A 56,476-nucleotide genomic window follows, 5' to 3' on the forward strand; every position below is an offset into this window, starting at 1 on the left:
AACGTGCCGGGGCTGCACCTGGTCGCGGTGCAACGCGACGGCGAGCTCGCGCGCATCGTGACGGGGCTCGGCGACGAGCGCTTCCGGCACGGGGTGCCGCTCACGGAGCAGCCGCTCGCGATCCCGGTGGACCTCGCGTTCGAGGTCGCGCGGCTGCGGCGCTGAGCTGAGCGATCGGCCGGGCAGTGGCGCGGATCCGCCCGGTGGATAGGCTTCGCGCGTGACGCTGCAGAACCACCCCGGCGAGGTCGAGTTCCCCGTTCGCGCGCGCGTGCGCTACGCCCAGATGCTCAACGCGCAGCGCATGAAGCCGCGCGGCGGGAGCGGGAAACGGGCGTTGCTCATCACGGCCTTCGCGCTGCCGTTCGGCGTCGTCGGCGCCGGGCTCGGGATCCTCGTGGCGACGTCCGGCCCGCCGGAGGGCGGACCGGCGATGCCCGTCGTGCTGTTCGCGCTCGGGATGGGCATCGGCATGCTCGTCGCGTCGATCGTCTTCCAGCAGATCGACGCGCGGGCGCCTCGGCGGGATCAGCTCGACTACGTGGGAGCCGCGCGGATCCGGCCGGTCACGCTCGAGGAGCAGCAGCTCCTCGCCCTCGACGCGGTGAGCGACTACTCGTTCGGCGGCTGGAACTCGTCGCTCGCGTTCCAGCCGACGTGGGCCGAGATGCCCGCGGAGCTGCGCACGAAGCACGCCGACGGCGCGACCGGGCACGAGTGGATCGGCCTGCCGATGACGACGCTCGCGCAGCACCGCGCCGCCCTCGACACGCAGTTCCGCATCGCGTCGCGCGACGACATCGAGCTGTTCGTGGCGGATGCGCTGGCGCAGGGGCCGCAGTCGGCGCGCTTCGCGGAGCTGGCCGCGTCCGAGGAGGCGGAGCGCATGGTGTCGCGCATGGCCGCGCTCACCGGCCGGAGCGAGTTCGAGATCATCGACCTGACCCGCCCGCACGACGGCCGCCCGCCCGTGCTGCTGCTCGCGGGCGACAGCGAGCGCACCATCGGCGCGATCCGCTACGCCTACATGGCCGGGTACCTGCCCGCGGACGATGCGTGGGCGCTGATCCGGCAGATCGCTGCTCGGGTCTTCGCGACCTACGACGGCTGGGACGCGTACTGGGCGGACGCGTCGCTCGCCCTCGCCTTCCGCACCGACAGCCTCGACGCGGTGATGTCGCAGCGGCGGGTGCGGGATGCGCTCATGGCGTCCGCGTGGCCGGCGGCGACGGTGCCGTGGCCGGGGGCTTCGCCGGCGGTGAGCTGACCCGGCGGATCAGTCGCGCGGCTCGCCCGTGAGGGGACGGATCACGCGGTGGCCGTCGAGGGAGCGGGCCGCCTCGAGGACGTGGGCGGGCGTGATCGCGAGGAGCGCCGGATCCGGGATCGCGGAGAACGTGTCGCCGAGGCGCTGGGACGCGTCGGTCAGCACGATGTGCGGGCCGGACGCGGGCGGGCCCCACTCCTCGGGCGGGGCCGGGCCGAAGATCACGACCGAGGGGATGCCGTAGGCGGTCGCGAGGTGGGCGGCGCCGGTGTCGGCGGAGATCACGAGGTCGGCGGCCGCGATGATGCCGGCGAACGCGTCGAGGGCCAGCTCGCCCGCGAGCACGGTCGATGTGGGCATGCCCGCGTGGGCGGCGACCTCTAGGGCGCGCTCGCGCTCCTTGTCCGAGCCGGTGAAGACGACCGTGCGCCCCTCGTCGGCGAGCGCGCGGGCGACCGCGGCGAAGCGGTCGACGGGCCACTGGCGGGATCCGTAGGCGGCGCCCACGTGGATCACGACGGCGTGCTCGGCGACGGGCGGCTCGACGGGCACGAGGATGCCGACGTCCTCGGGATCCGCGGGCATGCCGTGCCACGACACGAGCCGGGCCCAGCGGTACCGCTCGAGGACGTGGTCCTCCCAGGCGGGGCCGTCGGCGGCGGGCATGCCGTCGAGCTCGGGGGCGGCGTGGCCGAGGGTGCGGTGGGCGCGCAGCTCGTGGAGGAGGGTACGGCTCTCGTGGCCTGCGCCGTGCAGGTTGATCGCGAGGTCGACCGTGCCGGGCTCGCGCGCGATGGGGTGGTCGAAACCCTGCTGCGGGAGGTGCTCGTCGACCATGCCGAGCAGCTTCACGACGGGCGCGAGCCAGCCGGTGGTGGCGAGCGAGATGCGGGCGTCCGGGTGCGCGCGGCGGATGGCGCGGAGCGCGGGGACGGCCACGAGGATGTCGCCGAGCTTGATGGCGCGGAGGACGAGGATCTCGGCGGGGTGGGCGGCGGCGTCGGGGAGGGCGGCGGGGTCGCCGGGGGTCTGCATGGGTTCCAGCCTGGCAGAGGGGACGCGCGACGGTCGGGGCGGCGACGAGCCTCGCTCGGCACCCGGATCGTGGACTCCCGCGGCCAATTTCCCCATATGCTGAGCCCGCAGCGACGCGCGTGGCCTACCCGGGGCCGACCGTCGCACGGCCGACGGAGGCATGCAGGGGCAGACGCGAGGACGCGCGCACGGTCGCCACCGGCCCGACGCCTCCGCGCCCCGGCGTCCTCGCTCCTCCGCCCGTGCTCCGCGCGACGGCGACGGGCGCGCGCACCGACCCCACCGGCGGGCGGCCGGCGTGGGACCGCGATCGTGGATCCTCGGCACGGCCCTCCGGCGCGCGGCCGCGCAATGGCGGCTCGTCATCGCGGTGGTCGCCGTCGCGACGCTCGCCTGCTCGCTCGTGACCGTGCTCGGCCTGCTCGTGACCACCACCGAGGAGGGCGGCGTGCGGCGCACCCTCGACGCTGTGCCCGCGGAGCGGACCGCCGTGCGCGTCACGGTCGACACCCCCACGGGGACCGTCTCGGAGGCGCGCGACGCGATCGACCGGGCGCTCCGCGAGCTCCTCGGCGAGACGGCGGGGGCGACGCCGACGGGATCCGCGGTGAGCGAGATCGAGGACGTGGGCGGAGTGGCGGGCGACGGATCCGAGCGCGTGCTCGCGTACGCCGGGGAGTACGACGACCGGGACGCGCGCGCCGAGCTGGTCACCGGGTCGTGGGGCGCCGTGCCTTCGGGCGACGGCGAGCTGGAGGCGGCGCTCCCGGAGGCGGCGGCGTCCGCGCTCGGGCTGGGGATCGGATCCACCCTCGAGGTCGCGGCGCGCGGGGACGCCACCGCGACCGTGCGGGTCGTCGGGCTGTACCGGGCGGTGGATCCGGGCGGCGCGGCCTGGCTCGACGACCCGCTGCAGGGCCGCGGCGACGATGCCGCGTTCCCCGAGCCGGACGTGTCCTTCGCCGACTTCGTGCACGCAATCGGCCCGCTGATCGTGGCCGACGGCGCGCTCGACGCCGCCGACGTGCGCGTGGAGACGCTGGACCTCCGCACGCAGCCGACGTTCGACCGCGTGACGGTGGCGGGGCTGGATCCGCTCGTGGCGCGGCTCGGGGACGCGGACGCGGGGATCACACGGGCGGCCGGCGACGTGGGGCAGTCCGTCGCGTACTCGTCGGGCGTCGCGGAGGCGGTGGCCGGGGCGTCCGCCGCGCTGACCGTGACGCGCGCGACCGTCGCCGTCGCGGGGCTGCTGCTGGCGGTGCTCGCGCTGGCCGCGATCGCGCAGGCCGGGCGGCTCCTCGCCGACGCGCGCGACGCCGAGCGGCGGCTGCTCGCGGCGCGCGGGGCGTCGCGGCGGCAGGTGATCGCGCTCGCGGGCCTCGAGGCTGCGGTGCTCGGGGCGCTGGTGGCGGGGATCAGCCCGCTCGTCGCCGCGCTCGGGTACCGGGGGCTCGCGGCGCTGCCGGCGATGCGCGCGGCGGGGATGCCGGCGTCGTCCGGTGTGCCGCTCGGATCCGTGCTGACGGCCGTCGCCGTCGCCGCGCTGCTGGCCGCGGTGCTGCTCGCGCCGGCGCTGCGCCGGGCGGACGACGAGGATCCGGCGGCCGGGCGCGCGGGGGTCGCGCGGCTGGCGCGGTCGGGGATCGACCTGGCGCTGCTCGTGCTGGCGGGGCTCGGGATCGCGCAGCTGGTGGCGTACCGGTCCGCGTCGGCGTCCGGGGGCGAGGGCGCGCCCACCGGGCTCGACCCCGTGCTCGTCGCCGCGCCCGTCGTGGTGCTCGTGGCGGTGGCGGCGCTCGCGGTGCGGCTCGTGCCGCTCGTGGCGCGCGGGCTGGGGGCGCTGGCGGCGCGGTCTCGCGGATCCGTGCTGCCGCTCGCCGCGTGGGAGCTCGCGCGGCGCGGACGGCGGGCGACCGCGGCCGTGCTCCTGCTGAGCCTCGCGCTCGCGGTGTGCACGTTCGGCGTGACGTTCCTGCACACCTGGCGGATCTCGCAGGAGGACCAGGCGGCGGTGGCCGTGGGGCCGACGGCGCGGGTGGTCGCGGATCCGGAGCGGGCGGTGGGGCAGTCGGCGCGGCTCGCGGAGGCGGCGGGGCGGGCCGGCGCGGCGAGCGCGGACGGCGGCGTGGAGCCCGTGCTGCGGCGGCCCATGCGGATCGACGGCGCGCCCGCGGGCGACCCGGCCGAGGGCGGCGTGGGGACCGGGGCGCAGGTGCTCGGGCTGTCGGCGGCGGCGGCGCGGACGATGGTCGCGGACGGGCGCGGCGGCGCGGCCGGCGGCGAGCGGATCGAGGAGCTGCTGCGGGGATCCGCGCGCACGCGCGAGGACGCGGGCGTCGCGCTGCCCGACGGGACGCGCGGGCTCGCCGCGACCGTGCGGGCGGGCGACGCGGCGGCGCCCCTCGCGGACGTGCGGGTGCGGGTCGCGGCCGTGGTCGAGGATCCGCGCGGGCTGCTCGCGGTCGTGGACCTCGGGGACGCGCCCGCGGACGGGTCGACGGTCGAGGTCGCGGGGGCGCTCGACGGCGGGAGCGGGAGCGATGCGGCCGGGGCGACGGGTGGGACAGCAGACGCGACGACGCCCGCCGGCGTCGACGGTCTCCGGCTGGTCGGCCTCCGCACCGAGGTGGTCGGCGGACGCGACGCCGACACGTCGTCCGAGCGCGCCACCGAGGTGCTCGTGGGCGGCATCGCGGCGCGGGTGGGCGGCGGGGCCGACCCCGCGGATCCGCTCGCCGACGCGACCGCCGCGCCCCTCGACGACACCGCCGTGACCGAGGCCGTCGCGGGCTGGGGCGGCGTGAGCGTGGATCCGGCCGCGCGCCCGCCCGTGATCGAGGCCGCGCCCGCCGGCTGGCAGGTGCGCCTGCCCGTGCTCGTGCCGCCGGACGCGTCCACCCGCACGGCCGTGACGCTGCTCGTCGCGTGGGTGCCCGTGCAGCTGGTCGACGCGGTGATCCCGACGGCGCTCGCGGACGGCCTCGGCGTGGATCCCGGGATGGCGCTCGACCTCGCGGTCTCCGGCGAGCGGGTCACGGTGACGGTCGCGGGCGACGCGCCGCTCGTGCCGGGATCCGCGACCTCCGAGGCGCTCGCGGCGGGCGCCTCCGGGCTCGCGGGCGCGGGCGGCGCGACCACCGTCGTGGTGGACGGGCCCTCGCTCGCGCGCCTGCTGATCCAGCGCGGGGCGACGGGCGCGCTCGTGGACGAGTGGTGGGCGGGCTCGGGCGGGCTCGCGACCGCCGACTCCGGCGCCGACCCCGTCGTCACGCGCGCCGCCCTCGCCCGCGACCTCCAGGAGGCGCCGCTGCGGGTCGCGACGCCGACCGCGCTGTTCCTCGCGATCGTGGCCGCGGGGATCCTCGCGGCCGCCGGCTTCGCGCTGCACACGGTCGCGTCGCTGCGGGCCCGGCGAGCGGATCTCGCGCACCTGCGGGCGGTCGGCGTCTCGGCGTCCGGCGTGGTCGAGCTGGTCGCGGTCGAGGCGCTGATCCTCACGGTGCTCGGCGCTCTCGCGGGGATCGCGGCCGGGCTCACGACGGCGCTCGCGGTGGGGCCGCTCGTCGCGGTGTCGCCGGGCGGCACCGCACCCGTGCCCCCGGTCGAGGTGCACGTGCCGTGGCTCGCGATCGGGCTGCTGCCGGCCGGGCTCGCGGTCGTGCTGGCGCTGGTGGTGGCCGCGGTCGCCCGGTCGCAGCAGGCCGTGCGACCCGCCGAGCTGCTGCGCGCGGGAGGCGGGGAGTGAGCGGGCGGCGGGCGGCGGATCCGCGTGGTCGCGCACCCCGCGTCGGCGCGCGGCTCCGGATCCTCACCGCGGGAGTCCTCCCCCTCGCACCGCGCCGGCTGCTCCGCGACCGCGGGCTCGCCGCGTGCCTCGCGCTGCTCGTCGCCGTGTCGTCGCTGCTGGCGGCGGGCGCGCCGGCGCTGGTCACGCGGATCCTCGACGCCGACGTCCGCGAGCGCGTCGCCGCCGCCGGATCCACCGCGGACGTCGTGCTCCGCGCCTCGCTCGGCCGGTCGCAGGAGGGCGGATCCGTGGAGCCCGAGGACGTCGTCGCCCTCGCCGACGGGCTGCCGGCGCAGCTGCCGCGGGCGCTGGCACGCGCCGCCGACGGGATCACGAGCGCCGTCGTCACGCCCGGCACCCTCGCGACCGGACCGCTGACGGTCGGCGCGCAGGCCGACGGATCCGGCGGGTCGGCGGGCGTCGGCGGCGGCCCCTCCGCGACGCCGGCCGTGCGCATCGCGCTGCTGACGACGTCGCTCGCCGCCGACCTGCGCGTGGTGCGCGGCGTGCTGCCCGGCACCGCGAGCGATGCCGACGCCGAGCCCGGCCCGCCCATCGGCACCTCCCCCGACGGCCCCGTCGAGGTCGCCGTCTCGTCGGCCGCGGCGGAGGCGGCGGGCCTCGTCGTGGGATCCGCGCTCACCGTCCCGCAGGGCGGCGCCGACCGGATCGACGGCCGGGCGCCGCTGCTCGGGATCCGCGTGGTCGGCATCGTCGAGGCGGCCCCGGGCACATCCCTCCCCGACCTCCCGGGCCTCCTCGCGCCCGTGGCCGCGGCCGACCGCGCCCCCGGATCCACCGCCGGCATCACCGTCGTCGCCGCGGCCGACGGCTTCGACCTGGCCCGCACGGCCGACCTCGCGGACGGCGACGGCGTGATCCGCGTCCGCCTCGATCCCGCGGCGTTCACCGACCAGGGCGCGCGGGCGGTCGTGCGCGACGTGCAGCGGCTCGCCGCGGGCACGGCGCCGGTGGGCGTCGACGGCGCCGAGGTCGGCGGATCCTCGGCACCGCTGCAGGTGACGTCCGGCCTCGACCGCGTGGTCGCCGCCCACGACGACGCCGCGCGCGCGGCCGTCGCGCAGATGTCGGTGCTGCTCGCCGGGACCCTCGGGGTCGCCGCGGTCGTGCTCGTGCTGCTCGCGCGGCTGCTCGTCGGGCGGCGGCGCGAGGACATCGCGCGCGACCGGGCGCGCGGGGCGGGCACGGCGTCCGTCGCGCTGACCGCGGGCGTCGAGTCGGTGCTGCTGGCGGCGGTCGGCGGCGCGGCCGGGCTCGGCGCCGCCGCGCTGCTCGGGGTGCCGTGGCCGCTCGCGGATCCCGCGCCCGTGGTCCTGCTCGTCGCGGTCGCCGCGCTGGCCCCGCCCGCCGAGGCCGCATGGATCGCCCGCCGATCCGCCGACGCGGGCCGCCGCCAGCTCGGCCGCCCGGGCCGCGTCGACGCGCGCCGCACCACCGCGATCCGCCGCCTGGTCGCCGAGGCGCTCGTGGTCGTGCTCGCGATCGCCGCAGTGGTCGCCGCGCGCGGCCGAGGCCTCCTCGACGCGCGCACCGACGGCGTGGATCCGCTGCTCGCCGCCGCGCCCCTCCTCCTCGCGGCCGCCGCGACCCTCGTCGCCGTCCGCCTGATCCCGCCCGCCCTCGCGGCGCTCGCGGCCCTGGCCCGACGCGGTCGCGGCGCGCTGGGCGCGGTCACCGGCGCCACCGGATCCCCCGCCTCGCCGCTCCCGCTCGGCGCGCTGACGCTCGCGGTCGCCGTCGCGCTCACGGGCGGGCTGCTCGCCGAGACCGTCGCGACCGGACGCGTCGCCGCGTCGTGGCAGGCCGTGGGGGCGGACGCGCGCGTCGACGCCGAGGTGTCCGACGCCGATGTCGCCCGCCTCCGGGACGCGCCCGGCGTGACGGCCGCCGGATCCGCCCGCGTCACCGACGACGCGCTCCTCGCCGACGGACCCGTGCAGGCCTTCGCGACCCTCCTCGCCGTCGACGCCGGGTACGCCGACGCGCTCGCGGCCCTCCCCGCGGACGCCGACGCGATCGACCCCGCGGACCCCGACCGGATCCGCGCCCTCGCCGGCGAGCCCGCCGAGGACGACCGCCTCCCCGTCCTCGTCGACCGCGTCCTCGCCGACCGCCTCGTCACCGACGACCCCGTGCTCACCTTCGGCGAGCGCAACGTGCGCGTCCGTGTCGCGGGCGTGATCTCCGACGGCCCGCGCGGCTACCTCGGCGGTCCGTTCGTGATCGTCGACCGGGGCGCGCTCGCGTACTGGGCGGGCGAGCCGATCGTGGCCGACCAGGTGCTCGTGACCGGCCCGGGCGCCGCCGTGGCCGTCGCCGCGCTCGACGCGGATCCCGCCGACGTCCTCACGCGCGACGCCTGGCAGGCGCAGCGCTCCACGGGCGCGCTCGCGGGCGGGGTGGACCTCGTGCTCGCGCTCGCGACGGCCGCCGCCGGGATCCTCGCGGCCCTCGCCCTCCTCGCCACCGCGGTCGCGGGCGCCGGCCGACGCGCGCGCACGCTCGCGCTCCTCCGCACGCTCGGCCTCCCGAGGCGGGGCGGGATCCCCCTGGCCGTCGCGGAGCTCGCGCCGGCCGTGATCGCCGCGCTCATCGGCGGCGCGGTCGCGGCGGTCGTCACCGTGCTGGCGCTCGGGCCCGCGCTCGGCCTGCGGCTGCTCACGGGCGGCCGCGCGGATCCGCCGCCCTCGATCGCGCCCACCGTGGTGCTCGCGGTCGCCGGCGCCGCCCTCCTGATCCTGGCCCTCGCGATCCTCGCCGAGGCCGCCGCCCACCGCCACGACCGCCTCGCCGCGGTGCTCCGAGAAGGGGATGCAGCATGACCCGACGACCGACGCACGAGACCGGCGGCGCCGCGACCGCGACCGCCCCGCGCCCCGGCGCCCCCGAGTTCGGCGCGGGCGCGCTCATCGTCTGCGACAGCCTCGTGCGGATCCACCAGGTCGGCGACATCGAGGTGCAGGCGCTGCAGGGCCTCGACCTGCTCGTCGACGCCGGCGAGATGATCGCCGTGGTCGGCGCGTCCGGCGCGGGCAAGTCGACGCTCCTCCAGATCATCTCCGGCCTCGACGTGCCCACGGCCGGCCGCGCGCGCGTCGGCCGCTGGGACCTCCTCCGCATGACCGCCGCCGACCGCGTCGCGTACCGCCGCGAGGTCGTCGGCTTCGTCTGGCAGCGCACCTCCCGGAACCTGCTGCCCTACCTCACGGCCGCCGAGAACGTCGCGCTGCCGATGGCCTTCGCGGGCGTGCCCCGCCGCGACCGGGCCGCGCGCGCCGCCGAGCTCCTCGGGATGCTCGGGATCGCGGACGAGGGCGACCGCCGGCCGGCGCAGCTCTCCGGCGGGGAGCAGCAGCGCGTCGCCATCGCCGTCGCGCTCGCGAACCACCCGCAGGTGCTGCTCGCGGACGAGCCGACGGGCGAGCTCGACCGGGCCTCCGGATCCGACGTGATGGCCGCCATGCACGCCGCGAACCGCGAGCTCGGCACCACGGTCGTGATCGTCACGCACGACGCGGCGGTCGCCGAGCAGGTGGAGCGCACGGTCGCGATCCGCGACGGCCGCACCGCCAGCGAGGTCGTCCGGCGGCGCGAGGTGGATGCGGCGGGCGAGTCCCGCGTCGTCGCCGAGGAGTACGCGGTGCTGGATCGCGCGGGCCGGCTCCAGCTGCCCGCCTCCTACCGCCGGTCGCTGGACCTCCGCGGCCGCGTCCGCCTGGAGCTCGAGGCCGACCACGTGGGCGTGTGGCCGGACGGCGTGCCGCGTGCCAGCGCCGCCGAGACCGAGGACGACGCACGATGACCGACCCCACCCCCATGGTCCGCGTCGCGGGCGTCTCGCGCTCCCACGGATCCGGCCCCACCGCCGTGCACGCCCTCCGCGACGTGTCGCTCGAGGTGCCGCGCGGCCGGCTCGTGACCCTCGTCGGCCGCTCCGGATCCGGCAAGACCACGCTGCTCACCTGCATCGGCGGCCTCGACCGGCCGACCGCGGGCCGCATCGAGGTCGACGGCGTGGACGTCACCGCGCTCGACGAGGCCGGCCGCACCGAGCTCCGCCGCGACCGCGTGGCCTTCGTCTTCCAGACCTTCGGCCTGCTGCCCGCGCTCACCGCGGCCGAGAACGTCGGCCTGCCGCTCCGCCTCCGCCGCGCCCCGCACGACGAGCGCGAGGACCGCGTCGCCGAGCTGCTCGAACTCGTGGGCCTCACCGCGCACGCCGGCCAGCGTCCGTCGGAGATGTCGGGCGGCCAGCAGCAGCGCGTCGCCGTCGCCCGCGCGCTCGCGAACCGGCCGCGCCTGCTCCTCGCCGACGAGCCGACCGGCCAGCTAGATCAGGAGACGGGCGCCTCGATCATGCGGCTCCTCCTCGACGTGGTGCGCGCCGAAGGCACGACCGCGCTCATCTCCACGCACGACGCGACGCTGCAGGGGCTCGCGGACGCGTCGATCCGGCTCACCGACGGGCGGGTGGATCCGGCGGGCGCGTGAGCGCGGGGCAGGGCGACGCGGGGCAGCCCGGCGTCAGGCCGCCCGCACCCGCCGGATCAGCCGCGACACCACGAACCACACGACCAGCAGCGCGATGACACCGATGGCCGCGTACGAGATCAGCCCGCTCCACTCCTCCAGCACCGGGCGGATCGCCGGGCCGAACGCGAAGCCGAGGCCGACCCAGATGGCGTTCCAGGCGCCGGATCCGATCACCGTGTAGAGCGAGAACCGCCAGATCGGCATGCGCTCGATGCCCGCCGGGATGGAGATGAACGAGCGCACGAGCGGCACGCACCGGCCGAGGAGCACGGCGGTGCCGCCCCAGCGCTGGAAGAACGCCTCGGCCTTGTCGAAGTCGGCGTGGTCGAGCAGCGGGATCCGGCCGACGAGCCGGCGCGTGCGGTTCCGGCCGAGCGCGGCGCCGATCGCGTACCAGATGAGCGCGCCGAGGAGCGCGCCGGCGGTGGCAGCAGCCCAGGCGCCCCACGCGCTCATGCGGCCCTCGTAGGCGAGGAAGCCGGCGACGGGGAGGATCGCCTCGGACGGGATCGGCGGCACGAACGTCTCGATCAGCACCGCGAGGCCGACGCCCACCTCCCCGAGCGTCTCGATGAGCGAGAGGACCCAGCCGACGAAGCCGTCGTACCCCTCGCTCGGATGGATCTCGCCGGGGGTCACTGCCTGGATGGCGCTCATGCGGCCTCTCGTTCTCTCGGGGGGTCGGGCGTCGTCGTCCCGGGAATCCTAGGGAACGCATTTCCACGTCCGCTGAATCGGGCGCGTGGTCCGTCCGGGGTACCTGCCTGAACCGCTCGGGGGACGACGTGCGCGTCGCCGCGGGAGAGGCTGGATCCGCGGCCGCCGGGCCGCGTCGCACCCGCCCGATGCCTCCCGAGGAGCTCCGCCGTGATCCACCCCGCCCGCTCCACCCGCCTCGCGCTCGCCGCGACCCTCGCCACGACCCTGCTCGCCGGATGCGCGGCCCCCGCCGCCGAGGTGCCGACGACCCCGCCCGCGTCCGCATCCGCCGCGCCGTCCGCATCCGCCGCCCCCGCGGTCGACCAGGCGGCCGCCGACGCCGCGTTCACCGCGCTCGAGGGGCGCTTCGGCGCGCGCCTCGGCGTGCACGCGGTCGACACCGGCACGGGCGCGGAGGTCTCCTGGCGCGCGGACGAGCGGTTCGCGTACGCGTCCACGATCAAGGCCCCGCTCGCGGCCACGCTGCTCGACCGCGTCGGCATCGCCGGGATGGATCGCGCCGTGCCGATCGAGGCGGCCGACATCCTCTCCTACGCGCCCGTCACAGAGACGCGCGTCGGCGGCACGATGACCCTCCGCGAGCTCGCCGAGGCCGCCATGACCCGGAGCGACAACACGGCCGCGAACCTCCTGCTCGAGGCGCTCGGCGGCCCGGCCGAGCTGGATGCGGCGCTCACGGCCCTCGGCGACGACACCACGGTCGTCTCCCGCACCGAGCCCGACCTCAACGAGGCCACCCCCGGCGACGACCGCGACACCACGACCCCGCGCGCCGCCGCCGCGCTCCTCCGCGCCTACGCACTGGGCGATCCGGATGCCATCGCGGATCCCCTCGACGCCGACGAGCGCGCCCTCTTCACCGGCTGGCTGAAGGCCACGCAGACCGGCGCCACGCTCGTGCGCGCCGAGCTGCCGACGGAGTGGACGGTCGGCGACAAGTCCGGCAGCGGCGCCTACGCCAGCCGCGGCGACGTCGCGGTGATCTGGCGGCCGGATGCCGCTCCGATCGTCATCGCCGTGCACTCCTCCAAGGACCAGCAGGATGCGAAGGCCGATGACGCCCTGATCTCCGGTGCCGCGAAGGCCGCGGCGCAGGCGCTCGGGGCGCTCGCCTGACGCGACGGGACGCCGCCCGGCGAGCGCGTCGGGATCAGCGCCCGCCGTCCTCCGCGAGCAGCGCCAGCGCCCGGGAGAGATCCTCGACCGCCCGCTCGGCAGCCCGATCGGCCCCGTCGTCCCGGCGCGCGAGCCAGGCGCCGATGATCCCCCGCATGCCCGCGACCGCGAGCGCCGCGCACCGGTCGGCGCGCGCGCCGTCGAGGCCGGCCGCCGCGAACCGGCGGCGCGTCTCCTCGACGTAGCGGCCGTGCTCCCAGGCGGGCAGGTCGGCGAGCGCCGGGATCCGCTGCACGGTCGCGGCGAGGTCGAGCAGCACCCGCTGGCGGTCGGGCTCGCGGCGCACGCGGTCGAGCTCGGCGCGGAGCGTCGCGGAGACGACCTCGCCGAGCGGCGCGCCCTCCAGGTCCTCGGCGGCCTCCAGCTGCCCGACCACCGCCTCGACCTCCTGCCGCAGCAGCGCGCCGAGCAGCTCCTCCCGCACGCCGAAGCAGTAGTGAAAGGCGCCGTGCGCGAGGCCGGCCTCCGCGGTGATCGCCCGCGTGCTCGCCCCGGCGACGCCCGCGACCGCCATCACGCGCACCGCGGCATCGAGGAGCTCGGCCCGCCGGGCGTCCCGTGATCCGTACGCGCGGGTGCTCTCGGAGGCGGGCTTCATGGGAGAAAGCTACCAAGTGAGCGCGATTCGGCCACTTGGCCGAATCTGTCGCCTAGCGTCGGAGCATGAGCACCGAGCACCCCGTCACCCCCGCCACCGCCGTCATCCGCACCGCCCGCGCGGCCGACCTCGACGACGTCACGCGCGTCCTCGCGGAGGCCTTCGCGGAGGATCCCGTGCTGGCAGGCTTCGTCCCCGCCGGACCCCGGAAGCGCGAGCGCCTGGCCCTGCTCTTCGCCGCGCTCCTGCGCAGCGGGCCGCTCCCCGCGGGCACGGTCGACGTCGCGGTCGACGCGCGCGGCGGGATCCTCGGCGCGGCGGTCTGGGAGGCGCCCGGCCGCGTGCCGACGCACGGGATCCTCCGGCAGGCGCCGACGTTCCTGCGCGCCCTCGGCGTCGCGGGCGCCGTCCGCGCGGCCACGCGCCTCCGCACCCTGGACCGCGCGCGGCCGGGGCTCCCGCACTGGCGCCTCGCCGAGGTCGGCGTGGGCGCGGCCGCGCGGGGCCTCGGCGTCGGATCCGCGCTCCTCGCCCATGGCCTAGCCCGGGTCGACGCCGACGGATCCGCGGCCTACCTCGAGTCGTCGACCGAGCGGAACCGCGCGCTCTACCGCCGCAACGGCTTCGCCGAGCTGGGCGCGCTGGCGGGCCTGGCCGGGTCGCGCCCGGTGGCGATGTGGCGGTCGGCGCGGGTGCAGTCGCCGGTCCGCTGAGGCGCCCGCGCGCGGGATGCGCGCGAGATGCGCCTGCCGGGATCAGACCGGGCAGCGCACCTGCGTGCGCGCGCCGGACCGATCGATGTCGTGGTCGGGCATGGGCTTGCCGCACATGGGGCAGAGGCGCGACTGCGGCTCGGGCACCGGATCGTCGGTGTACGGGCCGAGCGGCGGCGCGCCGAGGTACGGACGGAGCCGCTCGTTGAACCGCTCGACGGCCGCCCCGAAGCCGCGCTCGCGCCGCTTGCCGCCCGCCTGGCCTTTACCTCGTGTCATAGTAGTAAGTGTACGCGGTATTTCGGCAGGCGGCGAGGAGCTGGCATGGCACACGAGGACGCGACGCGCACGGACCCCCTGGCGCTCGAGAGCCAGGTCTGCTTCGCGGCCGTGCTGGCGGCGCGGTCCGTCGTCGCGCTGTACCGCCCGATCCTCGAGCCGCTCGGCCTCACGCATCCGCAGTACCTCGTGATGCTCGCGCTCTGGGAACGCGACGGCCGCTCGATCTCCGACCTCGGCGGTGCATTGGCCCTGGAGCCCGCGACCATCACGCCCCTGCTCAAGCGCCTGCAGTCGGCCGGCCTGCTGGAGCGCGCGCGCAGCGCGGAGGACGAGCGCGTCGTGCGCGTCACCCTCACCGACGCGGGCCGCGCGCTCCGCCGCGAGGCCGAGCAGGTGCCTGCCCGGGTCGCCGAGCGCACGGGCATGACGCCGTCAGAGCTCGGCCGGATCCGGGACGACCTGCACGAGTTCCTCGCGCGCATCGACGCGGCGCCGGATCCCGCTGGCGCCTAGCGCCAGCGACGAACGTCAGGCCAGGCGCCGGAGCAGCTCCGCGTGTCGGTTCGCGAGGATGCGGGCGACCCCCATGGTCTCTTCGACCGAGGCGACACGGGCGGCGCGAGGAGAGTCGACCTCGGTGCCAGGGCGGCTGACGCCTACCGCCTTCTCCTCGCTCTCACTGCGCGCCATGACGATGACGGTAGGCGACCGGCGTGCGTAGATCCAGGCACCCGGCACGCTGGTCCGTTCTCCGGGTACGCCCCAGGACCATTCGGCCACGCCGGACTCCTGGGGCCATCGTCTTCTCCGGCCGCGAGTCTCGTGCTCGCGCCCGTAACGGTTCCCCGGCGGCGACCGTCGCCGCGGCCGCTCTGGGGGACGATGGCTACATGACCCTCAGCGCCGACGGCACCCTCACGGACGGACGGGCGCTCGTCGGCCCGGTCGACGCCCCCGAGCTGCACGTGATGACGTACAACATCCGGCGCCTGTTCCGCCGCTACCGGCCGGGCAGCCCCGACCGCTGGGCCGACCGCGAGCCGCTCATCGCCGCGCTCCTCCAGCGCGAGCAGCCGGCGCTCCTCGGCACGCAGGAGGCGATGCCCACGCAGGGCCGCGCGCTGTCGCACGCGCTCGGCCGGCACTACCGGCGGATCGGGCACGGCCGCAACGCCGACGGCCACGGCGAGGGCTGCCCCACCTTCTACGACACGCGCCGCCTCGAGCTCACGAGCTGGCGGCAGGTCGCGCTGTCGGACACGCCCGCGGTCGCCGGATCCCGCAGCTGGGGCAACATGGTGCCGCGGATCGCCGTGGTCGCCGACTTCACGGATCGCGCCACCGGCCTGCCGCTGCGGCACGTGAACACGCACTTCGACCACCTCTCCCGGCGGTCGCGCGAGGAGTCCGCCCGCATGATCCTCGAGATCGTCGCCGAGCTGCCGGTGCCCGCGATCGTCGCGGGCGACACCAACGCGGGCGTGGACACGGAGCCGCACCGGCTGCTCCTCGAGCACGGCGCGCTCGTGGACGCGTGGCCCGCCGCGCGGGAGCGCCTCACGCCCGAGTGGGGCACCTGGTCGAACTACAAGGCGCCGAAGCGCACGACCCGCCGCATCGACTGGATGCTCGTGACGCCCGACATCGAGGTGGAGCGGGTCGGCATCAACACGACGCGCGTCGGCGGACGCGCGCCGAGCGACCACGAGGCGCTGCAGGCGGTGGTGCGGTGCTGACGGACCCCACGTCGCCCACCCCGCCGGATGCGCCGGCCCCGCCCGAGGACGTCGCCGCCTTCGCCGGGCTGGCCGGGCTCACCTTCCTGCAGCCGCCGCGCGGGATCACGGCGGTCCTCGCCGACGCCGTGCGCGTGATCGGGCTCCTCACGTTCCTCTTCTCCGTGTTCGCGTGGACGGGCACGACCTCCGCGATGTTCGCGCTCGCGCTGCTCGGGCTGGTGGCGCCGCGGGGTCTCGGGGCCAGGCCCGGGCTGGACCTCGCGATCGGGATCACGACGCTCGTCTCGGCCGCGAGCAACCGGCTCGACCTGTACGAGCGGCTGCCGTGGTGGGACATCCCCGCGCACCTCGTGACCACGGCCGCGCTCGCCGCGCTCGTGATCCTGCTGGCCGACCGCGCGGGCGTCATGGTCGACCGGCGGCCGCTGCCCCTCGGGTTCCTCGCGCTGACGGTGGGCCTCGCGCTCTCGGCGGTATGGGAGCTCGGCGAGTGGGCGGGGCAGGCGTGGCTGGACCCGGAGATCCTCACCGGGTACTCCGACACCATCGGCGACATGGCGGTCGGCGGGCTGGGCGCGCTGCTGATCGCGCCGCTCATGCCGATGCTGCTGGCGCGGTCGCGGTGGATCGCGGAGGCGCCCGCGCGCTGACCGTGCGCCCCCGTCGCCGCGCCCCCGTGCGAGGGCGCTGCTCCCGTTCTCCGCGCAGGAGCGCGACGCCCCGAGGAGAAGTGCTCGCCGCCGGGTTTGGGTGGAGGAGCAGTCGGGTACGGGCCGGTCATGCGCTCGCCCGGGAACGACCTCGACGGCGTCCTGTTCGACCGGGACGGGACGCTCGTCGTCGACGTGCCGTACAACGGGGATCCGGCGCTCGTCACCCTGATGCCCGGCGCCCGGGAGGCGATCGACGCCGTGCGCGCCGCAGGGCTGCGTGTCGGCATGGTGACCAACCAGTCGGGGATCGCGCGCGGCCTCATCACGCGCGCGCAGGCCGACGCCGTCAACGCGCGCGTGCAGGAGCTGCTCGGCGCGTTCGACCTCGTGCTGCTGTGCCCGCACGGATCCGACGACGGCTGCGACTGCCGGAAGCCGCGGCCCGGGATGGTGCTCGAGGCCTGCCGGGCGTGGGGCGTGGATCCGTCGCGCGTCGCGGTCGTGGGCGACATCGCGGCCGACATGGGCGCCGCCCGGGCCGCCGGCGCGCGCGGCGTGCTCGTGCCGACCCCCGTCACGCGCGAGGAGGAGATCGCCGAGGCGGAGCTGGTGGCCCCGACGATCCTCGACGCGGTGCACCTCCTCATCCACGACCCGGCTCCCCGCCGCGTGCTCGTCGTGCGCCTCGACTCCGTGGGCGACGTGCTGATCTCCGGACCCGCGGTGCGCGCGGTCGCCGCCGACCCCCGCGTCGAGGTGCACCTGCTCTGCGGACCGCGCGGCGCATCCGCCGGCCGGCTGCTGCCCGGCGTCCACGCGGTGCACGTGTGGGACGCGCCCTGGATCGCCTCCCCCGCGCCCGCCGCCGACGCCGCGTCCGTCGATGCCCTGCACGCGATCCTCGCCGAGGTCGACGCCGACGAGGCCGTCATCCTCACGTCGTTCCACCAGTCGCCCCTGCCGCTCGCGCTGCTGCTGCGGCTCGCGGGCGTGCGGCGGATCGCGGGCGCCAGCGTCGACTACGCCGGCTCCCTCCTCGACGTGCGCCTGAAGCCCGGCGAGGACCTCGACGAGGACCAGCCCGAGCCCGAGCGCGCCCTCGCGATCGCCGCCGCGGCCGGGTACGCGCTGGCCGCCGAGGACGACGGGCGACTCGCCGTCCTCCCGGCCGCGCTGCCGTCCGACGTGGAGGCGCTCCTGCCCGACGGGCCGTTCGCGCTCGTGCACCCGGGCGCCGCGGTCGGGGCGCGCGCATACCCGGCCGACCAGCACCGGGACGCCGTCGCGCTCCTCGTCGAGCGCGGGATCCCCGTGGTCGTCACAGGCGGCCCCGACGAGTGTGGCCTCACGGCGCACGTCGCCGGATCCGCCGGCATCGACCTCGGCGGACGCACCGACCTCGCCGGGCTGGGCGCGCTCATGCGCCGCGCGGCCGTGCTCGTGAGCGGCAACACCGGGCCCGCGCACCTCGCCGCCGCGGTGGGCCTCCCCGTCGTCAGCCTGTTCTCGCCGGTCGTGCCGCCGATCCGGTGGGCGCCGTACCGCGTGCCCGTGATCCTCCTCGGCGACCAGGACGCGGCGTGCAAGCTCAGCCGCGCGCGCGACTGCCCGGTGCCGGGGCACCCGTGCCTCGCGGGGGTGTCGCCAGCCGAGGTCGCCGACGCGGTCGAGCGGCTGATGGCGACGAGCCGCGCGGAGGTGCCCGCATGAGGATCCTGATGTGGCACGTCCACGGCGGCTGGACCGACTCGTTCGTCCTCGGATCGCACGAGATCCTCTTCCCCGCCACGCCCGCGCGCGACGCCTGGGGCCTCGGCCGCGGCGGCCGCGCGTGGCCCGCGAGCGCGCGCGAGGTGGATCCGTCGTCCCTGCACGACGCCGACGTCGACCTCGTCCTGCTGCAGCGCGTCGCGGAGATCGACGAGGCGGAGCGCCTGCTGGGCCGCCGCCTCGGATCCGACGTGCCCGCCGTCTTCCTCGAGCACAACACCCCGCGCGGCGCCCCGACCGAGACCGTGCACGCGCTCGCCGACCGCGACGACATCCCGGTGATCCACGTCACGCGTTTCAACGCGCTCATGTGGGACACCGGATCCGCGCCGACCACGGTCGTCGAGCACGGCGTGCCCGACCCCGGCGCGCTCTACACGGGCGAGTCGGCGTCGTTCGGCGCGGTGATCAACGAGCCCGTGCGCCGCGGCCGCATCACTGGCACCGACCTGCTGCCCGCGTTCGCGGCGGTCGCGCCCGTCGAGGTGTTCGGGATGGGCACCGACCTGCTGCCCGGCGCCTTCCCCGACCTCGGCGACCGGATCGTGCCGCGCGGCGACCTGCCCACGGCCCGCATGCACCCCGAGCTCGCGCGCCTGCGCGCCTACGTCCACCCGCACCGCTGGACCTCGCTCGGCCTGTCGCTGCTCGAGGCCATGCACATGGGGATGCCCGTGCTCGTGCTCGACGCGACCGAGGCGTCGCGCGCGGTGCCGCCGGACGCGGGCGCGATCTCGTCCGACCCGGCCGACCTCGTGCGCGTGGCCCGGCTGCTGCTCGCGGATCCCGACGAGGCCGCCCGCCGCGGCCGCGTCGCCCGCGAGGCCGCGCTCGCCCGCTACTCGCTCGGCCGGTTCCTGCACGACATGGACGCCGTGCTGCACGACGCCGTGGATGCCGCCGCCGCGCGCCGGTCCCGACGCGCGGCCGCCGGATCCGGCTCCACGACTTCCCCGCACCACCCGCTCGACGAGAGGACGACACGATGAGGATCGCGATGATCTCGGAGCACGCCAGCCCCCTGGCGACGCTCGGCGGCGTGGACGCCGGCGGCCAGAACGTGCACGTGGCCGCGCTGTCGGCCGCGCTCGCGGAGGAGGGCCACACCGTCACCGTCTACACGCGCCGCGACGACGAGGCCTTGCCCGCCCGGGTCGCCTTCGCGCCGGGCGTGGAGGTCGTGCACCTCGACGCCGGACCCGCCCGCGCCGTGCCCAAGGACGAGCTGCTGCCGCACATGGGCGAGCTCGCCGACGGACTCCTCGCCGACTGGCGCACCGCCCGGCCCGACGTCGTGCACAGCCACTTCTGGATGTCCGGGGTCGCCGCGCTCGACGCCGCCGCGCGCCTCGCGTCCTCCCCGGTCGGCGCCGCCGCGGCCCCGCCCGTCCTGCACACCTTCCACGCGCTCGGATCCGTGAAGCGCCGCCACCTCGGCGCCGAGGACACGAGCCCCGCCGCCCGCGCCGAGCTCGAGCCGGGCGTCGGCCGCCGCGCGGATGCGGTCATCGCGACCTGCTCCGACGAGGCCGCCGAGCTCGTGCGCGCGGGCGTCGACGCGGCCCGCATAACCGTGATCCCCTGCGGCGTCGACATCGGGCACTTCACGCCGCGGGCCTCCGCGGATGACGACGAGGATGCCGACCGCCCCATGCGCGTCATGGTCGTCGGCCGCCTGGTGCCCCGCAAGGGCGTCGACCTCGCCATCGAGTCCCTCGGGATCCTCGCCCGCCGCGGCCGCCGCGACGTCGAGCTGGTCATCGTCGGCGGATCCGGCGACGGCACCAGCGGATCCGACGACCCCGAGGCCCGCCGCCTGATGGACGCCGCCCGCGCCGCCGGCGTCGCCGACCGCGTGCACCTGCACGGCCGCGTCTCCCAGGCCGACATGCCCGCGGTGATGCGCGCAGCCGACGTCGTCGTCTGCGCGCCCTGGTACGAGCCGTTCGGCATCGTGCCGCTCGAGGCGATGGCCTCCGGCGTGCCTGTCGTCGCGTCCGCGGTCGGCGGCCTCACCGACAGCGTGGTCGACGGCGTGACGGGGATCCTCGTGCCGCCGCGCGACCCCGCCGCCATCGCCGACGCCCTCGGGGAGCTGCTCGAGGATCCCGCCCGCCGTCGCCGCCTCGGCCGCGCCGGACGCGACCGGATGGAGCACGGCTACGCGTGGTCGACCGTCGCCGCGCGCACCGCCGAGGCGTACCGCGCCGCGATCCAGGCCGCCTCGCCCGATGCGCTCCCCGCCGACGCGACGGTCGTCGACGCGCACCTCGACGCGCTCGCCCCCGTGCTCGCCGACCTCCGCACGCACGCGCCGCGCCTCACCGCGTGGGGCCGCGAGATGGCCGACCGCATGAGCCACGGCGCGCGCCTGCTCGCGGCCGGCAACGGCGGATCCGCGGCCGAGGCCCAGCACCTCACGAGCGAGCTGGTGGGCCGGTTCGACGGCGACCGCCGCCCGTTCTCCGCCATCGCGCTGCACGCGGAGTCGTCCGCGGTCACGGCGATCGGCAACGACTACGGCTTCGACGAGGTCTTCGCCCGGCAGGTGCACGCGCACGCGAGATCCGGTGACATCGTCGTGCTGCTCTCGACCAGCGGGCGCAGCCAGAACCTCCTCCGGGCCGCGGCCGCCGCGCGCGCCGCCGGGGCGACCACCTGGGCGATGACGGGCCCCGGCCCCAATCCGCTGGTGGAGGCGTGCGACGAGCACATCGCGCTCGACGGGCCGTCGGCCAACGTGCAGGAGGCGCAGCTCGTCGCCGTGCACGCGATCTGCCGCTCCTTCGAGAGCCGCCTGCAGGCGAACGACCGGGCGGCGGCGCGCGCGTCGGCCGCCCCTGCTCCGGTGTCGGGGGCCGCGTCCGCGTCCGTCCCCGTGACGGTCGCGTCCGCGTCCACCACGGCCGAGCCCGCCGAGGTGCCCGCGTGAGGATCGTCGTGGTCGGCGACGTGCTCCTCGACGTCGACATGATCGGCGCCGCCCACCGCCTCAGCCCCGACGCGCCCGTGCCGGTGATCGAGGTCGAGGAGTCGCTGCCCCGCGCGGGCGGAGCCGGCCTCGTCGCCACGATGCTCGCGCGCGACGGCCACGAGGTGCGCCTCGTCACCGTGCTCTCCGACGACCGCCACTCCGCGACGCTGCGTGAGTGCCTCGACCGGATCGACGTGGTCGCCGGCCCGTCCGGCGCGCCCACGCCCGTGAAGACCCGCGTCCGCGCCGACGGCCACGCCATCGCCCGCATCGACGAGGGCTGCGCGCCGCCGCCCACGCCGGCCGCGACCGACGAGATGCTCGACGCGATCGCCACGGCCGACGCCATCGTCGTCGCCGACTACGGCCGCGGCGTCACGCGCGATCCCCGGCTCCGCGCCGCCCTCGACGCGCGCGCCGCCCGGGTGCCGCTGGTCTGGGATCCGCACCCCGCGGGCGAGCCGCCCGTGCCGAACACCGCGCTCGCCACCCCGAACCTCGCCGAGGCGCGCGCGTTCTCCGGCGTCGCCGGGCGCGACGTGGCCGCGGCCGCCGACGCCGCCCGACTCCTGCGGGAGAAATGGGGCGTCGCCACGGTCGCCGTCACCATGAGCGAGCGCGGCGCCCTGCTCGTGTCGGCGGCCGCGTCGGGCGCGGAGGGCGCGGCCGGCGGATCCATGCCCGTCGTCGTCCCCGCCCCGCTCGTCGCGACCGGCGACCCGTGCGGCGCGGGCGACCGGCTCGCCGCCACCGCCCTCGCGGCGCTGGCCGCGGGATCCCCCGTCGAGGACGCCGTGCGCGACGCCGTCGCCGCCGCGGCCGAGTACGTGGACGCGGGCGGCGTCGCCACCCTCGTCGGCCCGCCCGCCGCGCGCCCCATCGGCGGTCACGCGGCGAGCGCCCTCCAGGTGGTCCGCGCGACCCGCGCCTCAGGCGGCACCGTCGTCGCGACCGGCGGCTGCTTCGACCTCGTGCACGCCGGCCACGCCCGCACGCTCGCGGCGGCCCGCGCGCTCGGCGACTGCCTGGTCGTCCTCCTCAACTCGGACGACTCGGTGCGCCGCATCAAGGGACCCGAGCGCCCGATCATGACCGAGGAGGACCGCGTCGACCTCCTCATGTCGCTCGGCGTGGTGGACGCGGTGGTGCTCTTCTCCGAGGACACCCCCGAGGAGGCGCTCCGCTCCATCAAGCCCGACCTCTGGGTCAAGGGCGGCGACTACCGCGCCGAGGACCTCCCCGAGTCGGCGGTCATCGCCGAGTGGGGCGGTCAGGCCGTGACCGTGCCGTACCACCCCGGCCGCTCGACCACGAAGCTCGCCGGCGCGCTCGCCCGCGTCGGCTGAACCCACCACCCACGACTCCCCGAACCACCGCGCCCCTCGCGCGATCCGCACCACGGAAGGAACACCCATGACCGACTCCCCCCGCCCCAGCACCGGCCGCGTCCTCATCACCGGAGGCGCGTCCGGGCTCGGCGCCGCGGTCGCGCAGGCGGTCCTCGCGGCCGGCGGCGAGCCCATCGTGCTCGACCTCGACACGTCGAGCGTCACCGGCATGGAGGCGCACCGCATCGACGTCTCCGACACCCGCGCCACCGAGGCGCTCGTCACGGAGATCGCCCAGGCGCACGGCGGGCTGGATGCCGTCGTGACCGCCGCGGGCATCGACCGCTGCGGCCGCCTCGTCGACGTCGCCCCCACCGAGTGGGAGAAGGTCATCGGCGTGAACCTGATGGGCACGGTCGCCGTCGTCCGCGCGGCGCTGCCGTTCCTCACCGAGTCGCATGGCCGCGTCGTCACCGTCGCGTCGTCGCTCGCCATCAAGGCCGTCTCGGATGCGACCGCCTACTGCGCGTCGAAGTTCGGCGTGCTCGGCTTCACCCGCGCGCTGGCCGCCGAGACGAAGGGCGAGGTCGGCGTGACCACGCTGATCCCCTCCGGCATGAAGACCCACTTCTTCGACGACCGCGACCCGAAGTACAAGCCCGGCTCCGACGCGAACCTCAACGACCCTGCCGCCGTCGCCGACTCGGTGATGTTCATCCTCGGCCAGCCGCGCGGCTGCGAGATCCGCGAGCTCGTCATCACCCACGAGCTCGAGGACAGCTGGCCGTGAGTCGCGGCTGATCCGCGCCCCCCGCGCCCAGCGCGCACGAGACGAGCCCGGCCCCGCATCGCGCGGGGCCGGGCTCGTGCCGTCCGTGCGGATCTGTCGGAGACCCGTCAGTGCATCGTCGCGAACCGCGTCATGATCTGAGCGGCCACATTGATACCGATGATCAGCACGATGCCCGTCGCCGGCGCCCACCACGCGTTCACGCGGCGCGTGCGGCAGACGACCGTCGCGATGATGGAGAGGACGAGGACGCTGATCGTGCCCACGACCCAGAGCCGCGACGCCAGCTCCCCGAGGGGGTAGTCGCAGCCGGGCACGGCGCAGACGGCCGGGGTCCAGCTCGCGACCACCATCGCGATGAGGCCCGCGAACGCGAGCAGCCCCTCGGTCACGAGCAGGATCATCGCCAGCCGCGCGTCGTACGGCTGCCGGATCGGGTCGGGCCCCGCGAGGCTCGGGCGGTGCGCGGTCTGCTGCTGGCTCATGGTGTCCTCCGTCGGAGTCGGGTCCGCGCATCGGCGCGTGTGCGCGACGTTAGCGGCGCGTGGTCCAACGCGGAAGGGGCTTGCAGCGCACCCCGCCCGGCCCCCACCCGCCCATCACCTGACCGTCCGGCCGTGAGCGGACATCGGGCGACGGGTCCAGGGAAGCGTCGGATAGCTTCCAGGGAGCGGACATCCGCAGAAAACTGGACAAAATGACGCACCACCCCCGCACCATCCGCACCGCGACCACCCTCATCCTGGGTCTCGCCCTCACCGCCGGGATCCTCACCGCAGCATCCCCGGCCAACTCCGCCACCGCCGCCACCGGCCAGGCCCCCACCGTCGCGAGCGCCGCTCCGACCGTCTCCGACGCCCGGCTCCGCTTCGGCGTCGCGACCCCCGGCGGTCCCACCGCCGGCGGCGAGCTCGACGCCGTCGCCCAGCAGGTCGGCGAGGACCCGAGCATCGTGCTCTCCTACGCCGACTTCACGCAGGCGCCGCCCATCCAGGCCCTCGACCAGGTCCGCGCCCGCGGCGCCGAGAGCCTCCTCACCTGGGAGCCGTGGAAGGCCGGAGCTGGCGTGGACCAGCCCGGATTCTCGAACGCGAGCATCCTCGCGGGCGACCACGACGACTACCTCCGCCAGTGGGGATCCGAGCTGGCCGCCTGGGGCGGCCCCGTCTCCCTCCGCTACGCGCACGAGATGAACGGCGACTGGTACCCGTGGGCCGACGGGGTCAACGGCAACGCGCCGGGCTCCTACGCCGCCGCCTGGCGTCACGTGCACGACGTCGTCGTCGCCCAGGGCGCGACCAACGTGAAGTGGGTGTGGACACCCAACGTGCCGTACACCGGATCCACGCTGCTCGCGGGCCTCTACCCGGGTGCCGGCTACGTCGACGTCGTCGGGCTCGACGGCTACAACTGGGGCTCCGTCGCCGGCCAGCACTGGACCGCGCCGAGCGACCTGTTCGGCTTCGGCCTCCAGCGGCTGCGCGCCGTCGCGGCCGGCAAGCCGATCATCATCGCGGAGACCGCGTCGTCCGAGGTCGGCGGGTCCAAGGCCGAGTGGGACACCGATCTGGTCGCGTTCCTGCAGGCCCAGCCCGACGTGGTCGCCTTCGTCTGGTTCGACATGGACAAGGAGGCGGACTGGCGCATCGGCAGCTCCGCGTCCTCCACCACCGCCATCCGCGACGCGCTCGCCGCACGTCGCGTCTGATAGCCGCTCATCCCCTGCCACCGGATCCCGTCGCTCGGCGGACATCCGGTGGACGGAGGGTGACGAAGAACATACGCTCGCATACATCCATCGGGGGAAGGACCCTATCGCCATGCCCACTCGCCGCCGTCTCAAATGCGCCGTCGTCACCGCCGTCGCACCGGCGGTCGTGACGGCCACCGTGCTCGTCGCCCCCGCGGTCTCCGCTCGCGCCGCCTCGGCCCAGGTCGTCCCCACGGCACCCGCCGCGATCGTCCTCACCGTCGCCTCCGGGCCGGTCGGCACACCCGTGACCGTCACCGGCACGGGCTTCGCCGCGAAGAAGGCCGCGGTCGTCGCCGTCGGATCGACCACGAAGCGCATCACCACCACCGCCGCGGGGAAGTTCACGGCCGCGGTCACGATCCCCCGCACCTCGCTCTCCACCATCCGGATCACCGCGACGGCCGGCACGCGCTCGGCCGGGGCCGCCTTCACCGTCACGCAGGCGAAGTCGAGCTCCTCCGCGCGCTCCGCCGCACCGGCACCCGCCCCCACCACGACCCCCGCGCCGACGACGACCGCGCCCACTCCCGCGACGACGTCGGCTCCCACGACCACGAGCACGAGCACCGCGCCGGGGAGCGCGGCCGGATCCACCGCGTCCGCCGCCCCCGCCATCAGCTCCGCCCGCCTGCGCCTCGGCCTCTCGACCCCCGGCGGCCCCACGGCGAACGGCGAGCTCGACGCCGCGTCCGCGACCCTCGGCGAGAGCCCGTCCATCGTGATGAGCCACGTCGACTTCACGCACCCGGCGCCCATCGCGGGCCTGCAGAGCGTGGCCGCGCGCGGTGCCGACAGCCTCATCACGTGGGAGCCGTGGCAGGGCGGCGCGGGCGTCGACCAGGCCGCCTACACGAACGCGCGCATCATCGCGGGCGACCAGGACGCCTACATCCGCTCGTGGGGCGCCGACCTCGCGAAGTACGGCAAGACCGTCTACCTCCGCTACGGACACGAGATGAACGGCAACTGGTACCCGTGGTCGGACGGCGTGAACGGCAACGCATCCGGCTCGTACGTCGCCGCGTGGAAGCACGTGCACGACCTCGTGGTCGCGCAGGGCGCCACGAACGTGAAGTGGGTGTGGAGCCCGAACGTGCCGTACCCGGGATCCACCGACCTCGCCTCCCTCTACCCCGGCGCCGACCAGGTCGACGTCGTCGCGCTCGACGGCTACAACTGGGGCGCGATCTCCGGCCAGCGCTGGACCGCGCCGGCCGACCTCTTCGGCCCCGGAATCGCGCAGCTGCGCGCCGTCGCGCCGGGCAAGCCGCTCGTCATCGGCGAGGTCGCCTCGAGCGAGACGGGCGGATCCAAGGCCGCGTGGGACAAGGACCTCGTGGCGTACCTGCAGGCGCAGCCCGACGTGCTCGGCTTCGTGTGGTTCGACTTCACGAAGGAGGCGGACTGGCGCATCGACAGCTCGGCCGCCTCCGCCACGGCGCTGCGCGACGCCCTCGCCCTCCGGCGGGGCTGATCCCGCGCGTCCGGGCGGCGCACAGTCGTCGCCCAGCCGGTGCATGGGCGCCACGAGGCCAGCGCGCCTTACGCTCTGACCTGCGCCCGACCGACCCGACGGCGGCGCACGCGATGAGGAGGCGGTGGTGACCCGAGCCCACCGACGCCGCGAGACCGCGCTCGCCCTCGCCGCCGTGCTCGTCGGCCTCGTGATCCTGCCGGCCCCGCCCGGATCCGGAGTCGAGGGCGGCTTCGCGCAGCTCGACCGCTACGCCGCCCTCACCCAGGCTCAGGCCCAGCGGATGATCCAGGCGCACCCTGCCCTCGAGCTGCAGGTGATGGACGCGTCGCCCGCCCGCGTCGTCTCCTGGTGGGCCGCCAAGGACCGGAAGCACCAGCGCGCGCTCATCCGCAGCTCGCCCGCGCTCGTCGGCAACCTCGACGGCGTCGACTACGCCTCACGCGACGCGGCCAACCGACGCCAGCTGCGCGCCGAGCTGCGCACCGAGCGGGAGGCGGTCGCCGCCCACCCGGACGACGCCGACGCGCGCGACCGCCTCACCGCGCTCACGGCGATCCGCGACGCGCTCAAGCCGGAGGCCCGCGCGGCCTCGGGCGGGCGCCGCGGCGCGGAGCCGAAGCGCTGGCTCGTGTCGCTCAGCCAGCGGAACCCGCCGCTCGCCGCCATAGCGGTCGGCGACCTCGACACCGCCCGCCAGGTCACCTTCACGGTGCCGGGCATGGGCACCTACACCGACGACATGCAGCTCTGGACCGAGACCGCGCAGAACGTGTTCGACGCGCAGGCCTCCGTCGGCGCCCCGGCCGCGCACGCGGTGGTGGCGTGGATCGGCTACCGCACCCCGCCTCCCGGCATCGACGCGACGCTCGGCGACTACGCGGAGCGCGGCGCCCCGATGCTCGCGAGCGAGCTCGCCGGGCTGCAGGCCGCCCGGCACGGCGGCGACCTGGCCAGCGTGAACGTCATCGCGCACTCGTACGGATCCACCATGGCCGCCGACGCCCTCGCCGCCCGCGACCTCGGCGTCGACTCCTTCGTGATGCTCGGCTCAGCCGGCGTCGAGGACGGCATCGACGACGCGCGCGACCTGCACGCCCGCCACGTCTACGCGGGTGAGGCCGCGGACGACGACGAGGCCGTGTGGGGCCGGCTCTCCCGGCAGGATCCGCGTGCCCCCGGCTTCGGCGCGACCGTCATCTCGGTCGACGGGGATCCCGCGCGCGGCCTCCTCCCCGTCACGACGCACGCCCCCGTCCTGCACTCGAGCTGGAACGACGACCCGGACTCGCGCGCCTGGACGACCATCCGGGATCCGGCCGAGCGCGCGGCCGAGTTCGCCGCGCACGAGAAGACGTACGGCTACCTCGACGCGGGCACGGAGTCGCTGCGCAATGCGGCGATCGCGACGACACCGCACGCGACGGAGCGGCTGGACGCGGCGGGCTGATCCGCTCCGCTCGCGCCGTCGGCGCGTGGGCCTACGCCGGCACGCGCTCCGCGAGCGACGCCCGTCGCAGCTGGTCCACGTCCGCGTGCACGTCGTCGACGCGCACCTCGGCGACATGCGACGGGTCGTGCGCGCAGCGCTCCGCGGTCCAGCCGACCTGGGTCACGTCGACACCGCAGACCGGGCAGCGCGTGGTCCAGCCGATGTGGATCCGGTGCCGCGTCCGGCCGAACGCCGCGGCGTTGATCACGTTGCCGAACCAGAACACCCCGACCGTGCGCGCTCCGACCGCCTGGGCGAGGTGGCGCGGGCCGCTGTCGTTGCCGAGCACGACGTCGGCGTGCGTGAAGAGGCCGGCGAGCTCGCCGAGGCTCAGGGAGTCGGCGAGCGAGGTGATCCGCCCGGCCTGTTCCGCGGGCAGCCCCTCCCGGCCCAGCGCGACGATGCGGTCGGCGTCCGCGGCGTCCGTCGCGTCGCCCACGACGACCACCTGCGCGTCGTCCGCGGCGGCCCGGCGCGCGACCTCCGCGAACGACTCGACCGGCCAGCGGCGGCGCGGGTCGGTGGCGCCCGGGTGGATCACGACGAGCCCGCCCCGTGCGCCCGTCACGCGCTCGGCCGCCGCTGCCCGCTCGGCGTCGGTCACCTGGACGACCGGCTCCAGATCGGCGACGGGCGCGCCCGCGAGCCCCGCCACCTCGAGCCCGCGCAGCACCTCGTGCTGGTAGTAGAGGTACGGGATCACGCGCTCGAGCCGCTCGGCGTCGTCGGTCGCGGTGCCCACCGTGTGGCGCGCGCCGAGCCGCAGCAGGAACGGGTTGGAGTTGCGTCCGCCGCCGTGCACCTGCACCGCGAGGTCGAAGCGGCGCGCGCGCATCCGGGCCGCGAACGCCTCGATCTCGTCGGGGTCGGGATCCGTGCCGGGCACGTCCCGAACGCCGTGCGCGATCGGCAGCACCTCGATCTCGTCGGGCCCGCCCGGCCGCCCGCCGAGGAGCGCGCGGTGCAGCGGCGTGCCGAGCAGCGTGATCCGCGCCCCCGGGTACGCGGCCCGCAGCGCGGCGATCGCGGGCAGCGCGAAGATCAGGTCGCCGAGCCCGCCGCCGCGCAGCACGGCGATGGAGCGGACGTCGGGGAATGTCTCGTGGAGCGGGGCGACGACGGGCACGGGGCGGCCTCCAGTTCGGGCGGGCGGGTCCCCCACCCCGTTCCCCGGAGCGGCCGCGTCGAAACGGCCGCGGTGGATCAGCGCCCGTCGCCCCGCGGCGCCCCCGCGCTCTCGCGCACCACGAGCCGCGTCGGCACGATGCGGTCGCCCGAGGGCTCGCGGCCGTCGAGCATCTCGAGCAGCACCTGCATCGAGCGCCGGCCGATCTCGGTGAAGTCCTGGTGCACGGTCGTGAGCGGCGGCCAGAAGGAGCTCGACTCCTCGGTGTCGTCGAAGCCGACCACGCTGATGTCGCCCGGAACGTCGCGGCCGAGCTCGTGCAGCGCGTGCATGATGCCGAGGGCCATCTGGTCGTTCGCGGCGACGATGCCCGTGATGTCGGTTCGCCGGCCGAGCTCCGTGCCGATGCGGTAGCCGGACGCCGTGGTCCAGTCGCCCTGCGCGGGATCCTCCGGCTGGAGCCCGGCGTCGACCATCGTCGCGCGCCACTCGGCCGCGCGCCGGGCCGCCGAGTAGGAGGTGGAGGGACCCGCGACGTGCACGATCGCGGTGTGCCCGAGATCCAGCAGGTGCTGCGTGACGAGCCGCGTGCCCTGCTCCTGGTCGGTGTCGACGACCACGAACGGGTCGCCCGCGTCGGAGTCGATGATCACGACGGGCAGCCCGACGGGGATGATGACGTCGGCCCGGTCGAGCATGTGCGCCTCGATGATGATGACGACCCCGTCGACCGCCTCCTCCTGCAGCCGGCTGAACGCCCCGGCCACCTCGCCCTCGGTGGGATGCGGCACCGGCATGAGCGTGATCGTGTACCCGGCGCCGGACGCGGCCGTGACGATCGCGTCGAGCGTGCGCATGTTGCCGAGGGTGGAGAGCGTGAACATGATGATGCCGATGCTGCGGAAGCGCCCGGTCTTGAGGGCCCGCGCGGCGCTGTTCGGCCGGTACCCCAGCTCGGCCATCGCGTCCACCACCCGCTGGCGGGTCGAGGCCTCCACGTTCTGCGCCCCGTTGGACACCCGGGAGACCGTCTGGGCGGACACGCCGGCGTGCGCGGCGACGTCGGCCATCGACACGGTGCGGCCGCCGGGCGTGCGCCGACCGCCCGACTTGACGGCCGACGGTGGAGATGTCATGGTTGCGAGCATCACAGATGTTTGCGCAAACACCCAATCGCCCCGAAAGGGGTGACGGCCCTCCCCCGGGGGCTGGATGCGCGGAGATCCCCCGACGAAGTGGAAGCACATGACGACGATGTCGACCTCGGCCACCCGGCCGAAGGCGCCCGACGCGGCCCGCCCGAGCGGTCCCCCGATGCGACGCGACAAGCGACGCTGGACCGGACTGGGCTTCGTCGCCCCGTTCCTCGTGGTCTTCCTCGTCGTCCTCATCGCGCCCGTCGGCTACTCGATCTACCTCAGCCTGTTCCAGGAGCGGATGATCGGCGGCAACTCGTTCGTCGGCATCGCGAACTACACGCAGGCGCTCAACGACCCGAACTTCTGGGACGCGCTCGGCCGCGTCGCCCTGTTCCTCGTGGTGCAGGTGCCGATCATGCTGTTCATCGCCCTGTTCGCGGCCCTCGCGCTCGACTCGGCCCGCCTGCACCTCACGGCGTTCTTCCGCATCTCGATCTTCCTGCCCTACGCCGTCCCCGCGGTCGTCGCGGCGCTCATGTGGGGCTTCATCTACGGCAACCGCTTCGGCCTCGTCGGCAACGTCGAGCAGGCCACCGGCTGGGACCTGCCCGACCTGCTCTCGCAGAGCTGGATCCTCGCGTCGATCGGCAACATCGTCACGTGGGAGTTCGTCGGCTACAACATGCTGCTGTTCTACGCGGCCCTCCGCGTCATCTCGCCCGACCTCTACGAGGCCGCCGAGCTCGACGGGGCCGGACCGTTCCGCATCATCACCGGCATCAAGCTCCCCGCCATCCGCGGTGCGCTCGTCATCGGCGTGATCTTCTCCATCATCGGCAGCTTCCAGCTCTTCAACGAGCCGAACATCCTGCAGACGCTGGCGCCGAACGCGATCAGCTCGTACTTCACCCCGAACATGTACGCGTACAACCTGTCCTTCGCGGGACAGCAGTTCAACTACTCCGCCGCCATCGCGATCATCATGGGCGTCCTGACGATGGTGGTCGCCTACGTGGTGCAGCTCGTCGGCACCCGGAAGGACAGCTGACCGTGTCGACCCTCACCGGAACCCCCATCGCCGCGCCCGACGCCGGCACGCCCGTCCGCGACGCCCCGGCGGACAAGACGCCCAAGCGCCGCAGGCGCGCCGGCGCCCCGCGCGAGCGCCGGAGCATCGTGCTCACGCTCGTCATGGCGCTGCTGCTCATCTACTCCGTCCTCCCCCTCTTCTGGCTCCTGGTCAACTCGACCAAGACGCAGGACGCGCTGTTCAGCTCGTTCGGCCTCTGGTTCTCGGGCGACTTCGCGCTGTGGGACAACATCCAGGGCGTGCTGACCTACGGCAACGGCGAGTTCGTCCGCTGGCTCGGCAACACGCTGATCTACGTGGTCGTCGGAGCGGGCGGCGCCACGCTGCTCGCGACCCTCGCGGGCTACGGCCTCGCGAAGTTCGACTTCCCCGGCAAGAAGATCGTGTTCGCGGTGGTGCTCGGCGCCGTCGCGATCCCCGGCACGGCCCTCGCCGTGCCGACCTTCCTGCTGTTCAGCCAGATGGGCCTCACGAACACCCCGTGGGCGATCATCCTGCCGTCGCTCATCAGCCCCTTCGGCCTCTACCTCATCTGGACGTACGCGGTCGACTCGGTGCCCGAGGAGATCCTCGAGGCGGCCCGGATCGACGGGTCGAGCGAGATCCGCACCTTCTTCACGATCAGCCTGCGGCTCCTCAGCCCCGGCCTCATCACGGTGCTGCTGTTCTCGATCGTCGCGACCTGGAACAACTACTTCCTGCCCCTGATCATGCTGAGCGACTCCCGCTGGTACCCCCTCACGGTGGGCCTCAACCAGTGGAACGCGCAGTCCACCACCGTGGGCGGCCAGCCGATCTACAACCTCGTCATCACGGGCTCGTTCCTCGCGATCATCCCGATCGTGATCGCGTTCCTCTTCCTCCAGCGCTACTGGCAGTCCGGCCTCTCGGCCGGCGGCGTCAAGGCGTAGCGCCCTCCGACAGCACCTCCGCACCTCCCCTCACCACCACGAAGAAGTGAAAGGCACCACCATGTCCATCTCGTTCCCCCGCAGGGCGAAGCGCGCAATCGCGCTCGGCCTCGGCATCGTCCTCGCGGGCTCCCTCGCGGCGTGCTCGTCCGGATCGGGCGGCGCCAGCGCCGACACCGCCTCCGCCGACGACCTCGCGAAGGCCCTCGACACGCAGTCCTCCATCACCGTCTGGGGCTGGGCCCCCGCGATCAAGCCGATCGCCGAGGCGTTCGAGAAGGAGCACCCGAAGATCACGGTCGACGTGCAGAACGTCGGCACCGGCGCCGACCAGTACACGAAGCTCCAGAACGCCATCAAGGCGGGCAAGGGCGCTCCCGACGTGGCGCAGGTCGAGTACTTCGCGATCCCGCAGTTCGCGCTCGGCAAGTCCCTCGCCGACCTCTCGGGCTACGGCTACACGGACCTCAAGGACCAGTTCACGGCGTCCACCTGGAACGCGGTCACCGAGGGCGACGCCCTCTACGCGCTGCCGCAGGACTCGGGCCCCATGGCGATGTTCTACCGCCAGGACATCTTCGACAAGTACCAGATCGCCGTCCCCACCACGTGGGACGAGTACGTGGCCGCCGCGGAGAAGATGCACTCCGCCGACCCGAACCAGTACATCACCAGCGACTCCGGCGACGCCGGCTTCACCACGAGCATGATCTGGCAGGCCGGCGGCCACCCCTACAAGGTCGACGGCGACAAGGTCACCATCGACATGCAGGACGCGGGCGCCAAGAAGTACACGGCCATGTGGAACCAGCTCGTCGCCAACGGCTCGCTCGCCCAGACCCCCGGCTGGACCGACGAGTGGTTCCGCGGCCTCGGCGACGGATCCATCGCCACGCTGATCACCGGCGCCTGGATGCCCGGCAACCTCGAGGCGCAGGCCACCGAGGGCTCCGGCCAGTGGCGCGTCGCCCCCATGCCGCAGTACACCGCGGGTGACACCGCGACCGCGGAGAGCGGCGGATCCTCCATCGCCGTCATGCAGCAGTCCCAGAACAAGCTCGTCGCGGCGGAGTTCGCGAAGTTCACGACGGCCGACGAGCAGGGTCGCCAGATCTCGTTCGACGCCGGCGGATTCCCCTCCACCACGGCGGACCTGAACAGCCCCGAGTTCCTCGGCGAGACCCCCGAGTACTTCGGCGGCCAGAAGATCAACGAGGTGCTCAGCGCGGCCTCGAAGGAGGTCGTCCCGGACTGGCAGTACCTGCCCTTCCAGGTCTACACGAACAGCATCTTCAGCGACTCGGCCTCGGCCGCGTACTCCAACGGCACGTCGCTCGACCCCGTCCTCGAGGCGTGGGGCAAGGCGGCCGCCGAGTACGGCCAGCAGCAGGGCTTCACCGTCGACGTGAAGTAGCACCACCGATCGACCCGAGGGGAGGTGCGACGCGAGTCGCGCCTCCCCTCTCCCATGCCCTCCCTCACGCAAGGACACGACATGACCGGCCTCCCCGCCTCCAGCACCCGCTTCCGCATCGGCGCCGACGACTTCGAGCTCGACGGCCGCCCGCACCGCGTCATCGCGGGCGCGCTCCACTACTTCCGCGTGCACCCGGACCAGTGGGCCGACCGGATCCGCAAGGCCCGGCTCATGGGGCTCGACACCATCGAGACGTACGTCGCCTGGAACGCGCACTCCCCCGAGCGCGGCGCCTTCGACACGAGCGCCGGCCTCGACCTCGGCCGCTTCCTCGACCTCGTGCACGCGGAGGGCATGCACGCGATCGTGCGCCCGGGCCCGTACATCTGCGCCGAGTGGGACGGCGGCGGGCTGCCGGGCTGGCTGTTCGAGGATCCCGCGGTGGGCGTGCGCCGTAGCGAGCCGCTCTACCTCGCGGCCGTCGACGAGTTCCTCCGCCGCGTGTACGAGATCGTCGCGCCGCGGCAGATCGACATGGGCGGGCCCGTGATCCTCGTGCAGATCGAGAACGAGTACGGCGCGTACGGCGACGACGCCGACTACCTCCGCCACCTCGTCGACCTCACGCGCGAGTCCGGCATCATCGTGCCGCTGACGACCGTCGACCAGCCGACCGACGAGATGCTCTCCCGCGGCAGCCTCGACGAGCTGCACCGCACGGGATCCTTCGGCTCGCGCGCCACCGAGCGCCTCGCGACGCTGCGCCGCCACCAGCCCACCGGCCCGCTCATGTGCAGCGAGTTCTGGGACGGCTGGTTCGACCACTGGGGCGAGCACCACCACACGACCTCCGCGGCCGACGCCGCCGCCGAGCTCGACGCGCTGCTCGCCGCGGGCGCGTCCGTGAACATCTACATGTTCCACGGCGGCACGAACTTCGGCTTCACGAACGGCGCCAACCACAAGGGCACGTACCAGTCGCACGTCACCTCGTACGACTACGACGCCCCGCTGGACGAGACCGGATCCCCCACACCCAAGTTCTTCGCGTTCCGCGACGTCATCGCGCGCTACCGGGACGTGCCCGACGAGGGGCTCGCGGCGCGCGGCGACGCGCCCGCGTTCGAGGTCGCGTTCGACGCGGCCGTGCCGCTGGCCGACCTGGTGCCGGACGACCCCGCGGCCTGGCGCGCGACCGACGCCGTGCCGTCGATGGATCAGCTCGGCGTCTTCCGCGGGTTCGCGCTGCACCGGGTGGAGCTGCCGGCGTCGACCCGCACGCGCGTGCTCGCGTTCGGCGAGGTGCGCGACCGGGCCGTCGTCTCGGTCGACGGCGTGCGGATCGGCGTGATCCAGCGCGACCAGCACGAGACCGCGATCGCGGTGCCGCCCGGCCGGATCCTCGAGGTGCTCGTGGAGGACCAGGGGCGCGTCAACTACGGCGTGCGGATCGGCGAGGCGAAGGGTCTCATCGGGCCGGCGACGCTCGACGGCGAGGAGCTCACGGGGTGGGCGAGCGTGCCGCTGGACCTGGACGCGATGGCCGCTGCCGTCTCTTCCGCTGCGTCCTTCGCCGGGGCCCCCGTCGCGGAGCCGGTCCGCTTCCTCGACGGACCCGTGCTCGCGCACGCGTCCTTCGACATGGACGCGCCCGCCGACCTCTTCCTCGACACGCGCTCCTGGGGCAAGGGCGTCGCCTTCGTCAACGGCTTCGCGCTGGGTCGCTACTGGACCCGCGGGCCGCAGCACACGCTCTACGTGCCGGGCGCCCAGCTGCGCGCGGGCCGCAACGACCTGGTCGTGTTCGAGACGGGCGCGGCGGCGGATCCGGTCGTGGCGTTCCTGGCGCAGCCGGAGCTGGGGCACCTGGAGTCGTGATCCGCGCCTCCGTGTGAGGGACAGGGGAAGTGGGTACGGGCCGGGTGGCGCGCGAGCGCCCCCACCCGCGGATCCCCGCGGGCCGCCGACCCCGCGAGGAGACCCGTGACCACCGACACCGCACTCGACATCGACGGCCTCATCGACCCCGAGGATGCCGAGGCCGGGCCCGGGACGCTGCGGATCACGGATCCGCGCGACGGCTCGCTCGTGGGCGACATCGACGCGTCGACGCCCGACGAGGTCGACGCCGCCGTGCGCCGGTCGGTGGAGGCGTCCACCGCATGGGCCGCGACGCCGCCCGCCCAGCGCGGCCAGGCCGTGCGCCGGGCCGCCCACGCGCTCGCCGAGCGCGCCGAGGAGCTCGCCGAGCTCAACGCGCGCGAGACCGGCAAGCCGATCGGCGACGCGCGCGGCGGGGTCGGCGCGGGCGTCGACACGCTGCTCCAGTACTCCGAGCTCGGACCGGTGCACCGCGGGAAGAGCCTGCTCGGCACGCTCCCGAACGTCGACTTCTCGGTGCCGCGACCGCGCGGCGTCACGGTCGCGCTCACGCCGTGGAACGACCCGGTCGCGGTGGCCGCGGGGATCATCGGCGCGGCGCTCGTGATGGGCAACACCGTGATCCACAAGCCGAGCGAGCGCTGCCCGCACATTGGCGAGCTGCTCGGCCGGATCCTCGCCGAGGCCCTGCCCGACGGCGTGCTCGTCTCCGTGGTCGGCGGCGGCGACGTCGGCGACCGGCTCGTCGCGCACGAGGGCACGCGCGTGGTCGCGCACGTCGGATCCACCGCGGCGGGCGAGGCGATCGCGCGCCGGGCCGCCGGCACCCCCACCCACGTCATCCGCGAGAACGGCGGCAACGACCCGCTCCTCGTCGACGCGGGCGTCGATCCCGCATGGGCCGCCGCGCAGGCCGCCCTCGGATCCTTCGCCAACGCCGGCCAGATCTGCACCTCGGTCGAGCGGATCTACGTGCACCGCGACATCGCCGACCGCTTCACCGCGGCGCTCGTCGCGGAGGCCGAGCGCTGGAACTCCTCCGGCGACCTCGGCCCGCTGGTCGACGAGCGCATGCGCGACGCCGTGCACGAGCAGGTCGCGGAGGCGCTCACCGAGGGCGCCCGCGCGCTCGTCGGCGGCCGCGTGCCCGACGGCCCCGGATCCCGCTACCCCGCCACCGTGCTCGTGGACTGCACCGCCGACATGACCGTCATGAGCGCGGAGACCTTCGGCCCGGTCGCGGCCGTGCAGGTCGTCGCGGACTTCGACGAGGCGCTCGCCCGCGCATCCGACGACCGCTACGGCCTCGCCGCGAGCGTGCTCACGGGGTCGATGGAGCACGCGCAGCGCGCCGCGGCCGAGCTGCCCGTCGGCACGATCAAGGTCAACGGCGTCTTCGGCGGCGCGCCCGGCGGCGCCGCGCAGCCCCGCGGCCGCAGCGGATCCGGCTTCGGCTACGGCCCCGAGCTCCTCGACGAGATGAGCACCACGACCGTCGTGCACCTCGGGCTGCCCGTGCTCGACGCGGGCGCGGTCACCCCGGCCGAGGACGCGTCCGGCTCGGTCAGCACCGACGCGGGAGATGCCCGATGACCAGCGAGCTGCGCGGGATCATCGGCCTCCTCGCCGAGCGCCGACCCACCGTGACGGTCATCGGCGACGTCATCCTCGACGAGTGGTGGCGCGGCCACAGCGACCGGATGACCCGCGAGGCGCCGGCGCCCGTCGTGGACGTGACCGAGCGGATCCAGTCGCTCGGCGGAGCCGCGAACACCGCCGTGAACCTCGCGAGCCTCGGCGGCACCGTGCGCATGGTGGGCCTCGTCGGCCAGGACGCCGCGGGCGACCGCGTGCGCGACCTGCTGCTGGCCGCCGGCGTCGACGTATCCGGCCTCGTGCACTCGCCGCGCCTGCGCACCACCACGAAGACGCGCATCGTGGGCGACGACCAGGTGATCGTGCGGGTCGACGACGTGCACCGCGGATCCATCCACCGCGACGACGCGCGCGCCCTTGCCCGCGCCGCGCTCGAGGCGACCGCGGGCGTCGACGCCGAGATCGTGTCCGACTACGGCACCGGCACGCTGCACGGCGTGGTGCTCGAGTCCCTCGCCGCGCGTGCGAGCCGCCCCGGCCTGACGGTGGTGGATGCGCACGACCCGGCCATCTGGGCGCCGCTCCGCCCGGACCTCATCACGCCGAACGCGGGCGAGACCGGGCGCCTCGTCGACCGGCCGCTCACCCGCGACGAGGACCGCGCCGCCGCGGTCGCCTCGCTCGGCGATCGGATCCTGGCCGCGGCCGGATCCGCGACCGCCGTCGTCACCCTCGACCGCGACGGCACCGTCGTGCTCGGCGAGGGCGAGCCGTACCGCACGCGCGCGCACCCGGTGCCCGAGAAGCAGGCGTCGGGCGCGGGCGACACCTTCGTCGCCGCCCTCACGCTCGCGCGCGCGGTCGGCCTCCCGCTCGCGGTGAGCGCCGACTTCGCGCAGGCCGCGGCCGACGTGGTCGTGCGCCTCCCCGGCACGTCCGTGTGCTCCGCCGCGACCCTCGCCGACCATCTCGGCGAGACGCGCTCCCGCACGGTGTCGCAGTCCGAGCTCGTGGACCTCGTGGCGGGAGAGCGCGCCGCCGGCCGCCGGATCGTCTTCACGAACGGCTGCTTCGACGTGCTGCACCGCGGCCACACCACCTACCTCCGCCAGGCCAAGCGGCTCGGCGACGTGCTCGTGGTGGCGCTCAACAGCGACGACTCGGTGCGGCGGCTCAAGGGATCCGACCGGCCGGTGAACACCGCCGAGGACCGCGCGGGCGTGCTCGCCGAGCTGTCGTGCGTCGACGTGATCACCGTCTTCGACACCGACACCCCCATCCCGCTGCTCGAGGCGGTGCGGCCCGACGTCTACGCGAAGGGCGGCGACTACACGCCGGAGATGCTCGACGAGACCGCGGTCGTGCGCGCGTACGGCGGCGAGGTGTCGATCCTCGGGTACGTGCCGTCGCAGTCGACGAGCTCGATGGTCGACCGGATCCGCGCGTCGGCGCCCGACCCCGGCTTCACGCGGCCGGCGGGGACGGCGACGTCGGCGCCCGCGCAGCCCGCCGCGCCGGCGGATCCTGACGGCTCCCCGTAGATCGCGACCGTCCCCCTGCCCACTGCTCGACCTCGGGAGTCGACTCGACACGCGGGCGACGCAGCCCGCACCCGACGAGAGGACACCCCATGGCCATCAACCCCATCGAGCTCCAGAAGCACCTCAGCGGCCTCGACTACCCGGCGTCGAAGGATGCGATCGTGAAGAAGGCGGAGGAGTCGGGCGCCGACTCCGACACGCTCGACGCGCTCCGGAAGATCGAGGACAAGGAGTACGACGCGCCCACCGCGATCAACTCCGCGGTCTCCGACGCGAGCTGATCCGGCTCCTCACGGCACGCGCGCGGCCCCGGTCCTCCTCGCGAGGACCGGGGCCGTCCGCCGTTCCGGGCACGCGGAGCCCGGCGCGGCACGCAGCGCTACGCCGTGAGCGCGTGATCCCTCGGCAGCTCCGCGGCGATCGTCGCGAGCGCGTCCTCGACGGAGGCGAACCAATCGCAGAGGCCGGGCACGGGCCGCATCCGCATGAGCTCCACCCGGTGGTCGTGCTGCTGCACGTAGGCGAGGAGGCGGCTCGCGTCGGACTCGGGGATGCGCGCGTCGCACACCCGCCAGTCCGTGCTGCTGAGCGTGACGACCTCGAGGCGTCCGTCGTGGTGCTGCATGGTCCCCCTCGTTCTCCGCACGGGGAAACGCCCCGTCTGCCCGACGGTAGGCGCCAGGATCGATGGCCACGAGGGCCGCGACGTGAACCGTCAGTTGCCGGGATGCGGCGACTCCGGGGAGGACGCGCGGGATCCGGAGATCAGGGCCGGTACTGCTGCGGCTTGTCGAACCCCATCGGGTCGCCGTTCGACGGGTTCTGGCCGCTGCCGCCGATGCGGACCTTCCCGAGCACGTAGAGGATCCGCGTGAGGACGCGGCCGAGGAAGCGGAGGGCCGTCATCTCCCGACCGTACCGGCGCCGGTCGGCGGGGCGGAAGGCGCCGGGCAGGATGGGGGCATGGACCACATCGACCCGCGCCGCCTCGCCGCGGTGCTCGCCGACGCCGAGATGCGGGCCGCGTACGCGCGCGTCGTGCTCGGATCCGGCCTCGACGACGCCCTCGCCCACCTCTCCCCCGCCCGCGCGCGGAAGGCCCGAGCGGCGCTCACCGGATCCGGCCTCGTCGCGATCGCCGCCGACGGCACCGCGGCCGCGCCCGACGCCGTCTTCCGCGCGATCCTCGCCCAGCAGCCCGCGACGCCGCCCGCCCAGGGCGTCGAGCGCTTCCTCCGCGACGGCCGCATCGCCCAGTGGCCCGCGAGCCCCGCCGACCTCGACGACCTGCTGCGGCACGTCGTCGCCCAGGTGCTCGAGCCCGACGAAGTGCTCGACGAGAAGGCCCTCACGGACCGCCTCCTCCGCCTCACCGACGACCACGCGCTCCTCCGCCGCCACCTCGTGGACGCGGGACTCGTGCTCCGGACGCGCTCGGGATCCGAGTACGCGCGGGCGACGGACCGACTGGACCCGCCGGCCTAGCGCCCGCGGTCCACGCGCGCGGGTCCCGTGCGCCCTGCCGTCGTCCGACCTGCGCGCGCGATCCCCGGCAGCGGCCTCGCGCGCGGCGCCTCCGCCTCCGCGGGCCGCGTCGGAACCAGCGGTCCACCCCGCGTCGCCCGCGACATGTCGGTCTCCAGGACCGGCGGCGCCTTCACCTCGGCCTGCTCCGCCGTCGTCCGATACACGCGGTACCGCGACACCGCAGGCGACTCCTCCGCCACCATCCGCGCGTTCGCCTCCGGCCGCGACCGTCCGCCCGGATCCCCGTACACCCACGCCCCGAACTCGCTCGGCACCCACCGGCCCCCGAGCCCCTCGCCCTTCTCCGCGCGCTCGTTGCCCTCCCGCCACCGCTGCCGGATCCGCTCCTCCGACACCTCCCGCGGCACCTCCACATCCACGACCTGCACGTCATACCCCGCCCGCTCCAGCTCGCCCATGATCTGGCGCGCCTTCGTGTCCGAGCTCAGGACCGTGTCGATCACGATGTTCTTCCTCGCTGCGATCGCATCCTGCCGCAGCGCGTCCGCGAGATCCGAGGACTCCGCATGGACCAAGGACGACAGCTCCATCGGATGGAAGCGCTCGCCCGCCGCCTCGCGCTCCCGCACGGCGGCGGGCTTCATCCACGACTCATAGCTGCCATCCGCTATCGCCTCCCTCAGCAACCGCGCCTTGAACTCGTCCGCGTCGACGACCAGGAAGTCCTTGGACACATCACCCAGCGCCCGCTCCCGCGTCGACGTCTTCCCTGCACCCGGAGGCCCCGCCAGCACGACCGCACGACGCTCAGCGCCCAGCTCCGGGACCTCCTTGACCGCATCACTCAGCAGACGGTCGTGGAGGAGCTTGCGCGCTTCGGTGCGCTCGCCGTCCACGTACCAGGCGGGGTTGCTCTTCGTGGCGGTCTCGGCGTCCAACCCCAGAGGGCCACCGGCAACGGAGAGCTGACGCAGACCCTCGAGGTGGTCGGACGACACGCCTTCAGACACGACGCTGATGACGCCGGTCGAACACCTCGCGATAGACGTCCATGTCGATCAGCCCGTTCCGACTCGCTCTCTCGACCTCCGCCCACGTCCCCGGCGGGTTGACCACGAGGTTGTCGTATCCATCCGGCTCGTCCATGGGCACGTACGGGAACCGCACCAGCTCATCCACGAGCCGATCGCGATCCAGCATCCCCACCGAATACCGCTCGCAGATCTCATACGGCGTCGCCCCCGAGAACCCCGCGACCAGCACCGGCACCTCCCGGGCCGCAGCGATGCGATCCAGATCAGCAGGCTGGGACACCGCCAGATCCTGGACCAGCTTCGCCGCGTCGTACCCGGAATCCAGGAGCCGACGCACCTCCCGCAGGTAATCCAGCTCCACCAGCCGCAGCACGCGCAACGCACGCTCCGCCGGGCGCACCTCCACCGGCGCATCGAACAGACCCATCACGACCTCCTTGACCACATCACCGAAAAAGCGCCTCTGGGGAACCGGGGCCGCGAACGGCCCCCGCGCACGGCCGAGCGGCCGAGCGGACCCGACTGCGGGAAGCAGCCAGGCTAGGGCAGGCGGCGACCCGCCTGCCGCCCCCGCGCACCGCGCCCGTCAGCTCGCCGCGCGATCGCCCTTCGGCACGAAGTCCACCCGCTGGTTGCTCGTCTCCTCGAGCAGCCGGCGGATCGCCGCCTTCTCGATCAGCCAGCGGCCTCCGGGGCGCATGGCCGGGATCACGCCGTCGCGCAGCCAGCCGAGGATCGCCGGCCGGCTCTTCTGGAACAGCTCCATCAGGTCGCGGTGCGTGAGGTGGTCGGGGTAGGCGTCGAGCGGATGCGGGTACGGCTCGTGCGGCGGCACCGGCACGGTCGAGGTCGACTCGAGCCACTCGCGCACCTCGGAGCGGAACGCGATCCAGGAGTGCGAGATGCGGTAGCCGGGGATGATGCCCTTCGCGAACCAGAGGCTCACGGTCGTCTGCCCGATCTGCAGGATCCGCTGCAGATCCGCCGAACGCAGGGTCGCCGGCAGGGCGTCCCAGGTGTCGTCGTCTGCCATGGGCGGATGCTGCTCCGGTCGGATCTGGCGCGGGATGCTCGAATTTACCCGCCTGAGCAATTATGGCCGGAGGACCCCCGTGCATCGCAACCCCGCCCGTCTCACGCGGACGCATGCCGGCACTCCCCGCCGCAGAGCGTCACGCCGAACGCGGCGAAGAACCTCTCGGGATCCACGTAGCCGCTCACCGGCGCCCCCTGCGTCTGCGACTGCGGCAGGCCGCTGACGCGCGGGTCGGTGGATCCGGCGACGTCGATGCGGATGTCGAGGTGGCACCCCGTCGACGGGCCGTTCGACCCGACCTTGCCGATCTCCTGGCCGGGGGTCACGGTGTCCCCGACGTGGACCTCCATGTCCGGCTCGTACATGTGCAGGTAGCTGATCGTGTAGCCCGCGGCCGACCGGATCGACACCGTGTAGCCGCCCGCGGTGGTCACGCTGCCGGCCTGCGCGGCGAGCACGGGCGAGCCGCACGAGTAGCCGCTCCGCCCGGAGGACGTCCCCGTCTCCCGCGTCTGGTAGTCGTTCGCCGGGTGCCAGGACGAGGCGCCCGCGGTCGGGCTCACGCGCGGGCCGTAGCCGGAGGTCTGGTCGAAGGGGGCCTTCAGCGGGAGCACGGTGCCGCCTGCCGAGCAGCCGCCGACGGGCGCGGGCGTGGCGGAGGGATCCGGCGTGCCGGTCGCGGCGGGGGTCGCGGCCGGCGCGGCGGCGGATGCGCCTGACAGCTGGGCGACCACGTCCTCGGCCGGCTGCTGGAACTGCCGGTAGTGGTACGGATCCTTGTTGATCTGCACCTCGTGGATGGCGAGCGTCGGCTCGAGCGTCTCCCACCCCTCCACGGTCCGCAGCCGGGTGAGGAACAGCTTCGCGCTCGACGTCGGATCCATGCGCTCCTGCACCGTGCCCCACGACGACTGCTGCTGGAAGAGCCCGATCGAGTCGGCGATGGAGCCGTCGGGGTTCACCGCGTTGTCCCCGTAGTCGATGGCGCGGAGCGACGACTCGCCCATCGCGGCCATGACCCCGAGCACCTGCGCCTGCCGGGACAGGCCGAGGCCGGCGGCGGCGTCCATGATCGCGGCGGCGTTGTCGAGCTGGTCCCCCGAGTAGCCGTCCACGGGCGTGCGCGGCCCGGTCGACGAGGACGCCGCGCCCTGCGTCGTGCACGCCGACGCGTCGTCGCCGCCGAAGCCGAAGAGCACCAGGAAGACGATCATCCCCATCAGCGCCGCGGGCGTGCCGATGAGGATCAGTACCCCCTTCCCGGCGCCGTTCACTTGTCGCGGACGGCCTGGATCTCGTCCGCCGACCACGGAGCCGTGGTCGACGAGCGGATGAGGGCCACGTCGTAGTCGCCGTCGTCCGTGGGCACGCGCACGATGAGCGCGTACGCGGTGGGCGCGGGCATCACCGTGCCGGTGCCCGTGACCGCGTGTGCCGTGAGCTTCGAGGGGATCGTGGGCACGAACGCCACCGCCCCCTGCTGCGACAGGAGCGGCGTCATCTGCCGCTCCCACTCGGCCTCGGCGATCCCGGGCTGCGCGTAGGTGCGCATGACCTCGTCTGCCGCGGCGAGCGCCGCCGCCTGCGAGGCGGCGTCCGCCACCGGCTCGGGCTGGGCGGCGCCGTCGTCGTCCGTCGCGCCCGGGGAGGAGGTGCCGGCGTCGTTCGCGCCCGGCATCGAGTCGGCCGGGGACGCCGCGGGCGTCGTGCCCGGATCCCCCGGCGCGTCGCCGTGCACCGTGACGCTCGCGCAGCCGGCCGCCGAGAGCGCGAGGGCGGCGGCGAGCGCAACGGCACCCGCGGCGCGCGCGACGCGGATGCCCACGGCGGCGGCGCGCATCAGAGGCCGCGCGCCACGGCGGCGCCCGCGGAGAGCCAGGCCCGCTGCGTCTGCGCGCGGAGGGCCCCGTAGTTGAGGACGTCCGCGCCGAGGGCGGGGTCGTACGGGATGGTCACGACGTCGCGGGCGAGGGATCCGAAGCCCGTGGCGATCTTGTCGACCTCCGCCTCGCGCAGGTCGTGCTTGTGCGCGCTGACCACCACGACCGCGCGCTCGGCGAGCTCCGCGAAGTGGCCGCCGCGCTCGGCGAGCCCCTCGATCAGCAGGGCCGCCGACTCCGCCGCCTTGGCCTCGCCGATGGTCGGCACCACGATCTGGTCGGCGCGCTCGATGGCGCGCAGCCACATCGGGTCGGTCTCGTCGTTGCCCGAGTCGATGAGCACCAGCCGGTAGAACTTCGCGGCGACCGCGTGGATGAGATCCACCGTGGTGTCGTCGAAGCGCTGCTGCGTGGCGAGCACCTCGGGCTTCGAGCGGAGCACGTCGTAGCGGTCGCGGGTCTGGTGGTGGACGAAGTGGGCGAGGTCGGCGGACTGCGCGCCGGTGCCGAGGAGCCGGTCGACCTGCGGCAGGAGGTCGAGGATGCTCGCGTCGTGCGGGCCCTGCTCGGTGCTCCAGCCGAGGGTGCCGCGCGTCTGGTTGTTGTCCCAGGCGAGCACGCCCGCGCCGCCGTGCCGCGCGAAGACGGACGACAGGCAGATGGTGGTCATGGTCTTGCCGACCCCGCCCTTGCCGTTGACGACCGCGACCGTGCGGGGCCCTGGCCAGTGCTGGCTGACGAGGCGGGTCCACTCGCGCTCGCGGCGCTCGGCCTCGGACGGCGACATGCGGATCCCGACGCGGGTCAGCGCGCCACGCATGCCCTGCGACGCCGGCTCCTCCACCTCCTCGCGCGTGAGGAAGGACTGACGGGCGGCGCGGCGGGTGAGCGGCGGATCCGCGGGTGCGAAGGGATGCGCGCTCGCGGCCTGCGCGGTCGCAGCCGGCGCGGTCGCAGCCGATGCGGATGAAGCCGACGCGGACGCAGGCCCGCCCGCGGTCATCGGGGCCGCGGCCGAGACAGGAGCAGGGACAGCCGGCGCGGGGTCGACGGCAGCGGGTGCCGCGATCGCGTCCGCCCGGTCGAGCTCGCTCAGCGCCTCGATGAGCCCGTCGGGAGCCACGGCGAGCGCCTGGGATCCGAAGCGGTCGCGCGTGGTGAGGCGCACCGCCCGCTGCATCTGCAGCGCCGTGCCGCGCACGCTCATCAGGATGCCGCGGCGGATCTCGTCCTCCGCCGCCTCCGCGAACGGCGTCGCGACGCCGTTGACGGTGAGGACCCCGGTGGCCCGGCCGTCGGCCGTGGGCGTGATGGTGGCGTCGATGCGGGGGAAGGCGGGCACGGTCGGGGCGTCGGTCATCTGCGGCTCTCGGTGAAGGGGGCGTCGTGCGGATCGTTCGGGACGAGACGCCGGGCGTCCCGTGTGGAGAGCCGGCCCGCGCGAGCGGTCGTGCCCGCCAGGATCGACGACGGCGAGACAGTCTCTTGGAAAATGCGAGCAGGATCAAGCACTTGCGCCTGCGCAAGCACTTTGACAGCATCACCGTGCAGCGTCCTGTCGACATCCCCCGCCCGGTGGATCACGCGTGAGGCGAGCACGAGACCCTTCGGGTGGGATGGGCAGGGCATGAGCGACAGCGGCAATCCATGGGTGGTCGGCGCGCCCGCGGTCGTCGACGCACCCGCATCCGACACCCCTCCCCTCACCCGCCGCGAGCGCCTCCGCGGACCCCGCGCACCCCAGCCGGCCACCGTCGCCGCGCCCGCAGCGGCCGACCGCCTGCCCGTCCGCCGCGCGGACGGGACCGCCGAGCTCTGGTGGGTCGGCGCCCACGGCGGTGCTGGCGAGACGACACTCGCGCGCCTCGCTCCCGGATCCCGCGCCGCCGGCCGCGCCTGGCCCGCGCCTGTCGCCGGATCGCCCACCTCGCGCGTGGTCGTGGTCGCCCGCACCGACCACTCCGGCCTCCTCGCGGCGCAGCGCGTCGCCCGCGAGTGGGCCTCGGGCCAGGTCGCCGGCCTCGTCGACCTCGTCGGCCTCGTGCTCGTCGCGGATGCGCCGGGCCGCCGCCCCAAGGAGCTCCGCCAGCTCGAGCAGCTCGTCGCCGGCGGCTACCCGCGCGCGTGGACGCTGCCGTGGATCGACGCGTGGCGCCTCGGCCCCGCGGATCCCGCCGACATGGGCCGCGAGCACCAGCGGCTCCTCGCCGACCTGCAGCTCACCGCTTCCCCCCGCTGATCCCCCCCCCTTCCACGAGAGGTCCCCCGCATGTCCCCCACGCTCCTCGCGCTCGACGCCGTCCACCAGGCGTCGGCGCACATCCACCACGCCATGGACACCGTCGCCATCGACGTGCCCGACGGCCAGGCCTCGGCCCCCGACGACTGGACCGAGAAGTTCGGCCGCATCATCGGCATCGCCAAGTGGGTGCTCCTGCCCCTCGCGGTGCTCTCCCTCATCGCCACCGGCGCGATGCTCTTCCGCAACAACCGGCACGAGGGCGGCGAGATCCAGGAGCGCCTCATCAAGATCGGCTTCGGCCTCTTCCTCGGGCTGGGCGCCGCGTCGCTCGTGAGCTTCGTGATCGCGTAGCGCGACCTCCCGCTTCCCCGCCGCCCGCTCCCCGAGAGGATCCCGTTGAGCACCCCCGCCACGCCCGCCCGCACGCGCACGCTCCTGATCGCGATCGCCGCGCTCCTCGCGCTGATCCTGGTGGGCGGCGGCATCGCGGTGGCGACGGGCGCGTTCTCGGGCGGCGGGGCGCCGGTCGCGGCGCCGACGGGCGACGCGGCCGCTGCAACAGAGGCAGGCACCTCGACGAGCGCACCCGCGCTCCCGGACGGCACCGCCTCCGTGTGCGGCCTCCCGGGATACGAGGAGACGAGCTCGCTCGCCACCGCTCCGCAGGCGCATTGGGTGATCATCGGCAACACCGCGGTCCCCCAGGACGCCACCACGACGGGGCCCGGGAAGGTCGAGGACGACGGCAGGTTCACCACCTGCTTCGCGCACACGGCGGCCGGCGCCCTCTTCGCGAGCATCAACTTCCTCGCCGTCGGCACCGACTCGCGCAACTTCCCTCGCCTCTACGAACTCCTGGCGGAAGGAGATGCCCGGGACGTGGCGCAGTCGGTCGGCTCGACCAGGGAGGCGCAGGACTCGTCGGGCGACTCCGGCGCGCAGGTCTCCGGGTTCAAGGTCGACCGGTACTCCGCAGATGAAGCCACTGTCGATCTTGCGCTCTCCTACTCAGGCAACCAGCCGCAGCTGATCAGCATGCCGGTCGTCCTCCGCTGGGAGCACGGCGACTGGAAGATCGTGTTCGGCAAGGACGGTCCGCCCATCAAGCCGTCCTCGCTCACGAGCCTCGGGGGCTACATCCCGTTCGCGGGGGTGTGACGCCGTGGCCGACCACATCAGCGAGATGCCCCTCACCACGAAAGTCCAGCAGCCCCTTCCCGCCCTCCCGAGAGGATCCTCATGAGCACCCCCGCCACGCCCTTCCACAAGCGCCCGCTCTGGATCGCCATCGCGGCCTTCCTCGCCCTCGTCCTCGTGGCCGGTGGCATCGCGGCGGCGACGGGCGCGTTCTCGGGCGGCGGGACTCCCGCCGCGGCGCCGAGGAGCGATACGACCGCTGCCGCGGAGCCGGAGACGCCCGCGTCGCCGAGTGCGTCCGCGCTGCCGGAGGGCGCCGCTTCCGTGTGCGGCCTCCCGGGGTACGAGGAGACGAGTTCGCTCGACACCGCTCCCGCGACGACGTGGAAGCTCGTCGGCACGGTCGCTGTGCCGGACGACCCTCAGGGCGCGGGCCCGGGCCGGACCGACTCGGGCGGGCTGCGCACGTGCTACGCGCATACCGCAAAGGGCGCCCTGTACGCGGTCGTCAACTACATGGGGCAGTCGACCGACGGACGACTGAGGACGCGCATCGCCGACCTTGCCGCCCAAGGTCCTGGCAAAGCGGCAGCAGCCAAGTCGCTCGCTTCCCCCAGCTCGTCCTCGGACGGACGTCTCCAGGTCGCCGGCTTCAAGATCTCGGCGTATTCGGGCTCCGAGGCGACCGTCGACGTGGCCACCGCGATCACGAGCAAGGGCGGCGCCCTCGTCAGCTTCCCGATCGTCATGCGGTGGGAGGACGGCGACTGGAAGATCGAGCTCGCCGACGACGGCACGCTCCCGCTCGACCCCTCGCAGATCCAGAGCCTGGGCGGCTACATCCCGTGGGCCGGGGCCTGACATGTCCTGCGGGTTCGGCGATCTGGTGGGCTGCGGGACCGATGCGATCGCATCGGCCATCGAGCAAGGCGCGAAGAACACGCTCGAACAGCTGATGGACGCCGCGCTCGAGACCTTCGGCAAGGTCGTCGCATCCCTCGGCACCATGTGGGTCTACATACCGGGGCCGCAGTTCACGAAGGGCGAGGGCTCGACCGTCGGCTACGAGCCGAACTCGACCGTCACGGGCGACTTCGACACGCTGCTCGGGTACGTCGCGTGGATCGGGCTCGTCGTGGCCGTCCTCTCGATCATCGGGTTCGCGATCCTCTACATGCGCGCCCGATCCTCGGAGACGGGCATGGACGCCCTCGGGCGGCTCGGGCTGGTGCTCGGCGGCGTCTTCCTCATCACCAGCGCGTCATCCCTGGTCGCCTGGGTCATTCCGAAGACGGCTCCGGACGGATCCACCACAGCCGTGGGTTTCTTGCAGAACTCGACGTGGTTCGTCGTCCTCGCGATGGCGGTCGGGTCGGTGATCCTCGCGGGGATCCGGCTGGCGTGGACGCAGCGGGCGGAGCCGGTCCGCGAGCTGCTCCGGTCCCTGGTCACCCTCGTGATGGTCTCCACCATCGGGCTCACGGTGATCCAGCTGGCCGTCCGGCTCGGTGACGCCTTCGCGGTCGGCGTGCTGAACGCGGCGACCAAGTGCGATGTGGCGGACGTCGGCGGCAACTGCTTCGGCAGCAACATCGCGCTCATGATGCAGCTCACCGCGCAGTCGCCCTTGGGGACGATCGGCGTCCTGATCCTCGCCCTCATCGCGATCCTCATCTCGTACGTGCAGATCGCCATGATGATCGTCCGGTCGGCGATGCTCGTCCTCCTCGCCGGGATCCTGCCGCTCACCGCGAGCTTCACGAACACGCCGACGGGGAACCAGTGGTTCCGCAAGTCGCTCGGATGGCTGACCGCGTTCATCCTCTACAAGCCGGCAGCCGCCCTCGTCTACGCCGCCGCGTTCCGCCTCATCGGCACCGACCTGTTCGCGAAGGACGGGCAGGGCATTTGGGCCGTGCTCACCGGGGTCGCGCTCATGCTCATCGCGCTGATCGCGCTGCCCGCGCTCATGCGGTTCATCGCGCCGATGGTCGCGCCAGCGGGCGGGGTGTCGGGCGCTGCGGTGGCCGGCGCGGTGATGGGCGGGGCCGGCGAGGCGGCGTCCGGGGCGATCAAGCAGGCCGGATCCATGGCGACCAGGTCGAACGGCGGCGGTGGCGGCGGCGGCGGCGGCGGATCCGCTTCCGGTCCCTCCGGAGCAGCCAACGCCAGCGCCGGCGCACGCAGCGGCACCGCCGCCAAGGGCGCAGCTGCCGGAGCGAAGGCCGGCGCCGGCGCGAGCGGCGCGGCAGCGGGCGGCGCCGCAGGCGGTGCGGCCGCCGCGGGAGCCGCGGTCGCGGGCCCCGTCGGGCTCGCCGCGCTCGGCGTCGCGAAGCTCGCCGAGGGCGCCAAGAAGGCCGCGCACGCCACCAGGGGCGCCGTCGAGGACGCCGCGGGAGAGGGCCCCTCGGGGGCCAGGTAGGGACACGGATCCATGAGCGCCATCGAGGGCCGCGCCACAGCGCGCACGTACGGCAACTGGCGGAAGCCGCGCACCCGCGGCGTCGGCGGGCTCGGCATGTTCCCGACGATGTTCGGGTTCGCCGGGGCCGTGATGGTCATCATCGTCGCCACCAACAAGGGACTCGTCGCCGGGGTGATCACGGCGGCGGTGTTCGCCGGCGTGCTCGCCGCGGTCGCGGTCAAGGACAAGCACGGGGAGTCGGGGATGATCCGGATCATGAACCGCGCGGGCTGGCTGTTCGCCCGCAACCGCGGCGCGCACCTCTACCGCTCGGGGCCGCTGGGCTTCGCGGAGTGGGGCACGGCGCAGCTGCCCGGCCTCGCCGCGGGATCCCGCCTCACCGAGTGGAAGGACTCCTACGGCCGGCCGTTCGCGCTGATCGAGGTGCCGTCGACCAACGACTTCACGGTCGTGCTGGGGGCGGAGCCCGACGGATCCGCGCTGGTGGATCAGGAGCAGGTCGACATCTGGGTGGCCGAGTGGGGCTCCTGGCTCGAGGCGCTCGCCGACGAGCCCGGCCTCGTGGCCGCATCCGTCACGCTCGAGACCGCGCCGGACACCGGCACGCGGCTCGCGTCCGAGGTGCTCGGGCGCATCGACGACCGCGGGTCCGCGTTCTCCAAGAGCGTGCTGCGCAAGATCGTGGCCACCTACCCGGCGGGCGCCGCGACCATCAAGGCGTACGTCGCCATCACCTTCGCGGGCGCCGCGCGCACCGGTGCGGCACGACGCAGCCCCGAGGAGATGGGCCGCGAGCTCGCCTACCGGCTGCCCGGCCTCACCTCGGGCCTGTCCTCCACCGGCGCGGGAGCCGCCCGGCCGCTCACGGCGCAGGACCTGTGCGAGGTGGTGCGGATCGCCTACGACCCGGCCGCCGCGATCCTCATCGACCAGGCGAACTCCGCCGGGCAGGCCACCGAGCTGTACTGGCCGGAGGTCGGGCCGACCGCGCACCAGGCCGCATGGGACTCCTACCGGCACGACTCGGCGCTCTCGGTGTCCTGGATGATGTCGCAGGCCCCGCGCGGCAACGTGGGCGAGTCGATCCTGTCGCGCCTGCTCGCGCCGCACCGGCACATCGCCCGCAAGCGCGTGACGATGCTCTACCGGCCCATCGACCCGGCGCGCGCCGCCGCCATCGTCGAGGCCGACAAACGCGACGCCGAGTTCCTCGTCGGGTCCACCAAGAACCCCACCGGCCGGTCGCGCAAGGACGTCATCGCGGCGTTCGCGAACGAGTCGGAGGAGTCGGGCGGAGCGGGACTCGTGAACTTCGGGATGGTCGTGACCGCGACCGTGCAGGATCCCGCGACCATCGAGGACGCGCGCGCCGCCGTCGACAGCCTCTCCGCGCAGGCCCGCATCCGCCTCCGCGTGGTGCACGGCTCGCAGGACTCCGCGTTCGCCGCCGGCCTGCCGCTCGGCCTGGTGCTGCCGCGGCACCTCGCCATCCCGCACGACATCCGGGACCAGCTGTGATCCGCCGCCCGCGCGCCGCCTGCCGGGTCGTGTCCGCCCCTGCCGCCCGCCACGAGAGGAGCGCCCGTGCCCGCGCTTGACCAGGGATCCCGCAAGGTCGCCACCCGCCGCACCCGGAAGGCAGCCGCCTCGGCGGCCCGCACGGCGTCCGAGGCCGAGGCCCGTCCCGAGGTGCCGCGGCCGACCCGGGAGGAGCGTCGCGCCCTCCGCACCGCCGCCCGGTCCCACCGTCGCCCGTCGCCGCGCGGCTGGCTCGGCCGCGCCCGCGGCGAGACGGTGCTCGTGCAGCCCGCCCCGGAGTGGCGCGGCACCACCGTTCAGGTGTGCGGCCTGTGGCCGTACGCGGTCGGATCCAGCAGCCCCATCAGCGGCGTGCCCCTCGGCCTGCACCTCGACACGGGCGCCACCGTCTGCGCCGACCCGATCTCCTGGTTCCAGTCCGGGATCATCTCCAACCCGTCGATCTTCGCCCTCGGCCTCCCCGGCCTCGGCAAGTCCACCCTCATCCGCCGCATGTGCGTGGGCGGAGACGGCATGGGCTACCTGCCGCTCGTGCTCGGCGACCTCAAGCCCGACTACGTCGACATGGTGCACGCGCTCGACGGCCAGGTCATCACGCTCGGGCGCGGTCGCGGGCACCTCAACGTGCTGGATCCGGGCGGCGCGATCGAGGCGGCCGAGCAGCTGCGGGCCGCGGGCTTCGAGCAGGAGCGCCAGCGCCTCATCGCCGACGCGCACGGCCGGCGCAACACGATGGTCTCGTCGCTGCTCACCATCCTCCGCAAGCAGGCGCCCGACGACGTGGAGGAGTCGATCATCGACGCGGCCCTGCGCGTGCTCGACGACGAGTTCCCGGGCATCCCCGTGCTCGCCGACCTGCTGCGCGTGATCCAGGACGCCCACCCCGCCGTGCGCGACGTGGCGGTGGACCGGGGCGACCTCGGGCGCTACCAGGAGATCACGCGCGGGCTCGAGGCCAGCCTCATCAGCCTCACGCGCGGCGGCCGGCTCGGCGAGATCTTCGCGCAGCAGACCGACGTGGCGATGCGGCACGACCGGCCGGTGGTCTACGACGTGTCGTCCATCGACGAGTCGGACACCGACCTGCAGGCCGCCGTGCTCCTCGCCTGCTGGTCGCAGGGCTTCGGCACGGTGAACGTCGCGACCGCGCTCGCCGACGCGGGCCTCCAGCCCCGGCGGCACTACCTGATCGTGATGGACGAGCTGTGGCGCGCGCTCCGCGTGGGCAAGGGCATCGTCGACCGCATCGACTCGCTCACGCGCCTCAACCGGCAGCGCGGTGTGGGGCTCGCGATGATCACGCACACCATGTCCGACCTGCTCGCGCTCGCCGACGAGCAGGACCGGATGAAGGCGCGCGGCTTCGTCGAGCGCGCCGGCATGGTCGTCGCGGGCGGGCTGCCGCGCGCGGAGATGTCGATGCTCACGCAGGCGGTGGCGCTGTCGCGGTCGGAGCAGGACCTCGTCATGTCGTGGCAGAACCCGCCCGGCTGGTCGCCCGACCAGGAGCCGCCGGGACGCGGGCGGTTCCTCATCAAGGTCGGCGGGCACCCGGGGATCCCCGTGCACGTGGAGCTCACCGAGGAGGAGCGGCACATCAACGACACCAACAAGGCGTGGCACGCGACCGAGTCGTTCCCCGAGCCCGACGAGGCGACCGGGCGGCCGACGGAGCCGGCCGTGGCCGGGGCCGTCGACGGGTTCGACGCCGAGCGCGAGACCGTCGAGGCCGGCGCCGCATGAGCTCCGACCGCACCAACCGCCGCGCCGAGCCGGGGCGCGCGAACCCGGGCACGATCATCGCGACGTGGGCGATCGGCATCGCCGCCGGCCTGCTCGCGTCCGCGTGGGCCGGGCTCGCCGCGGCGCACGCGCTCACGGGCGAGGGGGCGGCACTGCCCGCGGATCCGCTCGCCGCCGCCATCGCGCTGAAGAAGGGCGAGGTCGCGTGGACCCCGCTCGCGGTCGTGCTCGCCGTGGTGGTCGCCGCGCTCCTCACGGCGCTCGCGGTCGCCGTCGCGCGTGCCGTCCGCCGCCTCGGCCGCGGCCGCACGCGCGTCGACCGCAGCGCCCGCTACCTCGCCTCCGCGTCCGACCTCGAGGAGCTGCGCGAGCGGGCGTCCCTCGCGAAGGCCGCGCGCCTCGGCGTGCCGGGTCGGCCCGGGCTGCGGCTCGGCCGCGACCTCCGCTCCGGCGGCATGGTCTACGCGTCGTGGGAGGACGTGGTCGTCGGCATCGCCGGGCCCCGCGTCGGCAAGACCACCTCGCTCGTGGTGCCGGCGATCCTCGCGGCGCCCGGCGCGCTCATCACCACGTCGAACAAGCCCGACGTCGTGCACGCCACCCGCGACCTGCGCGCCGGCGTCGGCACCGCGTGGGTCTTCGACCCGCAGCAGGTCGTGGACGAGGAGCCGACCTGGTGGTGGGATCCGCTCTCCTCCGTCACCGACGACACCTCCGCCGCGAAGCTCGCCGGGCACTTCGCCGCCGGATCCCGCGAGCCCGACGACCGCGGCGACGCCTTCTTCGACGCCGCCGGCAAGGACCTGCTCACCGGTCTCCTCCTCGCTGCCGCGCTCGACCGCCGGCCCATCACGGACGTGCTCGGCTGGCTCACGGATCCGGACGAGCGCGAGATGGTGGCCGTGCTCCGCCGCGGCGGCTACCCGCTCATCGCGGACGACGTCGAGAGCGCCTCGCGCACCTCGCCCCGCCAGCGCGACGGCGTGTACGCGACGGCCCGCAAGATGGCGTCGTGCGTGCGCAGCAGCCGCATCAACAGGTGGATCACCCCAGCCGGCGGCGACGCGGCCGCGGATCCCCGCCCCCGGCTCGACCCCGACGCCTTCGTCCGCTCCACCGACACCCTCTACTCCCTCTCCGTGGAGGGCGAGGGCACGGCCGCCCCGCTCGTCACGGCGCTCACGGTCGCCATCGTCGAGGCCGCCGAGCGCCTCGCCCGCACGCAGCCGGGCGGCCGCCTGGCGACGCCGCTCGTGTGCGTGCTCGACGAGGCCGCGAACGTGTGCCGCTGGAAGGAGCTGCCCGACCTGTACTCGCACCTCGGCTCGCGCGGGATCCCGGTCATGTCGATCTTCCAGTCGTACGCGCAGGGCGTGGACGTGTTCGGCCGCGAGGGCATGCGCAAGCTGTTCAGCGCCGCGAACGAGGTCGTGTACCTCGGCGGCGTGAAGGAGGCCGAGTGGCTGCGGGAGCTGTCCGAGCTCATCGGCGACTACGACCACGAGACGGTCTCCAGCTCGACGACGCGCGGGGTGCGGTCGACGAGCGTGCAGAACGACCGGCGCCGGATCCTCGACACCGCGGAGCTCGCCGAGCTGCCCCGCGGCCGTGCCGTGCTGCTCGCGTCCGGGGTGCGCGCCTCGATGATCGCGACCGTGCCGTGGATGGACGGACCCGAGGCCGCCGTCATCCGCGCCTCGCTCGCGGCGGCCGACGCGCGTGCGACATCCGGCTCGGCGACGGCACCGACGCCGGGGGCCGCGTCGTGACGGACGCCTTCGGCTGGGGCGACGCGCCCGCAGCGTCCGCATCCGCGGATCCGGTCTTCGCCGACGTCGACGGGTTCGTGCGCGACTTCCTCGCGCCCACCTACCGCCGCGAGGTGAGCCCGCGCGGCGATGGCCGGTGGGATCCGGAGTGGTGGCGCCACCCCGAGGCCGTCGCGCGACTCGAGGCGCTGTGGCTCGCGTGGGAGGCGCTGCGGCTGGAGGGTGCGACCGGGATGAGCGTCTGGTGGCGGGATCACGCCGACTACCACCTCGCCGTCCTCATGGGCCCGACCGGGCCGTTCGCCCGCACATCCGCCACCACCGAGGCCGGGGAGCCGCTGCCGTGCGCGCCGCGGCCGGAGCCGGATCCGACCGGAGCCCCGTCGTGAAGCGCGAGGTGCCGGGCTGGTTCCGCCTGCTGCTCTGCTGGCCCGCTCTGCTCGTGCTCGGGATGGGGCTGCTCGCGCTCCTGACCGCGGTGGCGGATCCGTCGGTGCTCACCCGGCCCGAGACGCTCATCCCCGGGCTCGTGCTCCTGCTCCTGTGCGTCGCGGCGGTGCGGACCCTGATCCGCGGCGCGCGTGTGCTGGCCGGCATGATCCGCGGTGCCCGGCACGAGCTCGCCCGTCCGGCCCGCGAGGCGGCGGCCGCCGAGGACCTCGCGGCCAGGAGCGCCGCGGGCTGGGCGGAGGCGTGCCGTCTCCGGGCATCGCTGCTGCGCGGGGAGCGCCCGCCCGGGATCCCCGTCTGGGACGTCGTCGCCGAGCCCGGCGAGGTGTTCCTCTACGACGTGCAGGCGGACTACGAGCGGTACTACGGGCAGGACGTCGCGTACACCCGCTCGAGCGGGTTCCTCGTCGGGAGCCCCGCGTTCGTGCTCGGCGGGATGGCGGTCGCTGCCCTCGGGAACGCGTCCCGGCGGAGCGCGGCCGAGGCGCAGGCCGCGGAGCGGTGGCGCGAGCTGCAGCCCGTGCGCCTCGTGATCTCCGACCGCCGCCTCCTCTGCCAGGTCGGCGGCCGATGGCTCGCGTTCTGGTACGCGGGCATGACGGCCGTCTACCCCGAGGTGGCCGAGTGGGCGCTCGTGTGCCAGTTCCCCGACGTCGAGCCGCTGCGCCTGCGCGGCGTCGACGCCCCCATCGCCGCCGTGATCACGGTGCTCGGCACCCAGGGCCTCGACGCGCTGCGCGACCACCCGAGCCTGCAGCCGCTGGGGGCGACGGGATCCTGACGGCCGGGCCGAGGATCAGCGCTCAGGCGCCGCCCGCGTAGCGCACGCACACCGCGGACACGTCGTCGCCTACCGTGCCGCGCGATGCCGCGGCGGCAGCGGCGTCCGCGATGCGGCCGACCGTCTCTGCGGCGTCCGCGGCC

Annotated in this window: 54 protein-coding genes and 1 pseudogene (2 of these 55 only partly in view); 38 read left to right on the forward strand and 17 right to left on the reverse strand. The window is 74.9% G+C overall.

Features of this window, described 5'->3' with window-relative positions:
- A protein-coding gene (locus KYT88_RS13880; protein WP_147362332.1) for a hypothetical protein crosses the window boundary here: on the forward strand, positions 1–165 show its end. It extends 429 nt beyond the left edge of the window; only the last 165 of its 594 coding nucleotides appear in the window; the start codon falls outside the window, past its left edge; it ends in the stop codon at positions 163–165.
- Positions 166–220: 55 nt separating this feature from the next.
- Positions 221–1,267 (forward strand): DUF1266 domain-containing protein, encoded by a 1,047-nt coding sequence (locus KYT88_RS13885; RefSeq protein WP_043586264.1) that lies wholly within the window; start codon positions 221–223, stop codon positions 1,265–1,267.
- A 9-nt stretch (positions 1,268–1,276) separates the two neighbouring features.
- On the opposite strand, the gene KYT88_RS13890 is transcribed toward KYT88_RS13885, so the two are convergent.
- A complete protein-coding gene (locus KYT88_RS13890; protein WP_043586265.1) occupies positions 1,277–2,302 on the reverse strand; it encodes a glycosyltransferase family 9 protein in 1,026 nt (341 codons plus the stop codon).
- Positions 2,303–2,600: 298 nt separating this feature from the next.
- On the opposite strand from KYT88_RS13890, the gene KYT88_RS13895 reads away from it, so the two are divergent.
- Genes KYT88_RS13895 through KYT88_RS13910 form a run of 4 tightly spaced genes read left to right on the forward strand, consistent with a single transcriptional unit; the run spans position 2,601 to position 10,604 of the window.
- Complete coding sequence (locus KYT88_RS13895; protein WP_237583687.1) at positions 2,601–6,050, forward strand: FtsX-like permease family protein; 3,450 nt, start codon at positions 2,601–2,603, stop codon at positions 6,048–6,050.
- Complete coding sequence (locus KYT88_RS13900; protein WP_237583688.1) at positions 6,047–8,935, forward strand: hypothetical protein; 2,889 nt, start codon at positions 6,047–6,049, stop codon at positions 8,933–8,935. The genes KYT88_RS13895 and KYT88_RS13900 overlap by 4 nt, the downstream gene beginning before the upstream one ends.
- The gene (locus tag KYT88_RS13905) at positions 8,932–9,915 is read left to right on the forward strand and encodes an ABC transporter ATP-binding protein (protein ID WP_051629235.1); all 984 of its coding nucleotides are present in this window, start codon (positions 8,932–8,934) and stop codon (positions 9,913–9,915) included. The genes KYT88_RS13900 and KYT88_RS13905 overlap by 4 nt, the downstream gene beginning before the upstream one ends.
- Complete coding sequence (locus KYT88_RS13910) at positions 9,912–10,604, forward strand: ABC transporter ATP-binding protein (RefSeq protein ID WP_043584115.1); 693 nt, start codon at positions 9,912–9,914, stop codon at positions 10,602–10,604. Before KYT88_RS13905 ends, KYT88_RS13910 begins: the two co-directional genes overlap by 4 nt.
- A gap of 33 nt (positions 10,605–10,637) precedes the next feature.
- Here KYT88_RS13910 and KYT88_RS13915 read toward each other — a convergent pair whose 3' ends face one another.
- Positions 10,638–11,303 carry a DedA family protein gene (locus KYT88_RS13915; RefSeq protein WP_043584114.1) on the reverse strand — a complete coding sequence of 222 codons (666 nt, stop codon included), beginning with the start codon at positions 11,301–11,303 and terminating at the stop codon, positions 10,638–10,640.
- Positions 11,304–11,513: 210 nt separating this feature from the next.
- Between KYT88_RS13915 and bla the strand changes: the two genes are divergently transcribed.
- Positions 11,514–12,482: a class A beta-lactamase gene (gene bla, locus KYT88_RS13920; RefSeq protein ID WP_043584102.1), complete on the forward strand. Its 969-nt coding sequence runs from the start codon at positions 11,514–11,516 to the stop codon at positions 12,480–12,482.
- A 34-nt stretch (positions 12,483–12,516) separates the two neighbouring features.
- On the opposite strand, the gene KYT88_RS13925 is transcribed toward bla, so the two are convergent.
- Positions 12,517–13,140, reverse strand: a complete 624-nt coding sequence (locus KYT88_RS13925) for a TetR/AcrR family transcriptional regulator (RefSeq protein ID WP_119374308.1) — start codon at positions 13,138–13,140, stop codon at positions 12,517–12,519.
- A gap of 65 nt (positions 13,141–13,205) precedes the next feature.
- Here KYT88_RS13925 and KYT88_RS13930 point away from each other — a divergent pair, with 65 nt between their 5' ends.
- On the forward strand, positions 13,206–13,853 hold the full coding sequence (locus KYT88_RS13930) for a GNAT family N-acetyltransferase (protein WP_237583689.1): 648 nt from the start codon (positions 13,206–13,208) through the stop codon (positions 13,851–13,853).
- A gap of 42 nt (positions 13,854–13,895) precedes the next feature.
- Here the strand turns inward: KYT88_RS13930 and KYT88_RS13935 are convergent, their stop codons facing one another.
- Positions 13,896–14,132 (reverse strand): hypothetical protein, encoded by a 237-nt coding sequence (locus tag KYT88_RS13935; RefSeq protein WP_119374125.1) that lies wholly within the window; start codon positions 14,130–14,132, stop codon positions 13,896–13,898.
- A 45-nt stretch (positions 14,133–14,177) separates the two neighbouring features.
- Here KYT88_RS13935 and KYT88_RS13940 point away from each other — a divergent pair, with 45 nt between their 5' ends.
- The gene (locus KYT88_RS13940) at positions 14,178–14,648 is read left to right on the forward strand and encodes a MarR family winged helix-turn-helix transcriptional regulator (protein ID WP_119374124.1); all 471 of its coding nucleotides are present in this window, start codon (positions 14,178–14,180) and stop codon (positions 14,646–14,648) included.
- 15 nt (positions 14,649–14,663) lie between these two features.
- Here KYT88_RS13940 and KYT88_RS13945 read toward each other — a convergent pair whose 3' ends face one another.
- Positions 14,664–14,825 carry a hypothetical protein gene (locus KYT88_RS13945; protein WP_156032179.1) on the reverse strand — a complete coding sequence of 54 codons (162 nt, stop codon included), beginning with the start codon at positions 14,823–14,825 and terminating at the stop codon, positions 14,664–14,666.
- 200 nt (positions 14,826–15,025) lie between these two features.
- On the opposite strand from KYT88_RS13945, the gene KYT88_RS13950 reads away from it, so the two are divergent.
- The 8 genes and pseudogenes from KYT88_RS13950 (at position 15,026) to KYT88_RS13990 (ending at position 23,389) form a co-directional block, all read left to right on the forward strand.
- Positions 15,026–15,871, forward strand: coding sequence for an endonuclease/exonuclease/phosphatase family protein (locus KYT88_RS13950; RefSeq protein ID WP_043584100.1), 846 nt, complete (start codon positions 15,026–15,028; stop codon positions 15,869–15,871).
- Positions 15,865–16,524, forward strand: coding sequence for a DUF2238 domain-containing protein (locus tag KYT88_RS13955; RefSeq protein ID WP_051629234.1), 660 nt, complete (start codon positions 15,865–15,867; stop codon positions 16,522–16,524). The genes KYT88_RS13950 and KYT88_RS13955 overlap by 7 nt, the downstream gene beginning before the upstream one ends.
- A gap of 129 nt (positions 16,525–16,653) precedes the next feature.
- Positions 16,654–17,142: pseudogene (locus KYT88_RS13960) on the forward strand (D-glycero-alpha-D-manno-heptose-1,7-bisphosphate 7-phosphatase); the annotation flags it as partial.
- 30 nt (positions 17,143–17,172) lie between these two features.
- The gene (locus KYT88_RS13965; RefSeq protein ID WP_237583844.1) at positions 17,173–18,237 is read left to right on the forward strand and encodes a glycosyltransferase family 9 protein; all 1,065 of its coding nucleotides are present in this window, start codon (positions 17,173–17,175) and stop codon (positions 18,235–18,237) included.
- Positions 18,234–19,286, forward strand: coding sequence for a glycosyltransferase (locus KYT88_RS13970; RefSeq protein ID WP_043584096.1), 1,053 nt, complete (start codon positions 18,234–18,236; stop codon positions 19,284–19,286). The genes KYT88_RS13965 and KYT88_RS13970 overlap by 4 nt, the downstream gene beginning before the upstream one ends.
- Complete coding sequence (locus KYT88_RS15990) at positions 19,283–21,229, forward strand: glycosyltransferase (RefSeq protein WP_043584094.1); 1,947 nt, start codon at positions 19,283–19,285, stop codon at positions 21,227–21,229. The genes KYT88_RS13970 and KYT88_RS15990 overlap by 4 nt, the downstream gene beginning before the upstream one ends.
- The gene (locus KYT88_RS13985; protein WP_237583690.1) at positions 21,226–22,617 is read left to right on the forward strand and encodes a PfkB family carbohydrate kinase; all 1,392 of its coding nucleotides are present in this window, start codon (positions 21,226–21,228) and stop codon (positions 22,615–22,617) included. The genes KYT88_RS15990 and KYT88_RS13985 overlap by 4 nt, the downstream gene beginning before the upstream one ends.
- A 67-nt stretch (positions 22,618–22,684) precedes the next feature.
- Complete coding sequence (locus KYT88_RS13990; protein WP_043584090.1) at positions 22,685–23,389, forward strand: SDR family oxidoreductase; 705 nt, start codon at positions 22,685–22,687, stop codon at positions 23,387–23,389.
- A gap of 107 nt (positions 23,390–23,496) precedes the next feature.
- On the opposite strand, the gene KYT88_RS13995 is transcribed toward KYT88_RS13990, so the two are convergent.
- Entirely contained in the window at positions 23,497–23,874 is a 378-nt protein-coding gene (locus KYT88_RS13995) for a hypothetical protein (protein WP_043584088.1), read from the reverse strand.
- A 212-nt stretch (positions 23,875–24,086) separates the two neighbouring features.
- Here KYT88_RS13995 and KYT88_RS14000 point away from each other — a divergent pair, with 212 nt between their 5' ends.
- The 3 genes from KYT88_RS14000 (at position 24,087) to KYT88_RS14010 (ending at position 28,066) form a co-directional block, all read left to right on the forward strand.
- Entirely contained in the window at positions 24,087–25,097 is a 1,011-nt protein-coding gene (locus tag KYT88_RS14000) for a glycoside hydrolase family 26 protein (protein ID WP_043584086.1), read from the forward strand.
- 112 nt (positions 25,098–25,209) lie between these two features.
- Complete coding sequence (locus KYT88_RS14005; RefSeq protein WP_043584084.1) at positions 25,210–26,616, forward strand: glycoside hydrolase family 26 protein; 1,407 nt, start codon at positions 25,210–25,212, stop codon at positions 26,614–26,616.
- A 127-nt stretch (positions 26,617–26,743) separates the two neighbouring features.
- The gene (locus KYT88_RS14010) at positions 26,744–28,066 is read left to right on the forward strand and encodes an alpha/beta hydrolase (RefSeq protein WP_043584082.1); all 1,323 of its coding nucleotides are present in this window, start codon (positions 26,744–26,746) and stop codon (positions 28,064–28,066) included.
- A 31-nt stretch (positions 28,067–28,097) separates the two neighbouring features.
- Here KYT88_RS14010 and KYT88_RS14015 read toward each other — a convergent pair whose 3' ends face one another.
- The gene (locus KYT88_RS14015; protein WP_043584080.1) at positions 28,098–29,234 is read right to left on the reverse strand and encodes a glycosyltransferase family 9 protein; all 1,137 of its coding nucleotides are present in this window, start codon (positions 29,232–29,234) and stop codon (positions 28,098–28,100) included.
- Between the two features lie 77 nt (positions 29,235–29,311).
- Positions 29,312–30,370 (reverse strand): LacI family DNA-binding transcriptional regulator, encoded by a 1,059-nt coding sequence (locus KYT88_RS14020; RefSeq protein WP_237583691.1) that lies wholly within the window; start codon positions 30,368–30,370, stop codon positions 29,312–29,314.
- A 109-nt stretch (positions 30,371–30,479) separates the two neighbouring features.
- Here KYT88_RS14020 and KYT88_RS14025 point away from each other — a divergent pair, with 109 nt between their 5' ends.
- The 7 genes from KYT88_RS14025 (at position 30,480) to KYT88_RS14055 (ending at position 39,090) form a co-directional block, all read left to right on the forward strand.
- Positions 30,480–31,421 (forward strand): carbohydrate ABC transporter permease, encoded by a 942-nt coding sequence (locus KYT88_RS14025; protein WP_043584076.1) that lies wholly within the window; start codon positions 30,480–30,482, stop codon positions 31,419–31,421.
- A 2-nt stretch (positions 31,422–31,423) separates the two neighbouring features.
- Positions 31,424–32,374, forward strand: coding sequence for a carbohydrate ABC transporter permease (locus tag KYT88_RS14030; protein ID WP_043584074.1), 951 nt, complete (start codon positions 31,424–31,426; stop codon positions 32,372–32,374).
- A gap of 61 nt (positions 32,375–32,435) precedes the next feature.
- Entirely contained in the window at positions 32,436–33,788 is a 1,353-nt protein-coding gene (locus tag KYT88_RS14035; protein WP_043584072.1) for an ABC transporter substrate-binding protein, read from the forward strand.
- 81 nt (positions 33,789–33,869) lie between these two features.
- Positions 33,870–35,669, forward strand: coding sequence for a glycoside hydrolase family 35 protein (locus tag KYT88_RS14040; protein ID WP_043584070.1), 1,800 nt, complete (start codon positions 33,870–33,872; stop codon positions 35,667–35,669).
- Between the two features lie 105 nt (positions 35,670–35,774).
- Positions 35,775–37,265, forward strand: coding sequence for an aldehyde dehydrogenase family protein (locus tag KYT88_RS14045; protein ID WP_043584067.1), 1,491 nt, complete (start codon positions 35,775–35,777; stop codon positions 37,263–37,265).
- Entirely contained in the window at positions 37,262–38,809 is a 1,548-nt protein-coding gene (gene rfaE2, locus KYT88_RS14050; RefSeq protein WP_043584065.1) for a D-glycero-beta-D-manno-heptose 1-phosphate adenylyltransferase, read from the forward strand. The genes KYT88_RS14045 and rfaE2 overlap by 4 nt, the downstream gene beginning before the upstream one ends.
- An 89-nt stretch (positions 38,810–38,898) precedes the next feature.
- On the forward strand, positions 38,899–39,090 hold the full coding sequence (locus KYT88_RS14055) for a DUF2795 domain-containing protein (RefSeq protein WP_043584063.1): 192 nt from the start codon (positions 38,899–38,901) through the stop codon (positions 39,088–39,090).
- Positions 39,091–39,188: 98 nt separating this feature from the next.
- On the opposite strand, the gene KYT88_RS14060 is transcribed toward KYT88_RS14055, so the two are convergent.
- Positions 39,189–39,434, reverse strand: coding sequence for a hypothetical protein (locus KYT88_RS14060; protein WP_043584061.1), 246 nt, complete (start codon positions 39,432–39,434; stop codon positions 39,189–39,191).
- Positions 39,435–39,574: 140 nt separating this feature from the next.
- Positions 39,575–39,715, reverse strand: a complete 141-nt coding sequence (locus KYT88_RS14065) for a hypothetical protein (RefSeq protein ID WP_167332592.1) — start codon at positions 39,713–39,715, stop codon at positions 39,575–39,577.
- Between the two features lie 57 nt (positions 39,716–39,772).
- On the opposite strand from KYT88_RS14065, the gene KYT88_RS14070 reads away from it, so the two are divergent.
- Entirely contained in the window at positions 39,773–40,294 is a 522-nt protein-coding gene (locus tag KYT88_RS14070; protein WP_043584059.1) for a DUF2087 domain-containing protein, read from the forward strand.
- Here KYT88_RS14070 and KYT88_RS14075 read toward each other — a convergent pair.
- From KYT88_RS14075 to KYT88_RS14100, 6 genes are all read right to left on the reverse strand, one after another.
- Positions 40,291–41,235 (reverse strand): zeta toxin family protein, encoded by a 945-nt coding sequence (locus KYT88_RS14075; protein WP_237583692.1) that lies wholly within the window; start codon positions 41,233–41,235, stop codon positions 40,291–40,293. The genes KYT88_RS14070 and KYT88_RS14075 overlap by 4 nt on opposite strands.
- Positions 41,236–41,299: 64 nt before the next feature.
- Positions 41,300–41,758: a hypothetical protein gene (locus KYT88_RS14080; protein ID WP_043584055.1), complete on the reverse strand. Its 459-nt coding sequence runs from the start codon at positions 41,756–41,758 to the stop codon at positions 41,300–41,302.
- A gap of 159 nt (positions 41,759–41,917) precedes the next feature.
- A complete protein-coding gene (locus KYT88_RS14085) occupies positions 41,918–42,364 on the reverse strand; it encodes a helix-turn-helix domain-containing protein (protein ID WP_051629233.1) in 447 nt (148 codons plus the stop codon).
- Between the two features lie 101 nt (positions 42,365–42,465).
- The gene (locus tag KYT88_RS14090) at positions 42,466–43,641 is read right to left on the reverse strand and encodes a M23 family metallopeptidase (RefSeq protein WP_043584051.1); all 1,176 of its coding nucleotides are present in this window, start codon (positions 43,639–43,641) and stop codon (positions 42,466–42,468) included.
- Entirely contained in the window at positions 43,638–44,207 is a 570-nt protein-coding gene (locus KYT88_RS14095) for a hypothetical protein (protein WP_237583693.1), read from the reverse strand. The genes KYT88_RS14090 and KYT88_RS14095 overlap by 4 nt, the downstream gene beginning before the upstream one ends.
- On the reverse strand, positions 44,207–45,607 hold the full coding sequence (locus KYT88_RS14100) for a MinD/ParA family ATP-binding protein (RefSeq protein ID WP_043584049.1): 1,401 nt from the start codon (positions 45,605–45,607) through the stop codon (positions 44,207–44,209). The genes KYT88_RS14095 and KYT88_RS14100 overlap by 1 nt, the downstream gene beginning before the upstream one ends.
- A gap of 267 nt (positions 45,608–45,874) precedes the next feature.
- Here KYT88_RS14100 and KYT88_RS14105 point away from each other — a divergent pair, with 267 nt between their 5' ends.
- The 10 genes from KYT88_RS14105 to KYT88_RS14150 all read left to right on the forward strand — a co-directional run bounded on the left by KYT88_RS14105 (position 45,875) and on the right by KYT88_RS14150 (position 56,333).
- Positions 45,875–46,486, forward strand: coding sequence for a DUF6668 family protein (locus KYT88_RS14105; RefSeq protein WP_043584047.1), 612 nt, complete (start codon positions 45,875–45,877; stop codon positions 46,484–46,486).
- A gap of 30 nt (positions 46,487–46,516) precedes the next feature.
- Positions 46,517–46,840: a hypothetical protein gene (locus KYT88_RS14110; protein ID WP_043584044.1), complete on the forward strand. Its 324-nt coding sequence runs from the start codon at positions 46,517–46,519 to the stop codon at positions 46,838–46,840.
- A gap of 45 nt (positions 46,841–46,885) precedes the next feature.
- Positions 46,886–47,647: a DUF8175 domain-containg protein gene (locus KYT88_RS14115; protein WP_043584042.1), complete on the forward strand. Its 762-nt coding sequence runs from the start codon at positions 46,886–46,888 to the stop codon at positions 47,645–47,647.
- Positions 47,648–47,728: 81 nt separating this feature from the next.
- Positions 47,729–48,487, forward strand: coding sequence for a DUF8175 domain-containg protein (locus tag KYT88_RS14120; protein WP_043584040.1), 759 nt, complete (start codon positions 47,729–47,731; stop codon positions 48,485–48,487).
- Position 48,488: 1 nt separating this feature from the next.
- Positions 48,489–50,048 carry a TrbL/VirB6 family protein gene (locus KYT88_RS14125; protein WP_237583694.1) on the forward strand — a complete coding sequence of 520 codons (1,560 nt, stop codon included), beginning with the start codon at positions 48,489–48,491 and terminating at the stop codon, positions 50,046–50,048.
- 12 nt (positions 50,049–50,060) lie between these two features.
- Complete coding sequence (locus KYT88_RS14130; protein WP_119374257.1) at positions 50,061–51,569, forward strand: SCO6880 family protein; 1,509 nt, start codon at positions 50,061–50,063, stop codon at positions 51,567–51,569.
- 66 nt (positions 51,570–51,635) lie between these two features.
- Complete coding sequence (locus KYT88_RS14135) at positions 51,636–53,333, forward strand: putative type IV secretion/conjugal transfer ATPase (RefSeq protein ID WP_043584038.1); 1,698 nt, start codon at positions 51,636–51,638, stop codon at positions 53,331–53,333.
- Entirely contained in the window at positions 53,330–55,102 is a 1,773-nt protein-coding gene (locus tag KYT88_RS14140; RefSeq protein WP_043584036.1) for a type IV secretory system conjugative DNA transfer family protein, read from the forward strand. Before KYT88_RS14135 ends, KYT88_RS14140 begins: the two co-directional genes overlap by 4 nt.
- Positions 55,099–55,491 (forward strand): DUF4913 domain-containing protein, encoded by a 393-nt coding sequence (locus KYT88_RS14145; RefSeq protein WP_043584245.1) that lies wholly within the window; start codon positions 55,099–55,101, stop codon positions 55,489–55,491. Before KYT88_RS14140 ends, KYT88_RS14145 begins: the two co-directional genes overlap by 4 nt.
- Positions 55,446–56,333 (forward strand): hypothetical protein, encoded by an 888-nt coding sequence (locus tag KYT88_RS14150; protein WP_237583695.1) that lies wholly within the window; start codon positions 55,446–55,448, stop codon positions 56,331–56,333. The genes KYT88_RS14145 and KYT88_RS14150 overlap by 46 nt, the downstream gene beginning before the upstream one ends.
- Positions 56,334–56,355: 22 nt before the next feature.
- On the opposite strand, the gene KYT88_RS14155 is transcribed toward KYT88_RS14150, so the two are convergent.
- Positions 56,356–56,476 carry the 3' end of a PP2C family protein-serine/threonine phosphatase gene (locus KYT88_RS14155; protein WP_051629230.1) on the reverse strand. Its footprint extends 1,133 nt past the window's final position, so the window shows 121 of its 1,254 coding nt (coding positions 1,134–1,254); its start codon lies beyond the right edge, outside the window — the gene reads right to left on this strand; it ends in the stop codon at positions 56,356–56,358.

The organism is Clavibacter sp. A6099 (genome assembly GCF_021919125.1).
In the GTDB taxonomy this organism is placed as follows: Bacteria; Actinomycetota; Actinomycetes; order Actinomycetales; family Microbacteriaceae; genus Clavibacter; species Clavibacter seminis.

Excerpts from the sequence above, each read along its gene's own strand:
- KYT88_RS13890 (WP_043586265.1), bottom strand. The coding sequence starts at position 2,302 with ATGCAGACCCCCGGCGACCCCGCCGCCCTCCCCGACGCCGCCGCCCAC.
- KYT88_RS14130 (WP_119374257.1), top strand. The coding sequence starts at position 50,061 with ATGAGCGCCATCGAGGGCCGCGCCACAGCGCGCACGTACGGCAACTGG.
- KYT88_RS14105 (WP_043584047.1), top strand. The coding sequence starts at position 45,875 with ATGAGCGACAGCGGCAATCCATGGGTGGTCGGCGCGCCCGCGGTCGTC.
- KYT88_RS14080 (WP_043584055.1), bottom strand. The coding sequence starts at position 41,758 with ATGGGTCTGTTCGATGCGCCGGTGGAGGTGCGCCCGGCGGAGCGTGCG.
- KYT88_RS14000 (WP_043584086.1), top strand. The coding sequence starts at position 24,087 with ATGACGCACCACCCCCGCACCATCCGCACCGCGACCACCCTCATCCTG.
- KYT88_RS14140 (WP_043584036.1), top strand. The coding sequence starts at position 53,330 with ATGAGCTCCGACCGCACCAACCGCCGCGCCGAGCCGGGGCGCGCGAAC.
- KYT88_RS13935 (WP_119374125.1), bottom strand. The coding sequence starts at position 14,132 with ATGACACGAGGTAAAGGCCAGGCGGGCGGCAAGCGGCGCGAGCGCGGC.
- KYT88_RS13925 (WP_119374308.1), bottom strand. The coding sequence starts at position 13,140 with ATGAAGCCCGCCTCCGAGAGCACCCGCGCGTACGGATCACGGGACGCC.
- KYT88_RS13970 (WP_043584096.1), top strand. The coding sequence starts at position 18,234 with ATGAGGATCCTGATGTGGCACGTCCACGGCGGCTGGACCGACTCGTTC.
- KYT88_RS14095 (WP_237583693.1), bottom strand. The coding sequence starts at position 44,207 with ATGCGCGCCGCCGCCGTGGGCATCCGCGTCGCGCGCGCCGCGGGTGCC.
- KYT88_RS15990 (WP_043584094.1), top strand. The coding sequence starts at position 19,283 with ATGAGGATCGCGATGATCTCGGAGCACGCCAGCCCCCTGGCGACGCTC.
- KYT88_RS14035 (WP_043584072.1), top strand. The coding sequence starts at position 32,436 with ATGTCCATCTCGTTCCCCCGCAGGGCGAAGCGCGCAATCGCGCTCGGC.
- KYT88_RS13995 (WP_043584088.1), bottom strand. The coding sequence starts at position 23,874 with ATGAGCCAGCAGCAGACCGCGCACCGCCCGAGCCTCGCGGGGCCCGAC.
- KYT88_RS13905 (WP_051629235.1), top strand. The coding sequence starts at position 8,932 with ATGACCCGACGACCGACGCACGAGACCGGCGGCGCCGCGACCGCGACC.
- KYT88_RS13910 (WP_043584115.1), top strand. The coding sequence starts at position 9,912 with ATGACCGACCCCACCCCCATGGTCCGCGTCGCGGGCGTCTCGCGCTCC.
- KYT88_RS14025 (WP_043584076.1), top strand. The coding sequence starts at position 30,480 with ATGACGACGATGTCGACCTCGGCCACCCGGCCGAAGGCGCCCGACGCG.
- KYT88_RS13945 (WP_156032179.1), bottom strand. The coding sequence starts at position 14,825 with ATGGCGCGCAGTGAGAGCGAGGAGAAGGCGGTAGGCGTCAGCCGCCCT.
- rfaE2 (WP_043584065.1), top strand. The coding sequence starts at position 37,262 with ATGACCAGCGAGCTGCGCGGGATCATCGGCCTCCTCGCCGAGCGCCGA.
- KYT88_RS13915 (WP_043584114.1), bottom strand. The coding sequence starts at position 11,303 with ATGAGCGCCATCCAGGCAGTGACCCCCGGCGAGATCCATCCGAGCGAG.
- KYT88_RS14125 (WP_237583694.1), top strand. The coding sequence starts at position 48,489 with ATGTCCTGCGGGTTCGGCGATCTGGTGGGCTGCGGGACCGATGCGATC.
- KYT88_RS14110 (WP_043584044.1), top strand. The coding sequence starts at position 46,517 with ATGTCCCCCACGCTCCTCGCGCTCGACGCCGTCCACCAGGCGTCGGCG.
- KYT88_RS13950 (WP_043584100.1), top strand. The coding sequence starts at position 15,026 with ATGACCCTCAGCGCCGACGGCACCCTCACGGACGGACGGGCGCTCGTC.
- KYT88_RS14060 (WP_043584061.1), bottom strand. The coding sequence starts at position 39,434 with ATGCAGCACCACGACGGACGCCTCGAGGTCGTCACGCTCAGCAGCACG.
- KYT88_RS14070 (WP_043584059.1), top strand. The coding sequence starts at position 39,773 with ATGGACCACATCGACCCGCGCCGCCTCGCCGCGGTGCTCGCCGACGCC.
- KYT88_RS14040 (WP_043584070.1), top strand. The coding sequence starts at position 33,870 with ATGACCGGCCTCCCCGCCTCCAGCACCCGCTTCCGCATCGGCGCCGAC.
- KYT88_RS14120 (WP_043584040.1), top strand. The coding sequence starts at position 47,729 with ATGAGCACCCCCGCCACGCCCTTCCACAAGCGCCCGCTCTGGATCGCC.
- KYT88_RS14100 (WP_043584049.1), bottom strand. The coding sequence starts at position 45,607 with ATGACCGACGCCCCGACCGTGCCCGCCTTCCCCCGCATCGACGCCACC.
- KYT88_RS14005 (WP_043584084.1), top strand. The coding sequence starts at position 25,210 with ATGCCCACTCGCCGCCGTCTCAAATGCGCCGTCGTCACCGCCGTCGCA.
- KYT88_RS13940 (WP_119374124.1), top strand. The coding sequence starts at position 14,178 with ATGGCACACGAGGACGCGACGCGCACGGACCCCCTGGCGCTCGAGAGC.
- KYT88_RS14065 (WP_167332592.1), bottom strand. The coding sequence starts at position 39,715 with ATGACGGCCCTCCGCTTCCTCGGCCGCGTCCTCACGCGGATCCTCTAC.
- KYT88_RS13930 (WP_237583689.1), top strand. The coding sequence starts at position 13,206 with ATGAGCACCGAGCACCCCGTCACCCCCGCCACCGCCGTCATCCGCACC.
- KYT88_RS14055 (WP_043584063.1), top strand. The coding sequence starts at position 38,899 with ATGGCCATCAACCCCATCGAGCTCCAGAAGCACCTCAGCGGCCTCGAC.
- KYT88_RS13990 (WP_043584090.1), top strand. The coding sequence starts at position 22,685 with ATGACCGACTCCCCCCGCCCCAGCACCGGCCGCGTCCTCATCACCGGA.
- KYT88_RS14085 (WP_051629233.1), bottom strand. The coding sequence starts at position 42,364 with ATGGCAGACGACGACACCTGGGACGCCCTGCCGGCGACCCTGCGTTCG.
- KYT88_RS14020 (WP_237583691.1), bottom strand. The coding sequence starts at position 30,370 with ATGACATCTCCACCGTCGGCCGTCAAGTCGGGCGGTCGGCGCACGCCC.